Here is a 57,671-nt window from a genome sequence, read left to right as displayed (position 1 = left end):
AAAGAAATCAGGAGATATTGTTCTGGGATTTTTGGATGATGCAATGGAGCAAGGAGATGAATTTTGCGGTTATCCGGTATTGGGAAAAGTGCCTGATTTTCCGAAATACATAGAGAAGTATTCCTTTGTAATTGGAATTGGAAATCATACAGTAAGAGAAAGAATTGCTCTTGAGCTTTCCGGTAAGAAAGCGTCTTTTTATACAGCAATCCATCCAAGTGCTCAGATTTCATCTGTTGATGTGACGATTGGGGAAGGAAGCGTTGTTATGGCCAATGCGGTAATCAACTCCGGCGCAAGAATCGGCAGACAATGTATTATTAATACGGCGGCGGTAGTAGAGCATGATAATCGTATATCAGATTATGTACATATTGCGGTTGGAGCTAAGCTTGCCGGAACTGTAGATATTGGAAAGTATAGCTGGATAGGAATCGGAGCCACGGTCTTGAATAATTTAGACATTTGCGATCGTTGTTTGGTTGGAGCGGGCGCTGTAGTGATAGAACATTTAACAAAACCGGGAACGTATATTGGCGTACCGGCAAAAAAGATAAACTGACCTGGTTAGGTTATGATAGAACTAAGTAGTTGTAGGAGATTATGAACAGTTATGGATGGTAAGAACGGTTCAAATGGACAAAAATTATTAGTGAATCGTTACGAGTTTGAAACTCAGCAAGAGTATGAACGTGCGAAGAAAGAACAAGCGGCTGCAAAATTTATTCGGCAGAAGCTTGAATTTGCTGCTCCTGAAAAGGTGTTACAGATTTACAATAAAGTGATTGATGAGAAAATGTTCGAAACTCCGGTCGGACTTGAATTTTTAAGAGAACTGCAGACACATTTAGTGAATGATCCATCTGTTCCTTCGGAACGTATTCACAATATCCCTGTGAAGACGAAGGTGGCAGAGCAAGGAGAAAGCGGTTTGGAAAAGACTTTGGAAGAAAAAAGTAAAAAGGAACCGCCGGAGGTTAGAAAATGGCATAGGAGATTTGGCGTTGTATTATTGCTGGTTTTTATTTTAATCGCAATGGTGATAGCTATGTTTGCGATTTTGGGAACGTCGGATAGTGTTACGATTCTTAATTACAAAGAACAGATTATCAACCAATATGAAGAGTGGGAGACGCAGCTTGATGAGCGGGAAAAAGCAATTCAAGAATACGAACAAAAGTATGGAATTGATTCATCGCAATCACAGAATTGACATATTTTATTGCTATGCTATTCCTAAGAAAGGTTGATATGTTATGGATAAAAAGAAGATTCTTGTTGTGGATGATGAAAGCAGGATGCGTAAGTTAGTGCGTGATTTTCTTGTGAGAAATGATTTTGACGTGATAGAAGCACAAGATGGCGAAGAAGCACTTGAAATTTTTTTTGGAGAAAACGACATTGATTTAATAATTCTAGATATTATGATGCCAAGAAGGAATGGTTATGAAGTGTGTAGTGAAATTCGTGAACATTCTAAGGTCCCGATTATCATGCTAACGGCCAAGGGTGAAGAAACAGATGAATTGCAAGGGTTTGATTTGGGGGTAGATGAATATATTTCTAAGCCGTTTAGCCCGAAAGTTCTGGTGGCAAGAGTGGAGGCGGTTCTTCGAAGAACATCGCCGGATGAAGAAGAAAAGCTGGAAATTGGCGGCATTGTAATAGATCAGGCTGCACATACGGTTCATATCGATGAGAAAAGTGTTGAATTAAGTTTTAAGGAATTTGAATTATTGACATATTTTATAAAGAATCAAGGGATTGCGCTTTCAAGAGAAAAGATTTTAAATAATGTATGGAATTACGATTATTTTGGAGATGCAAGAACGATTGATACGCATGTCAAGAAGCTTAGAAGCAAGATGGGAGATAAAGGAAATTATATCAAGACCATTTGGGGCATGGGCTATAAGTTTGAATGTGAGAGGTAACAGGTAAACTCTGCTTAGTTTTTGAGCAGAGTTTTTTATCTTAGTAGGGGTGCAATCTGCGATTAAGATAAACGCTTAGAAAAAAGCTTGTCAGGCGAGACTGGAAAGAGGTTTAGGTGGATATGATAAGAAAAAAACAATATGGATCAATCAGAACGAAAATGTTGATTATTATAATCGCGGTTGTAGTAGGAACATTAGTCTTGTGCTTGTGTTTGAATTCGCTGTTTTTAAGTACCTTTTATTCCATAAAAAAGCAAAATCTTTTGATGGAAAGTTATGAAAAGATTAATACGGCTTGTGAAAAGGGAACGCTTTATAATAATTCTTTTCAGACAACATTTGAGACAATTGCATCAAATGGTAATATTTCAATATCTGTATTGACTTCAGATTGGGATGTGGTATTAACATCGGCAAGTAATTATTCTACCATTCGCTCGCAGATTGGACAGCTTTTGTTTGATAGTACGGTGGAATCGGATGTGATAATCGAAAACGAGAATTATAGAATGGTGGTTATACAAGATGAACGTTTGCAGGAACAGTATATTGTCTTGTTTGGGACGTTAGAGGATGGAAATCAGATATTGATGCGTACACCTCTTGAGGGAATTAAAGAAAGTGTCTTGATTTCCAATCAGTTCTTACTGATTGTTGGGGCGATTTCTATCGCGGCCGGAGCATTTGCAGTTCTTTTGATAACAAAGAAAATTACCGATCCGATTTTATATCTTACGGAACTTTCAAAGAAAATGACGCAGCTTGATTTTGAAGCGAAATATGTTTCCAGACAAAGAAGAAAAAATGAAGTAGATGTTCTTGGAGAACATATGAATGATATGTCAAATCAGCTAGAGCAAACGATTGCAGAACTAAAAAGCGCCAATGTGGAATTGCAAAAAGACATAGATAAGAAAAATGAAATTGATAAGATGCGAAAGGAGTTTTTGTCCAATGTATCACACGAATTAAAAACGCCAATTGCCTTAGTTCAAGGATATGCGGAAGGCTTAAAGGAAAGTGTTGAAGATGAGGAAAATCGTGATTTTTATTGCGATGTGATTATAGATGAAGCAGCGAAAATGAACGAACTTGTAAAGAAACTTTTGACTTTAAATCAGCTTGAGTTTGGACAAAATCAGGTGGAAATGAAGCGTTTTGAACTGATGGAACTGGTTGGTGGTGTAGTGCAAAATTCAAATATTTTGGCGAAACAAGAAAATATTTCGATTGAATTTGAAAAACAAGATCCGATTTATGTATGGGGCGATGAATTCAAGATAGAAGAAGTTATTACAAATTATATGAGCAATGCGATTCACTATGCTTCTGGTGAGAAGAAGATTCGCGTTTGGGTTACCGGTGGAACAGAAAAAGTCAGAGTAAATGTGTTTAATACGGGAAGCTGTATTCCGCCCGAGGACATCGACCGAATCTGGGGAAAATTCTATAAAGTAGATAAAGCACGAACGAGAGAGTATGGAGGAAATGGAATTGGCCTTTCAATTGTTAAGGCTATTATGGATTCGCATGGTCAAAAATGTGGCGTGGAAAACCTGCAAAACGGCGTTAATTTCTGGTTCGAAATGGATTGTTCAAAAGAACAGCAAAATGTTGTTTCTTTATAACAGAAATGCTAAAATACTTTTGATAGTATAAGTTTCGCGTAATGTTCGCGCGAGGGAACGGTGATAGAGATGAGAAAAAGATGGATATGTCTTGTCGTAATTGCAGCAGTGGGGTTCATGCTTACCGGATGTGGAACGGAGATGATTTCCGTTACGGAAGAAGAAGCAGATACCATAGCAGCTTATTCGGCACATGTGATTTCGAAATATAATAAAAAAGCGGAAGATGGGCTGACAACGCCTACGGAAGAAGAGGAAGAAGCGCAAGAAGAGAGCGAAGAAACCACACAGGAGACTTCACAAGAAACATCACAAGAGGAGAAAGAGACGGCTGATCCAAGTACAGAAGGGGATGATTCGTCGGGAATTTCAACGCAAGAAGAAACACAGACCGATGAGGATTCAGAAGAGATTGCAGAGGATTCTTCGTTAGAGACAACAACTTTGGAGAATGCACTGGGAATTGACGGAATCACATTTACTTATAAGGGATATGAAGTGAAAAAGTCAGTGGAAGAGGGGTCTTATTTTTCAACAGAACCTTCCTCACCGGATAAAAGATTTGTACAAGTGACGTTTAATGCGAAAGCAAGTAAGAAAGTTGAACTTGATACGTTATCGATTGGACCGAGATTTCGGTTGACAATTAATGATTCAACGACAACCTTGTCACAGGCTACCTTATTGGAGTCGGATTTATCTACTTATTCCGGAACGATAAAGGCGGGAAAGAGCCAAAAAGTCATGCTTTTATTTGAGGTGGATAAGTCTGTAGCTAAGTCAATAGAGTCTATGTATTTAACGGTTACGGTAGAGGATACTGCGAAAAAGGTTGAATTGGAGTAAAAAGAACTTAAAAATGAGAAAAAAGAACTATTTTTTTCAAAAAAACAATTTATTTTTTTGAATGTTGTGCTATAATTTAACTAATTGTAGATTGTTTATCGGGAGGAGAGCGCACATGGATACAAATATTCTTTTGGAGAACGGAACTAATGAGCTGGAAGTTCTCGAATTTACTTTAGGAGATAATCATTATGGCATCAACGTTGCGAAGATTCGTGAAATATTAAAATACCAGCCGGTAACACCAATTCCGAATCCGCATCCAAGCGTGGAAGGCATATTTATGCCGCGTGATACCATGATTACGGTTATTAATTTGAAGACTTCACTGGGGCTTGGAGATGAAGCATTTGAAGGTCTTTTCATTATTACGAATTTCAATAAACTGAATGTAGCATTTCATGTGGATGAAGTGATTGGAATTCATAGAGTGTCATGGGCCGATATTATTAAGCCGGATCATTCCATTAATGCTAATGAGAAGGGTGTATCAACCGGTGTAATTAAGATTGAGGATAAGTTAATTGTTATTTTGGATTTCGAGAAGATTGTAACAGACATTTCGCCTGAGACAGGTCTTAAGATGTCTGATATTGAACAACTTGGAGAACGCGAAAGATCGGATGTTCCGATTGTATTGGCTGAGGATTCTCCAATGCTTAGCAAGATGATTACAGATTGTCTTAAAAAAGCAGGTTATACGAATCTTAATGTTAATGGTAATGGCAAGGAAGCATGGGATAAACTTGTTCAGTATAAGCAAGCAGGTACTATTAAGGAAAATGCAGCTTGTATTATTACCGATATTGAGATGCCGGTAATGGATGGACATCGCTTGACAAAACTTGTAAAGAGCGATGATGATTTGAAATCGGTACCTTTGGTTATTTTCTCTTCATTGGTAAATGATGAAATGAGAAGAAAAGGTGAACAATTAGGTGCTGATGCACAGCTTTCAAAACCGGAGATTGGACAGTTGGTAGAAGCAATTGATAAGTTGGTTAATCTTTAATTCAATCGTAGAAATCACTCACTTGTAAGCAATTGTATAGGTGAGGATGATAACAAACAAGTTTTTTCATAGGACGTGATTTTGGTCACGTCCTATTTTTGAGTAATAGTGGGTGGGAGGACATGTCGTGAGTCAGAACGAGGATTATTTAGACAGTCTGTTGAATTCAGTAACCAGTTTTAAGGAAGAATTAGATCTTAAATCGGGGTTAAATGACAAAAAAATAGAGAAGGAACTCGAAAGTCTGACGGATATGAATCCAAAATTCGATCCGCTTCTAGATGATATGGAGGATGATTCCTTTATTTCCGAGTTTGAAAAAGAGTTGCTTGAAGATGATGATTTGTTTCCAAATCGAAAGGCAGAATCCTCTTTTGTTCCGAATGATTTTTCAGAATCAGAGCAGGAGAAGAGTTTTTTTGAAGATATTGATAATATGATGCCATCAGATGCGCTCGATGAAAAGACCAAACAGAATTCGGTGCCGGAAATCGAGGAAGTAAATCGTGGTGAAGAATTTAAGGCAACTGAAGTGCCGGATGCGGTTGTACTTGGTGAGGAAGAACAAGTTGAACCGGAAATGCCTTTGGAAGTAAATGCGATTTCGGAGAATGAAAGCGATTTGGATGAAGCTACAGCTGAGCCGGATTTAGCCGCAATGTCTACGCCTGATTCGCAAGAAGAACAAAGTGCGCTAGAGATGGAACTTCCTGAAGGAATGGTTATGCCGGAGGATATTGGTGATGGAACGCAGACAGATGAATTGCCTAAGGAAAATGAACAGGAATTGCTTGATTTGTTGTCCGGTCTTTCTGAAAATGAAGAAATAAGCGAATTAAGTGATTTGCTTAAGGCTGATGAGGAAGATATTTTATTGGCTCCGGAAGAAACTGAGGAGGAAGTGGAGGATACGCCTGATTCTGCTTCGGATGATGCTGAAGATGCAGCTAATCTGTTAAAACAGGAAGTGGAAGAAGCTAAGTCAGAGAAGAAAGCCTTAAAGAAGAAAAAGAAAGATAAGGATAAAAAGGCTAAGAAAGAAAAGAAACAAAAAGAAAAATCGGATGAATCTTTCTTTGATCGATTAAAGCGGATTCTTTTTGGAGATGACGATGATGAAGAAGAGGAAGAAGTAGAAGTTCCGGAAGAACAGATGACGAATCTTTCAGATGAAAATCTTGAGATTCTGAAACAGTTAGATGGTGAAGAGTCATCTGAGAAAGAAGAAAAGGGAAAGAAAGACAAGAAAGATAAAAAGGAAAAGAAGAAAAAAGAAAAGAAGCCGAAGAAGGAAAAACCGCCAAAAGAAAAGAAGCCAAAGGAAAAGAAACCGAAGAAAGAAAAAAAGCCGAAGGAAAAGCTTCCGCCTGTTCCAAAAGGACCATTGATTGCAGGTGCTATTTTGGGAATTTCTATTTTTGCATTAGTATTTGTCTTTACAAATCTTACCGGAACTGAGAGAATATTGTCTAAAGCAGAAAAGGATTTTTACGCTGCTGATTATATTCAGGCTTATGAAGATATTGAGGGCATGAAGATTGATGAAAATGATGAAGAGACACAAAATCTTTATCGTAAGATTCAGTTGATGGCATTTATCTGTAAACATCGGGATAATTTCTATCTGTTTGAAAAACAAGAATTATACGAGGATGCGCTTGATTCGTTGTTAAGAGGTGCTAAGGTTTATGAAAAATATGCAGATGAAGCCAATAATCTTGAAATTGGTGATTTGTATGATACAGTAGAAGCTGAAATAGAGCAACGCTTAAGCGATACCTATCGCTTGGATCGAGCAGGGGCACAGGAGATTTATTCGCTGACAGATCGACAAGAATATACAGATAAGGTATATGAAGTCGTAGAAAGCCTGGGACTTGTCAGTAAAAAAGTGGAAAATGACAGTTAGATAAGATATTCTTTATGAATAAGAAATAATTTAGGGAAAGTCCGATACAATGATGTGTTTTATATCGTGTATTGGGCTTTTTCTGGGAAAAATGAGGTGACAAAGTATGATTGCAATCATAGATTATGATGCAGGTAATATCAGAAGTGTGGAAAAGGCATTTGATTATATTGGGGAAGAGTCTGTTTTGACCCGTGATCCCAAAGAGATATGTTCGGCGGATCACGTTGTGTTGCCGGGGGGTTGGTTCGTTTGGGACAGCAATGGAACAAATCAAACGCTTTGAACTTGACAAGGTGATTCGAGAAGTGGTAGATCATAATAAACCATTTCTTGGAATCTGTCTTGGGCTTCAATTATTGTTTGAGGGAAGTGATGAAAGTAAGGGCGTTGAAGGCCTTGGACTATTGAAAGGTACGATTAAGCGGATTCCGGATAAAGAAGGCTTTAAGATTCCGCATATTGGATGGAATTCCTTAGAGCTTATGAATGATGGCAGACTCTTTCACGATTTGCCACAACAGCCGTATGTCTACTTTGTTCATTCTTATTACTTGACAGCTGATGATGAAAGTATTGTAAAAGCCAGATGTAAGTATAATGCTACGATTGATGCATCTGTTGAACAGGGAAATATTTTTGCTTGTCAATTTCATCCGGAAAAAAGCAGTAGCATAGGTCTTTCCATTTTAAAAAATTTTGCAAATATATAAGAAAGGTTCATGAATCATGTTTACAAAAAGAATTATTCCTTGTCTTGATGTCAATAATGCAAGAGTAGTAAAGGGCGTTAATTTTGTAAATCTAATTGACGCAGGAGATCCGGTTGAGATTGCTGCAGCGTATGATAAAGCAGGCGCTGACGAATTGGTTTTTTTGGATATTACAGCATCTTCAGATCATCGCGCAACCGTTACCAAGATGGTTGAAAAGGTAGCGCAAAAAGTGTTTATTCCATTTACTGTTGGAGGTGGTATTCGAACAGTGGATGACTTTAAAGAAATTCTTAGAGCAGGAGCAGATAAAGTATCGGTTAATTCTGCAGCAATTAACAATCCGAATCTTATTGCAGAGGCTGCGGATAAGTTTGGAAGTCAGTGCGTGGTTGTAGCGATTGATGCTAGAAGAAGAAAAGACAAAAGTGGCTGGAATATATATAAAAACGGTGGTCGCATAGATACCGGAATCGATGCTTTAGAATGGGCCGAGAAGGTGGATCGTTTAGGAGCCGGGGAGATATTGTTAACCAGTATGGATTGTGATGGTACAAAAGCCGGATATGATATTGAATTGACCGCGAAAATTTCGGATATTGTATCTGGACCGGTAATTGCTTCGGGAGGTGCCGGAACAATGGATCATTTTTATGAGGCGTTAACAACCGGAAAAGCGGATGCTGCGCTTGCAGCTTCGTTGTTCCATTTTAAAGAACTAGAAATCAATGATCTGAAAAAATATTTACAGAAAAAAGGCGTAAGCGTCAGATTGTAGGGAGAAGTATGGGAGCGATTACAAATGATTGGCTCAAAGTAGTAAAGCCGGAATTGGAAAAACCATATTACAAGGAATTGTATCAATTTATGACACAGGAGTATAAAACCAGAATTATTTATCCGCCTGCTGATGACATTTTTAATGCATTTCATTTTACGCCTCTTAGCAAGGTGAAAGTGTTGATACTAGGACAAGATCCTTATCATAATGAAAACCAGGCGCATGGTCTTTCGTTTTCTGTAAAACCCGGGAATGAGATTCCGCCATCTTTAAAAAATATATATAAAGAATTAAATGACGATTTAGGACTGGCGATTCCAAACAATGGTTATCTAAGAAAATGGGCAGAGCAGGGCGTTTTGATGCTGAATACAGTGCTGACTGTTCGTGCGCATCAGGCTAATTCTCATCAAAACAGAGGATGGGAACAGTTTACAGATGCGATTATTTCGGCAGTTAATAAAGAGGACAGGCCAATTGTTTATTTACTATGGGGCGGCCCGGCGAGAAGAAAAAAATCAATGCTGAATAATCCTAAGCATTTAATATTAGAAGCATCACATCCAAGTCCGCTTTCGGCATATAGAGGATTCTTTGGATGTAAACATTTTAGTAAAGCGAATGCATTTTTAAAAGAACATGGTGTAGAACCGATTGATTGGCAAATCGAGGATTTGTAGGACTTTAGTACGAAATCTGTTGAAATGTCTAAGGAATGTCTTTATAATAGACGATATAGATAATGAATCATTGTAATGTTATTTATAAAGGACAAGGATGTCGGATTATGAAATGACTATAATTCAAAGGAGTGATCATATGTCAATTTCAGTTTCATCATTATTTTCGAGTTTATCCGGATCAAGTAGTTCTACAAACTACTTTGATTACAGTAGTCTATCGGACTATAATATGATTCGTAACGGAACCTATTATAAGCTTATGAAGTCTTATTATGCACAAGAATCATCTACTACGTCAGACTCATCTAGTGACAGCACAACAGAGACGAATGCGCTTAATCGTATGTATACGGATGCAACGAATCTTAAGAGTTCTGCACAGACTCTTTTAAGTAGTGGTTCTAAAAGTGTATTTAATAAAACAACAACAACGGATGAGGAAGGAAACAGCTCTTACGGTTATGATACCGATAAGATTTATAATGCTGTAAAGAGCTTTATAGATGATTATAACTCGGTTATTGAAGAAGGCGATAATGTTACGACGGATAATGTTACCGATCCGGTTGTTTCAATGATTAAAACAACCAAAGTCAATTCCTCTCTTTTATCGCAGCTTGGCATTACAATTGGAGATGATTATCAGTTATCAATTGATGAAGAGACATTTAAAAATGCAGATATGTCGGTTACCAAGTCGTTATTTAATGGAGCCGGATCGTATGCATATACAATAAGTTCATACGCTTCGACGGTTGCGAATAATGCATTAAATGCAACAGGAAATTATACATCTTATTCAAGTAGTGGAAGTTCTTATGTCAGTTCTTCTTCGGCACTTGGATCAGTCCTTGATACTTCAACGTAAAAGGAACAAAAGCCTTCGCTGATGCGGAGGCTTTTTTATAATGGAAAGTAAGCAATATGTTGTAAAAAAAATGAGGGAATGATAGAATGTGAACAGAAATGAAAACTCACTTTGGGGGTATAGGATGCTTGAATTTTTGGCAAGAAGAAAACCACATGATAGAAAGTACAAAAAAAGCAATAATGGGATAAAAGAAAGGACTTTAAAAAAGATGGAGAGAGATGATGTACTGTTAAAACAGATTGATGAATTCAAAGAAAAGGCTAAGCAGTTGCAAAGTCTGATAGAATCAAAGGAAAATAAAGTAATGGAACTTCAAGATATTGTGGAAGAACGTGAGGGAAAAGCCAATGATCTTGAAGAAGTAATTGCTCAAAAACAGGTAAGGGTAGATGAATTGACACAGAATTTTGAAGCCCAGATGCAAAAGGTGATAGATCTCATTGATCAAAAGATGAAAGAGATTAGTGATAAGACAGATGAGACTTTCGAAAATCTTGAAGCTAAGACAGATGAGACCTTGAATCGAGCATCTGAGCAGATGGAATCTGTTACGGACAAAATGGAAGCTAACAAAAAGGATCTTGGGGAGAAGATTCATAATGAAACGGTAAAGTCTTATCGGAATATGCAAGTTTGTTTTGACGAGTTGAATGAAAAGATTGATGCTCTATCTGAAAAAATAGAAAAACAAAAGAATGGTAAGGGTATTAGAATTGCACTTTTGATTCTTTCGATTATCACATTAGCCGGTGTAGTGGGTGTTTTGGTTCAGCAATGTGGTTTGATGTTTATTTCTTTGATGTAAAATAAAAGAGGTGTAATATAACATGGCGAAGCCAGGTAGAAAAATTATGGTAATCGGGCACAAGAATCCGGATACGGATTCCATAAGTGCCGCGATTGCCTATGCTTATTTGAAAAATGTAACATTAAATACGGATGAATACGAAGCGCGGCGAGCAGGAAAGATTAATGAAGAGACAAAGTATGTCTTGGATCGATTTCATGTAGCGGCGCCTTCTTATATCAGTGATGTTGGAACACAGGTATCAGATATCGATATCAGATTTACGCAGGGAATTGACCAGAATATGTCGTTAAAAAAGGCATGGGAAATCATGAAAAGAGACGATGTGGTAACCTTGCCGGTTACAGATGAGAATCAGTATTTGCAAGGTCTTATCATAACTGGTGATATTGCGATGTCTTATATGGATGTTTATGATAAAGGAATCATATCAGAAGCATGCACACCCTATCGAAATATTGTAGAGACGCTAGATGGGCAGATGCTTGTGGGAGATGAAAGCAAATGCTTTGATAAGGGAAATGTTCTGGTCGGAGCAGGAAATCCGGAAGCAATGGAGGAATTTATTCATGAGCATGATATGATTATTCTAGGTAATCGTTATGAATCGCAGATTTGTGCGCTTGAAAAAAAGGTAAGCTGTATGATTGTCTGTGCTAATTATAAGGTTGCATCCACAATTAAAAAGCTTGCAGAGGAAAAAGGTTGTGCTATTATTTCGACACCGTATGATACCTATACGACAGCACGATTGATTAATCAAAGTATGCCGGTTCGGCATTTTATGAGAAAAGAGAATCTTATCACTTTTGAAGAAGATAGTTATGTAGAGGAAGTTCTAGAAGTTATGTCTAAGGAAAGACATAGAGATTTCCCGATTCTAGATGGTGTCGGCAAATATATTGGTATGATTTCCAGACGTAATTTATTACAATCCAAGAAAAAACAGGTTATTTTGGTCGATCATAATGAAAAATCGCAGGCAGTGGATGGGATAGATTCGTCGGAGATACTTGAGATTATTGATCATCATAGATTGGGAAGTTTAGAGACGATGTCTCCGGTATTTTTCAGAAATCAACCTCTTGGTTCATCTTCTACGATTGTATATTTGATGTTCAAAGAAAAACATATTGAGGTACCACAGGAGATTGCAGGAATATTATGTTCCGCAATCATTTCCGATACACTTATGTATCGTTCTCCGACCTGTACGCAGGTAGATCAGGTGTGTGCACAGGAACTTGCAGCAATTGCCAAAGTTGATGTGGAAGAACTGGCAATCAATATGTTTAAAGCCGGAAGTAGTTTCGATTCTAAGACAGTTGAAGAGATATTTTATCAAGACTTTAAGACGTTTACGGTATCCGGTATAGAGTTTGGTGTTGGACAGATTAGTTCTATGTCAGAAGAGACGCTTTTGTCAGTAAAAGAACAATTGCTAAGTTATATGCCAACAGCATTAAAAGAACGTGGTCTTGATATGGTATACATGATGATGACAAATATATTAGAAGAGTCTACCGGTTTGTTAAGTTATGGTAAAGATGCAGCGGAAGTTGTAGAGAAGGCATATCAGGTAAAAGAACAAGATGGTGTGTATAAGCTTGAGGGAGTTATTTCCAGAAAGAAGCAGCTGATACCATCATTTTTAGAAGCAATGCAGGAGTAGTTTAAGTGAAAGAAAGACAAGAGTGGAAACCGGGGAATATGTTATATCCGGTTCCGGCGGTCATGGTTAGTTGTCAGCGTAAAGGAGAAGAACCTAATATTATTACGATAGCATGGTGTGGCACGGTTTGTTCGGATCCGCCGATGGTATCGATATCTGTAAGACCGAAGCGATATTCTTATGATATTATCAAAGATACCGGAGAGTTTGTCATTAATCTGGTAACAAAAGAATTGGCTTTTGCAGATGATTATTGTGGCGTTCGGTCCGGACGAGATGAAAATAAATTTAAAAAAATGCATTTGACACCGGTTGAGGTTGCACATGTTAATGCACCCGGTATTGATGAATCACCGGTGCATATTGCATGTAAGGTGAAAGAAATAATAAAGCTGGGTAGTCATCATATGTTTTTGGCTCAGGTAGTTGGAGTATCGGTAGCAAAAGAGTATATAGATGAACATGGAAAATTTCATTTAAATGATCTTAATCTTATTTCTTATTCGCATGGTGAATATTATACATTAGGAGAAAAGGTCGGTAAATTTGGATATTCTGTTCAAAAAAAGAAAAAGAAACATAGAAAGTAGGAAAGTCACTTTTGTAAATTGGTATTTGCAAAAGTGACTTTTTTTGGGAGATTGTGGAAAATTGTTAGACAAGACTACTGTCTTGTCAGTAATGTTTACATATGGTAAAATTATTTTCAATTGCACAGAGGCTTGCAAAGCGAAAGGAAGATTAATCATGAATGATATCATTGAGGAGATAAATCAATTAAAGAAAGAAAAGGATGCCATAATTTTGGCGCATTATTATGTAGAAGGCGCGATTCAACAAATTGCTGATTATGTAGGGGATTCTTATAAATTGGCACAGGTAGCGGCTCAAAACCCGGCTAAGGTGATTGTCTTTGCCGGCGTTAATTTTATGGGTGAAAGCGCGAAGATTCTTAGTCCGAACAAAAAAGTTCTTATGCCGGATCTTGAGGCAGATTGTCCGATGGCGCATATGGTAACACTTGACGATATCAAAAGAGCAAGAGAAGAATATGAAGATCTTGCTGTGGTCTGTTATATTAACTCAACGGCGCAAATCAAGACGGCATCGGATGTTTGTGTGACAAGTTCGAATGCTTTGCAGATTGTGAAAGCGCTTCCTAATAAAAATATTTTCTTTATTCCGGATTCTAATTTAGGAAATTATGTGAAACAGATGGTACCGGAGAAGAACTTTGTTGTTCATGACGGATATTGTCATGTTCATCATCATCTTACAAAAGAACAGGTAGAAAAAACGAAAGCAAAGCATCCAAATGCGCTTTTTTTAGCTCATCCGGAATGTAGAATGGAAATTCTTGAGTTAGCGGATTATGTGGGAAGCACATCGGGAATTATTCATTATGCGACAGAAAGTGAAGCGAATGAATTTATCATTGGAACAGAAAACGGAGTGTTTTATGAACTGGAAAACAAGAATCCGGATAAGAAATTTTACCCGGTAGAAGGGATGAAATTCTGTCACAACATGAAGAAGAATTCTTTGGAGAAAGTGTTGGAATGTTTAAGAGAAGAATGTGGGGAAGTACAGGTGAGTGATGAAACACGTATAAAAGCAACAAATGCTCTGGAACGTATGCTGGGACTTGCCAAATAAATGAAGTTGTCCGTGAATAAGGGCAGGAGGTATCTTATGAAAACTGATATCGTAATCGTTGGAAGTGGCTGTTCGGGGTTGTATGCAGCCTTAAATCTTCCAAAAGACAAAAAAATAACGATAATTACAAAGGCGGATCTTACGAGTAATGATTCTTATCTTGCGCAGGGCGGTATCTGCATGCTTCGTGATGAGGATGATTATGAAAGCTATTTTGAAGATACAATGAAGGCCGGGCATTATGAAAATGACAGAAATTCTGTGAAGATTATGATTCAATCGTCTCAGGACATCATTTCGGATTTGATTCACTATGGGGTTGATTTTCATCGTGATAATCAGGGGAATCTGACATTTACCAGAGAAGGCGCACATTCGAATAAACGAATACTTTTTCATGAGGATATTACGGGAAAAGAAATTACCGGCAAGTTATTGCAAAGAGTAAAGGAACTTGATAATGTCGAAATCAAAGAATATTGTACAATGGTTGATATTATCAGTCGCGGTAATCGCTGCTATGGTGTGATAGTGAGAGAAAGTGATGGTCAGGTTCATGAAATCCTGGCTAATTACACGATACTTGCTTGCGGTGGAATCGGTGGATTGTATCGCCATTCGACAAATTATCGTCATTTGACAGGAGATGCTTTGGCAATTGCATTAAAACATGGCGTAGAACTTAAAAATGTTGATTATGTTCAGATTCATCCGACAACCTTTTATTTGGAAGATTCGAATGAGCGTAGCTTCTTGATTTCAGAGTCCGTAAGAGGTGAAGGCGCAATATTGTTAAATAAAGATAAGAAAAGATTTGTCAATGAATTATTACCAAGAGATGTTGTGACACAGGCCATACTTCAGCAGATGGAAAAGGATCATATGCCGCACGTGTGGTTGTCAATGGAGAATATTCCGGTTCATGAATTGGAAGAGCATTTTCCGAATATTGTAGCTTACTGTAGAGAGAAAGGTTATAATGTTCCAAAAGAACCCATACCGGTTGTACCGGCACAGCATTATTTTATGGGCGGTATTAAGGTGGATTATTATAGTAAAACAACGATGGACCAACTTTATGCCATCGGAGAGACTGCATGCAATGGAGTGCATGGGAAGAATCGTCTTGCCAGCAATTCGCTGTTGGAGAGTCTCGTTTTTGCCAAGAGAAGCTCGCAGCAGATTGCAGAACAGTTTGAGCAGTCAAAATGTCTTGAACATCTTGGAAATGATTTTGATTTTTCGCTTTATGATGATGAAAAATATCTTGGCGAACAATATCGTAAGATGATAGAACAGGCTATGGAAAGGAGCGCTAGTTAATGTTTGATCAGGTAACTATGAAGTTAAACGTAGATCCGCTGATTCTAAGCGCATTACAAGAAGATATTACAAGTGAAGATGTAACAACGAATGCTATAATGAGAGAACCAAAGCTAGGAAACGTTGAACTGATTTGCAAGCAGGATGGAATCATCTGCGGACTTGAGGTGTTTAAACGTGTCTTTACGTTGTTAGATGAAAATGTATCATTTGAAGAATATGCCAAAGATGGAGATCGTATTCAAAATAAAACGGTGATTATGAAAATCACGGCTGATGTGAAGACACTCTTATGCGGAGAAAGAACAGCACTTAATTATCTGCAGCGTATGAGTGGTATTGCAACCTATACTTCTCAAGTTGCAGATTTGTTAAAGGGAACCAAAATTAAATTATTGGATACAAGAAAGACAACGCCAAACATGCGTATTTTTGAAAAGTATGCAGTAAAAGTTGGTGGAGGAACGAATCATCGATATAATTTATCAGACGGTATCCTGCTAAAAGATAATCATATAGCAGCTGCAGGAGGCGTGAGAAAAGCGGTTGAGATGGCTCGAGAGTATGCCCCATTTGTTCGCAAGATTGAAGTAGAAACGGAAAATCTTGATATGGTGCAGGAAGCTTTAGAAGCCGGTGCAGATATTATTATGCTGGATAATATGACGGATGAGATGATGAAAGAAGCGTGTGCGATGATTCAGCACAAAGCGCAGATTGAATGTTCAGGCAATGTGACCAAGGAAAATATTTCAAGATTATGTGATTTGGGAATTGATTTTGTTTCATGCGGTGCATTAACGCATTCGGCACCGATTATGGATCTTTCTTTGAAAAATTTAAAAACGAATATATAAAGCAAAAGCCGGTACCTATTAGGATCTGATAGGATGCCGGCTTTTATCTATTTGATTAGAATTTCCAAGAGATGATGGTAGACTTCTTCGCTTTGTGCTCTCCAGTTGGAACAAATGGATTCTGCCATTTCAATCGTCTGGACATGCATTGTTAAATCAAGATAAGTAGTGGATTGGCTGTTTAACTGGCAATTTGCATTATATCCGCCGGTTGTCTTATAATAATTGGCCACACATTGTATGTCGGAATCGTAAGGCAACTCAATGGAAGAGAAGTAGTCTTTGATTTCATCGCGAATTTCCTGTGATATTTGTTCCGGAAAGTAGGATAATGTCTCTCGTCCGGATTGTGTTATAGAATAATAAGTGTTATTATGCGTTTCCGCAAATGTAATAAACCCTGCTTCGCTAAGTTCCTGGAAAGTCACTTGTACGGTGAAATAATTAGTATAATCATGTTGTTGGAAAAAGTCGGTAATTTGGGTTCCAAGCAAAGGTTGCTTTGCTTTGTTGAGCATATATAAGATAATAAGCTTATATAGACTTTGCACTTGCGACATTAGTCATTTCCCCCTTTATAATAGATTCCTTGATAGGTATTTCTTGCTTTCATAGTTTTTTGAATTGAATTAAAAACAACTAATTTATTGGAAGTCCACTGTGGTTCAATAAGAAGATCTTTTGGGCCATCTCCTGTAAGGCGGTGAATAATACAATCAGGCGGAAGTAGTTCTAGACTGTCACATACGAGATTCACATATTCTTCGCAGCTTAATAAAGGAAAAGGATGCTGCCGGTAATACCGCCCTAGTTGTGTGTGCTTTAAGACAAAGAGCATATGGATTTTTATACCGTCCGTTCTTCGGCTTGCGAGATATTGAATGGTTGCAAGCATCTCCTCTTTGGTTTCTTCAGGTAAAGAGAAGATGACATGTGTAATTACGTTTACTCCAATCGCGTGGAGTTGGTCACATGCTTTTTCATAGTCTTTTATATGAAAGTGGGTGTTCATACGCCGGTGAGTTCTTTCGTGAATCGTTTGCAACCCTAGTTCAATCCAGACCGGTTTTATCCGATTGATTTCGTCTAGTAAAGCAATAATTTCGTCGTTTAAACAGTCCGGCCGTGTGGCAATGGATAATATTTTGATATCCGGATGAGAAATCGCTTCCGTATAAAGCGTTCTTAGACGTTCGACGGAATCGTATGTGTTGGAAAAGGCCTGGAAATATGCAATAAAGTATCTGCAATGAACTTTTTTGGACAGATTACGTTTGCCTTCTTCAATTTGCTCTGTAATGGAAGAAAAAGCAGCAGGGGCGAAATCTCCTGATCCGCCCTCGCTGCAGAATATACATCCACCGCTAGAACATGTGCCGTCACGGTTTGGACAAGTCATACCGGCATTAATGGAAATGCGGTACATTTTTTCACCATATGTGTTTTTGATATAAGCATCAAGAGAATGATAGCGCTTTTGATGCCAGGTTTCATATGCTGTCATAGTTTTATTTAATATGCTCGCGAACTGCTTTGCTTACAGCTTCCGCAACACGTGGATCAAAAGCTTCCGGCATGATGAAATCTTCGTTAAGTTCATCGTCGCTGACAAGGTTGGCAAGCGCTTCGGCTGCTGCAAGTTTCATTTCTTCTGTTATCTGACTAGCGCGACCTTCCAGCGCCCCTTTAAAGATTCCAGGGAAGGCAATGACGTTGTTAACCTGATTTGGAAAATCACTTCTTCCGGTTCCGACAACTTTGGCTCCGGCTTTTTTAGCAAGATCAGGCATGATTTCAGGTGTTGGATTGGCCATTGCAAAAATAATAGCATCTTTATTCATTGAAGAAACCATTTCCGGTGTGACTATGTTTGGCGCAGAAACACCGACAAAGATATCAGCACCTTTTAAAGCATCGGCAAGTGTACCGGTCTTGTTTTCAAGATTTGTAACCTGGGTCATTTCTTTTTGCATCCAGTTAAGACCATCGTAATCTTTATGAAGAATTCCATTAATATCGCACATGGTTGCATGTTTAAAGCCATATCGAAGAAGAAGCTTGGTAATTGCAATTCCGGCAGAGCCTGCTCCGTTGACAACAATCTTACAGTCTTCTTTCTTTTTGCCTGTTACACGAAGAGCATTGATGATTCCGGCAAGAACAACGATGGCTGTGCCATGCTGGTCATCATGAAATACAGGGATGTTCAAAGTTTCTTTTAAACGTTTTTCGATTTCGAAACAACGAGGTGCTGAAATGTCTTCTAGGTTAATGCCGCCATAATTTGGAGCAAGATAAGTGATTGTTTTTACGATTTCGTCAACATCTTGTGTATCAAGACAGATTGGTACTGCATTAACGCCGGCGAATTCTTTAAAAAGTACACATTTTCCTTCCATAACCGGCATACCGGCAAGTGCACCTATGTTGCCAAGTCCTAGTACGGCGCTTCCGTCAGAAATAACAGCGACAGTATTTGCTTTCATGGTATATGTGTAAGCATTTTCCGGATCGTTTTTTATTTCGATACAAGGCGCAGCAACACCTGGGGTGTATGCGATTGATAAGTCCTCTCTGGTATTGACAGGACTTTTGGAATTGATGCATAATTTACCGTTCCATTTTTTGTGTGCTATAAGGGCTTTTTCGTTCAAATCCATGATAAATGATCTCCTTTTTATTTTCTAATTCCATCTGAGTTATAATAGCATACCAAAATAAAAACCTCAATGAGTGGAACGGATAAAAAGTAACAAGTTCATTTCCAATTTTGGGGAAATAGTGGTAGAATAAAACAGATTGATTGAAAAGGAAGAAAATGTTTATGAAAGCATGGCAACATTTAAAAACCGTAATGCGTCATAAGCGTTTGGTCAGACAGGGCTGTTTTAAGGTTGGACTTTACAGACAAGGCATCTTTCACGACCTGTCCAAATTTTCACCTACCGAATTTATGGTGGGAGCAAAATATTTCCGGGGTGATGTCAGTCCCAATAATATTGAGCGGCAGGAGAAAGGGCTGTCTTATTCCTGGCTTCATCATAAAGGACGAAATAAACATCACATTGAATACTGGATTGATTTTGGATTTGAACCGGGTCAAACACTTGTGGGGATGAGGATTCCCGAGAAATATGTGGTAGAGATGGTAATGGACCGTATTGCGGCTTCGAAAGTTTATCAAAAAGAAAAGTATACCGATGCAAGCTCGCTGCAATATTACCTGAGAGGAAAAGACCATTTGGTAATGCATGATGAGTCGCGACAGTTATTAGAACATATGCTTAAGTTACTCGCACAACAAGGCGAGGAAGCTTTGTATGAATATATTCGAAAAGAAGTATTAAACAGATGAGGAGAAAAGAATCATGATTGATGGAAAAAAAGTATTATTTAGCGGAATGCAATCAACAGGTGATTTAACATTGGGAAATTACCTTGGAGCTTTAAATAATTGGGTGTCTTTGAGTGAGGAATATGAATGTTTTTATTGCGTTGTAGATGAGCATTCTATTACAGTAAGACAAGAACCGGCAGAACTTAGGAAGAGAGCAAGGAATCTATTGGCATTATATATTGCTGCTGGACTGGATCCTAAGAAGAATTGTATTTATTATCAGTCTCATGTATCTGGTCATGCAGAGCTTGCTTGGATTCTCAACTGTTATACATATATGGGTGAACTTAATCGGATGACGCAGTTTAAAGATAAATCCGCTAAACATGCTGATAATATCAATGCCGGTTTGTTTACGTATCCGGTACTTATGGCTGCAGATATTCTTTTATATCAGACGGATGTTGTTCCGGTTGGAGCAGATCAAAAGCAGCATCTGGAATTAACCAGAGATATTGCACAAAGATTTAACAGTATTTACGGCGATGTCTTTACGATTCCGGAGCCATATTTTGGTAAAGCAGGACGCAAAATTATGTCCCTTCAAGAACCGGATAAAAAGATGTCGAAGTCTGATGAGAATAAAAACGCTAGCGTGTACCTGATGGATAATCCGGATACAATACGAAGAAAGTTCAAACGAGCAGTAACAGATTCTGTGGGCATTGTTCAGTATAGTGATGAACAGCCGGGAGTTAAGAATCTTTTGGATATTTATTGCGCTTGTACGGAAAAAACAACGGAAGAAGCGGTTAAAGAATTTGCAGATGGTGGATATGGACAACTTAAAGAGGCCGTTGCAGAAGAAGTTGTTGCTAGGTTAAAACCGCTTCAGGATGAATTTGACAGAATTATAAAAGATAAAGAATACTTAAACGGTATCATTAAAGAAAATGCAGAAAAAGCGCAGTATTTTGCAAATAAAACACTACGCAAAGTGCAAAAGAAAGTAGGATTTCCGGAGAGAATCAGATAATATTCATATCTTGTGGTATCGGACAATAAAACTTTAGATGCTTTTGGGTGATGGGATGGTCAAATTCAAGACCGGATGAATGAAGTGCGACCCGATTGATATAAGTATAATCCGGATGATAAAGATAATCACCGGGTAATGGATGCCCAATATGCTTCATATGTACACGTATTTGGTGCGTGCGGCCGGTTTCTAGCTGCAAAGCTATATAAGATAAGTCTTTATCGGAATGATAGGCGAGAGAGCGATAATGTGTGACCGCTCTTTCGCCGTTTTTTGTATCTACACATCTTGTGATTGTGGAATGAACCTCTCTGGAAATTGGTGCATCAATCACACCCTCGCCTTCAAGTCTTCCACAAACAAGTGCTTCATAAGTCCGATGAAGGCGTCTGTTTTTGGCGGCATTGTATAAGACACTTGCAGAAAATGGATTTTTGGCAATGATGGTAAGACCTGTGGTATCACGGTCTAGCCGGTTGATGCATCGAAAAACAAAAGATTGATTTTGCTGTTGATAATAATAAGCTACAGCATTTGCCAGCGTATTGTCATAATTTTTGTATGAGGGATGTGTTGGCATACCGCTTGGTTTATTTATAACTAATAAATCGTCATCTTCGTATACAATGTCAAGTGGAAGCTTAATCGGAATGATTTTATCAGAAGATTCCTCTTCGTTTAGGGTAAGAGTTAGGATGTCGCCTGTCGATACTGATTCGCGAGTATAAGCCCAGATGTTGTTTTTTACAATGCCATTTGGTGTCTTTTTTAAAGCCACGATGACTTTGTGGGAAAAACCTTTGCTACGGATGAATTGTTCGATTGTCATATTGTTGAATTTTTCTTCAATTTTATAAATAAGTGTGCGTTTCATGTATCCTATTATTAAAGATTTGTACGAGGAGTGCAAGAAGTAATTCTTTACAAATAAAAATAAGGATGCTAACATAATAGCATCTTAAAATCTATATTTCTTTCGTCGGATATCCCGACATTTTTCAAATCCTAGAAAGGAATTTAATTGTATAGTATAACAGAAACGGCAATTCTTAGAGGAATTGACAGTGTTTTAGTGTCGATTGAAGCTAATATTTCGGAAGGATTACCTGTATTTGAGATGGTGGGGTTTTTAGGAACCGAAGTAAAAGAAGCGAAAGAGCGGGTTAGAATTGCACTTGCCAATAGCGGATATGCACTTCCGGTTCGAAGAATAACTGTGAATTTTTATCCGGCTAATTTAAAAAAATCAGGAACAGGATTTGATCTTCCGGTGGCACTTGCGCTTTGCGGAGCGATGGGGATTGTGGATAAAAATAGGTTAGAAGAAGGACTTGTGGCTGGGGAGATATCTCTTAGCGGAAAGATTTTGGCGGTGGAAGGAATCCTTTCCATTGTGGATATGGCAAGGCAGAAAGGTAAGAAATACTGCATTATCCCTAAGGGGAATGAAGAAGAAGCTATGCTGGTATCCGGTATAAAAGTGTATCCGGTTAGCACTTTGCGTGAAACAATTGATTTGTTAAAACGAAGGGATTTTTATGAGATAAAAATCGTTAAAACGAAAATGCAAAATGAAATACAATCGTATCCGGATTTTTCGGATATTGCAGGTCATGAACAAGCTAAGCGTATATGTGAAGTTGCAGCAAGCGGGATGCATAATTTATTAATGATTGGACCACCGGGAGTCGGCAAGACAATGTTGGCAGTTCGGATACCGGGAATACTTCCGCCGCTAAACGAAATTGAAAAGATGGAGCTTTCTAAGATTTACTCAGTTAGCGGACTTTTGAATCCGGGAAGCGGATTGATTTCAGAACGTCCATTTCGCAGACCGCATCATTCCATCTCAAAAGGCGGGTTAATAGGGGGAGGAACAGCGCTAAAACCGGGCGAAATTTCGCTTGCACATGCCGGAGTTTTGTTTTTGGATGAGTTCTCCGAATTTGATAAAAGTGTTTTGAGTGAATTACGAGAGCCTATGGAAGATAAAAGAATCAGAATCAGTCGCTTGAGCGGGAATTGTGAATATCCGGCAGATTTTATGCTTGTTGCGGCAATGTCTGCCTGCAGGTGCGGTTATTATCCGGATATGAACAAGTGCACATGTACGTCTTCTCAGATTGGCTCCTATCTGTCGTCTGTTTCGCAAATGCTTTTAGAGAGAATCGATCTTGGAATCGAGATTATGCAACAGCCGATGGGGATTTTTTGCAGTCGTGAACCAACAGAGACTTCAGAACAAATTAGAGCACGAGTGATGCAGGTTCATGAAATTCAAAAACAGCGATATAAAAAGGAGTGCTTTTCTTATAATGGACAGATTCCGTCATCGAGAATTGAGAATTTTTGTCCTCTCACAGAGGAATTAAGAACATACATGGAAGAGATGTTTGTAAAATTAAAATTAAGCACAAGACGGTATTATAAAATTATGCGAGTTGCCCGTACATTAGCGGATATGGATGGGAGTGAGCGGATTTTAATAGAACATTTAAGTGAAGCATTATGTTATAGAAGTATAGAAAAAAGTTTTTGGGAGAGAAATGAGTATGATTTATGAGTATTGGTTGGCGAATACCGGTAGGTTTACACCGGTACAGATAAATAAACTTCTAAAGGTTGCCGGTTCGCCACAGGAAGTATATCGAATGCGCAAGGAGCAGATTCAAAAGATTTGTTTGTGGTCTGAGGATGTTTACGAGGAATACCAAAGAGAAAAAAAGTCTTGGAATCTGTTGGGGCGCTGGGAAGAGTTTAAGAAGTTAAAGATGGGTTTTTTGACCATTTTGCAAAAGGAATATCCAGCCGTATTAAAAGAGATATATGACCCACCGTATGCGCTTTATTATTATGGAAATCTGGAATTGCTCAAACGACAAAAGATTGCGATTGTTGGTGCTAGAAGATGTAGTGATTATGGCGCAAAGACAGCACGAGTACTGGCGCATGGATTGGCACATCGCGGGAATTGTATTGTCAGCGGTATGGCAGAGGGGATTGATGCGTATGCGCATGCTGGAGCTTTAGAGGGAGTCGGGAAAACAATAGCGGTTCTTGGATGTGGAGTCAATGTATGCTATCCGGCGAAAAACCGGGCATTATATAAAGCTATGAAAGAGCAGGGGTTAATCATTAGCGAATATGGGCCGGGAGTACAGCCGGTGGCTTGGCATTTCCCGATGAGGAATCGGATTATTAGTGGCTTAAGCGAGAAAGTAATTGTTGTAGAAGCCAAGGAAAAAAGCGGTTCTTTAATTACGGCCGATGCAGCCCTTGATCAAGGAAAAGATGTTTATGCGGTACCGGGGCGTTTGTTGGATCCTCTTAGCAAGGGATGCAATGAATTGATTCGACAAGGTGCCGGAATTATTTCGGATGCAGATGCTTTTTTGTCCCAGTATAACGCTTGCGTTTTGGAATTAGGAGAAGCTATAAATAGTAGTTTGTCTCAAGATGAAATGAAAGTTTATCAAAGTCTGGATTATTATCCGAAAAGAATAGAAAATATCATCGAAGAAGCAGCGATGGATTATAGACAAGTGCTTGTTGCGGTATCTTCCTTGATTGCAAAAGGCTGTGCAAGAGAAAGTTTTAAAAATCAATATATTCGTGTATAAAAGTGTCAAAAAAACATTAATATGGTAGAAAAAAGAACATCATTTTTAAATTTTTTCTTGAAATTGCCTATCTGTTGGTGTATAGTTGTCTCGAATTTTATGCTAAAAAAAAGAATTTTGGGAGCTGGAAAAATGGCAAAATATTTAGTGATTGTCGAGTCGCCTGCCAAGGTCAAGACAATAAAAAAATTTTTAGGGAAAAACTATGAGGTGGCTGCTTCGAATGGCCATGTAAGAGATCTTCCTAAAAGTTCATTGGGGATTGATGTTGAACATGATTTTGAACCTCATTATATTACAATCCGCGGAAAGGGAGATGTTTTGGCTAAGCTTCGAAAAGAAGTAAAAAAATCAGATAAAGTTTATCTCGCAACTGACCCTGACCGAGAAGGAGAAGCGATTTCATGGCATCTTGCTCATGCTCTGAAATTGGAAGATAAATCATTTGCAAGAATTACATTTAATGAGATTACCAAAAATGCAGTTAAGGAATCTTTAAAGAATCCGCGTGAAATAAATATGGGACTTGTTGATGCACAGCAAGCAAGACGAGTGCTTGATCGTATGGTGGGATATGGAATTTCACCGCTTTTATGGGCAAAGGTAAAACGAGGATTAAGTGCGGGACGTGTGCAATCAGTAGCACTTCGCATTATTGCTGACCGTGAAGAAGAAGTAGATGCTTTTATTCCGGAAGAATACTGGACTTTGGACGCGAAGATTTTGCCGGAAGGAGAAAAGAAAGAACTAACGGCTCATTTTTATGGTTCAAAGTCAAAGAAGATGAATATTTCTTCCAAAGAAGAAGTAGAAAAAATTATGAAGGAAATCGAGGGTGAGACACCTGAGATTGCGGAAATAAAAAAATCGGAACGTGTAAAAAAACAACCATTACCGTTTACAACAAGTACATTACAGCAGGAAGCTTCGAAACGCTTGAATTTTTCAACTGTGAAAACAATGCGTTTTGCACAACAACTTTATGAAGGCGTTGATATCAAGAAAAAGGGAACGGTTGCGTTAATTACATATCTTCGTACGGACTCAACCCGTGTTTCGGAAGAAGCCGAAAATGCGGCAGAAGCGTTTATCAAAGACGTACATGGGGAAGAGTATGTTGGAAAACGTGAAAACAAGTCAAAGAATCATAATAAAATTCAAGATGCGCATGAAGCGATTCGACCTACGGATGTGACGTTGACACCATCTATGGTAAAAGAGTCATTGACAAGAGATCAGTTTCGTCTTTATCAGTTGATCTGGAACCGATTTATGGCCAGCCGTATGACACCGGCTGTGTATGAAAGAACTGCGGTTAAGATTAAGATGGGAGAATATTACTTTAATGTAAATGCATCTAAGGTGAAATTCGATGGTTTCCTGTCCGTGTATTCAGTGGAAGATGAAAGTGATGATGAAAAGAAAGTGATGCTAAAGGGCGTAGAAGAAGATACGAAGCTTTCTTTTTGCGGGTTTGAACAAAAACAGCATTTTACGCAGCCACCGGCTCATTATACAGAAGCTTCTTTAGTCAGAACGCTTGAGGAGCTGGGGATTGGACGTCCAAGTACCTATGCACCGACGATTTCTACCATTTTAAATCGAAGATATATTGCAAAGGAAGGCCGTCAGTTGTTTATGACAGAGCTTGGTGAAGTTGTAAATGCTATCATGAAAGATGCTTTTCCGGCAATTGTGAATGAGCAGTTCACCGCCAATATGGAATCTCTTCTAGACAAGATTGAAGAAGGAACAATAGACTGGAAGATTGTTGTCAGGAATTTCTATCCGGATTTGGATGAAGCGGTAAAAGCGGCTGAAAAAGATTTAGAGAAGATAGAAATAGAGGACGAAAAGACGGATGTAATCTGTGAAAAATGTGGCGCCAATATGGTTATCAAATATGGTCCACACGGTCGTTTTCTGGCTTGCCCTAATTTCCCGGATTGCCGAAATACAAAGCCGTACTACGAAAAAATCGGTGTACCATGTCCACTTTGTAATAGCGAAGTTGTGCTTAAGAAAACGAAAAAGGGGCGTAAATATTATGGCTGCGAAAAGAATCCGGACTGTGAATTTATGTCATGGCAAAAGCCTTCTTTAACCAAATGTCCAACCTGCGGAGGTTACATGATAGAAAAAGGTTCCAAATTAGTCTGTGCAGATCAAAACTGCAAGACGGTCTTAGATTTACCGCAGTCTGAGAAGTAGATTTTGAACAGGTGTTGTGACGGACAAGTGTACGAAAAAAGGTGAAAAGGTCGATGGAACTATGAATTAGATACTTTTTTACTATATAAATAATCTGAATTGTTGCAAAATATAAAAAAAGATGTTAATATTGTTGTGACTATTCAGATTATTTTTGTTTCGGAGGTTTATATATGAGCGTTCAACTTTTAGATAAGACGCGTAAAATCAACAAGCTTTTACACAATAATAATAAATCAAAGGTTGTTTTTAATGACATTTGCGCGGTGCTTACAGATATTTTAAATTCCAATATTTTGGTGATTTCCAAAAAAGGAAAAGTGTTAGGGGTTGGTAAGGATGATAAGATACCGCAGATAGAAGAACTTTTGCTCGGAGATGTTGGCGGGTTTATCGATCCGTTATTAAATGAAAGACTTCTGGGAATCTTATCTACGAAAGAGAATGTTAATTTAGAGACGCTTGGATTTGAAAAAGATATAAAAAAATATTGTGCGATTATCACACCGATTGATATCGCGGGAGAACGTCTTGGAACCTTATTTGTCTATCGTCTGGAGCAAATGTATGACATTGATGATATTATTCTTAGTGAATACGGCACAACGGTTGTTGGACTGGAAATGATGCGTTCGGTTAACGAAGAGAATGCGGAGGAAGTGAGAAAACGTCAGATCGTTAAGTCGGCGATTAATACGTTGTCATTTTCTGAACTGGAAGCGATTATTCATATCTTTGATGAATTAAGTGGCAGAGAAGGAATTTTGGTTGCAAGCAAGATTGCAGACAGAGTAGGAATCACAAGATCGGTAATTGTGAATGCACTTCGAAAATTTGAAAGTGCCGGCGTTATTGAATCGAGATCTTCCGGAATGAAGGGCACATATATAAAGGTTTTAAACGAGCTTGTGTTTGAAGAAATCGAAGAAATAAAAAAACAAAATAATAATCAGTAAGTGAATGGAATCAACTGCTATTAAACGGATTTATATATTACTATAGGTCCGTTTTTTATTTTGAAAACATTGAAAATGTAGATGCGTATGACTTATGCAAGGCGAGAAAGCAAGATATAGTATTAAAGATAAAGGAAATCCACCATATGGTGTAAAAAGTACTTGTTTTTTTGGCTATATAAATTATAATGAATATGAGTAATAAGATAAACATAGTGCGTCTGTATGAAGTTAGTCAAAGTGCTTAGGAGGTTATGGATCATATGATTAGTACGAATGCGTTTAGTTATGCTGATGTATTAACAAAAGCAGCTGATGCAAGCTATCTGAGAGAAACGCTTATCAGTAATAATATTGCCAATGTTGATACGGTTGGTTATAAAAGACAGGATGTAGGCTTTGAATCAGTTTTGGAAAGAGAGCTGGGGATGTCCAAATATGAGATGCTTGATCAGAAGATTGAGAATATTCATATGAATCATTTGACAGCGACGGCGTATACAGATGCCGAGAATTTTTCATACCGTGAAGATGGAAATAATGTGGATATTGATACTGAGAATGTTGAACTTGCAGCTGAGCAGATTCGTTATCAAGGTCTGACAGAAAGTATTGACCAGGAATTTTCTCGATTGAAGAGTGCAATCGGTAATTAATCATTAGATAAGTTGTAGAAAGGAGATAGACGGATGTCAATATTTCAAGCTTTTAATATCAATGCATCGGGGATGACGGCGGAGCGATTTCGTACAGACATTATTTCCGAGAATATTGCGAATGTTAATACAACCAGTACCGAAGATGGAACTCCTTACACACGTAAAGTTGTTACATTTCAAGAAAAGGGTGCTTCGGCAGATTTTAGAGAAGTTCTTAGAAGAAATACGAATGATTTTATCGGAAATGGGGTAAAAGTAACATCCGTGCAGGATGACACAGAGACAGAATACAAGATGGAATATGATCCATCGAATCCGGATGCGGATGAGAATGGATATGTAACATATCCAAATGTAAATATTGTAACAGAGATGACGAATCTTATTGATGCCAGCCGTGCATATGAAGCTAATGCAACCGCATTTGAAGCGAGTAAGTCCATGGCGCAAAGAGGACTTTCTATCGGTACATCATAATTTCAATATTTTATGGAGGGATAACCCGTGAATATTAATGCACTTACGAATGTATCGTCGCCGTATATCACACAGGCGGCGGAAAATGCCAGTGCTACCACGGAAGAAGAAGCGAGTTTTGATACGTTCTTGTCTTCGGCGATGGGATTGGTAAATGAGACAAATGATTTGCAAAATACAGCAGAGTCTGCTGAAATTCAATTTGCTTTGGGACAGATGGATAATACACATGATTTGCAAGTCGCACAAGAAGAAGCGAATATTGCTTTACAGTATACGGTAGCTGTTCGTGATAATATTATTGAAGCATATAATACAATTATGAATATGCAGATGTAAGCATATATGGTTTGGGAATATAAAAAAGGGAGAATGCATTCATGCCGGAACGATTGAAAGGGATTTTGGATCGTCTAAAAGAATTTTGGGAAAAATTATCGAACGCGCAAAAAGGGATTTTGATATCAATAGTAGCTGCGGTTGTAGTTGCTATTGTGATTGTCGGCGTTTTGTCTTCGAGAGAAACCTGGGTTGAAATTGTGACTTGTGAGAATACAACGCAGTCTGCCCAGGTAAAAGAATTGTTAGAAGAAAATAGTTATGAATATAAGGTTTCATCAGATGGTTTGACATATAGTGTTCTTGAAGAAAATCAGGCAGATGTCAATATTTTGCTCGGTGAAAATGAGATTCAGTCAACCACCTATGATATTGACAAGGTTTTTGACGGAAGTTTTTCTACTACTGAAGCTGACAAATCAAAGAAATATCAATTATATCTGGAAGAGAAGATGGCAGAGCAACTGGCAACCGAAGATAATGTTGCATCAGCTACGGTTACATTGTCGATTCCTACAGATGATGGAACTTTGATTGCGCAAGAGCAGGATACTTACGCGTCTGTCATGCTGGAACTGGACGGAGAGATGGACGAAGAGCAGGCTACAGGGATTGCAACATTTGTTGCAACTGCGGTCGGAAATGATAATACGGATTGTATAACCGTTATGGATACTACCGGTAATACTTTGTTTACCGGTGGCGATTCGGATTCGGATTCGGCGATTGGAACGGCCTCAGATCAGCTTAGTTATCAAGAAGAAGCTGAGTCTTTAAAACGTTCGGAAGTATCTAATGTAATTACAGGGACCAATGTTTATGACAATGTTAATGTTGGATTGAATCTGGTATTGAATTATGAAAATACGGAGTATACGAATCACCATTACTACGTCGATGAGGATCAAACGCAAGGTTATCTAGATAGCAGAAGTGAATATAATGCGGAAACAGAAGGTGGAAGTGCTGCTGTTCCGGGTACAGACTCTAATGATGATACGACTTATGTTACGGAGGATTCAGAGACGTCAAGCAGTACCATCTCTGATGTGACAGAGGATTATTTGCCGAGTGAAGAAATTACAAATACGGAAAGCGGAATTACGATTGATTATGAGACGTCTTCCGTTTCTGTTGTTGCTACCTCTTATCATATTTATAATGAAGATCAGATGGAGGAAGATGGAACGTTAGATGAACTTGGCGTTACATTCGATGAATTTGTAGAGCAAAATTCCGATAGAACGATGTTGGAAGTAGACGATGAACTTGTGGATGCGGTAGTGAAGGCAACCGGCTTTACCGAGGAAAATGTTTCTATTGTCGCCTATGAGGTTCCGTTCTTTCAATATTCGGAAGGAAGCGGAAGAACACTTACAGATTATTTTGAGATTATTCTTGCAATCTTGATTTTCGCTCTGCTTGGCTTTGTTGTATTTAGAAGTACAAGAAAGAACAAAGAGGAAGAAGAGGTACAACCGGAACTTTCGGTTGAGACTTTGTTAGAATCAACGAAAGAAGCTGAGGAAGTTTTAGAGGATATTGATTATACTGAAAAATCTGAAACTAGAATTTTAATAGAAAAATTTGTGGATGAGAATCCGGAGGCGGTTGCGAGCTTGTTGCGTAACTGGCTGGATGAGTAGTAGAGGTTAACTGATGAATGATGATATGACAGGAGTACAGAAAGCTGCGATTTTGATGATTGCGCTTGGACCGGAAAAATCGGCTACTGTATTTAAGCATCTCAAAGAAGATGAAATTGAAGAATTGACTTTAGAGATTGCCAATACCCGAAGTGTATCTCCGCAGCTTAAAGAAGAAGTGCTTGAAGAATTTTATCAGGTGTGTCTGGCACAACAATATATTGCGGAAGGCGGTATTGGATATGCTAGAGAATTGCTTGAAAAAGCATTGGGCGATGAGAAGGCACAGGATGTTATCACTAAATTGACGGCATCCTTGCAGGTGCGTCCGTTTGAATTTATTCGAAAGACAGATGCAGCTCAGATTCTGAACTTTATTCAAGATGAGCATCCACAGACGATTGCTATGATTTTGTCGTATTTGCCTTCGCCGCAGGCAGCACTTGTGGTTGGTGCTTTGCCACCGGAGAAACAGGCAGATGTTGCGAAACGTATTGCAATGATGGATCGTACCTCACCGGATGTAATTAAAGAAGTTGAAAATGTTTTGGAAAGAAAACTGTCTTCTTTGATCAACCAGGATTACACAATTGCCGGTGGAGTGGATGCGATTGTAGAGATCCTCAATTCTGTGGATCGTGGAACAGAAAAGCATATTATGGAATCGCTGGAAATTGAAGAACCTGAACTTGCGGATGAAATTCGTAAGAAAATGTTCGTATTTGAAGATATTCTACTTCTTGATGACCGTGCAATTCAAAGAGTATTGCGTGAAGTTGAAAACAGCGATTTGGGCATTGCGCTTAAGGGTGCTAATGAAGAAGTGCAAGGAGCTATCTTTAAGAACCTTTCGAAACGTCTGGCAGCTATGATCCAGGAAGATATGGAATTTATGGGACCTGTACGTATGAAGGATGTTGAAGAGGCACAGCAGAAGATTGTAAATATTATCAGAAAGCTTGAGGATTCTGCAGAAATTGTAATCTCCAGAGGTGGAGGTGACGAAATCATTGTCTAATTTCTATCCAAAGGGAAGTTTACTTCCAAAGGGTGTCGCGAAAAGAGTGATTAATTCAGATGAAATATTTGAACAAAAATTAAAGGAACGTCAAGAGCAAGAGCGCAGAATCAGAATGTTGACGGAGGGTGAGGATACGGAAGAATCTGCTGAGTTTGTCGAAGGGATTATGGCACAGCAGCTAGAACCGGAAGAAGAGCCGTTGCAACCGGAGATTGATTTTGAAGAGCTGCAAAGACAAGCAGACGAAATTATTTTTAATGCGCAAAATCAGGCGGAACAAATTATAGATAATGCGAAAGCACAAGCGAAAGAAATTATGGATAAAGCGGTGCAAGAAGGCAAAGAGTTAGGATATGAGGATGGAAAGAATCAGGCTATTGTCCAGATGGAAGAGGAAAAAAGCCGGATAGAAGCAGAACGAAATGCTATGCAGCAATCCTATCAAGAAGAACTTGAAGCTTTAGAGCCGAAACTTTTGGATGTTATATTAGAAGTCGTGGATCGTGTTTTTCATATTCAATTTAGTGAAAAAAAAGAAATACTTTTATATTTGATACAAAATACCTTATCCAATATAGAAGGAGGAAAAGAATTTGTTATTAGGACTGCACCGGATAATGTTTTGTTTTTGCAGGCTCAGACAGAAGGAATACAGGCAAGGGTCGGACAAGGAGCAAGCATTGATTTCGTGTCAGATCCGGATATGACAGGAATGCAGTGCGTGATTGAGTCTTCTAACGGCATTTTTGAGTGCGGAAGTGATGTGCAACTTGAGAATCTGATTGCAGATCTTAAGAGTCTGTGCAGTTAATCGATTGTTCCCGGTGGAGGCGTCTTTCGCCAAAGATACTTGAAAATGATGGGAACCGAAAGGGTGAAGGGTTTGGAATATGATTTGAATAAATATCTACAGGTGGCTCAAAGAACGCATTTTAACAGTTTGGGCCGTGTGGTAAAGATTGTTGGACTTACAATTGAATCAGCCGGACCGGAAGCAAACCTGAATGATTTATGTAAAATAATTTCAGATACGGATAAAGATGCTTATGTTATTGCAGAAGTGGTTGGATTTGCAGATAAGCATCTTTTGTTAATGCCGTATGATAACGTAGAAGGACTTGGAGTTGGATGCCGGGTGGAAAATCTTGGGCATTCTCTGGAAGTTAGTGTTGGACCGGCTGTTTTGGGACATACTTTAGATGGAATCGGACGAAGCATTGATAATCTTGTGCTGGATACTCCTTATCATTATCCGGTTGAGGCTCCGCCGCCAGATCCGCTTACGAGGGAAATTATCAGTGATGTACTTCCACTTGGTGTAAAAGCAGTGGATGGATTGATAACGGTAGGAAAAGGACAAAGAATCGGGATATTTGCCGGTTCCGGAGTAGGAAAAAGTACGCTTCTTGGAATGTTTGCCAGAAATACGAAGGCTGATATTAATATTATTGCCTTAATCGGAGAGCGAGGAAGAGAAGTTCGAGAATTTATAGAACGAGATCTTGGGGAAGAAGGAATGCGGCGTTCTGTTGTGGTGGTAGCAACTTCGGATAAGCCGGCGCTGATTCGTAATAAAGCAGCAAAAACAGCAACGGCAATAGCCGAATATTTCCGCGATCAGGGAAAAGATGTGTTGCTTATGATGGATTCTTTGACACGATTTTCTATGGCGCAAAGGGAAATCGGACTTGCAAGTGGAGAACCACCGGTAACAAGGGGATATCCGCCGAGTGTGTATTCGGAAATGCCGAAGCTTTTGGAAAGAGCCGGCAATTCTGACGTTGGTTCTATTACAGGCTTGTATACGGTGCTTGTAGATGGTGATGATTTTAATGAGCCGATTACCGATACGGCGCGTAGTATATTGGACGGACATATTGTTTTGTCAAGAAGACTTGCGCAAAAAAATCATTATCCGGCGATTGATGTATTACAAAGTATATCAAGATGTATGTCGCAGATTGCGGATAAGGAACATAAAAAAATTGCAGGACAGCTTCGAAATGTTTTGGCGACATATAATGAAGCAGAAGATCTTATTAATATTGGCGCATATCGTAAGGGAACGAATAAAGAGATTGATTATTCCATGGAGCATATTGATAAGGTGAATGAATATTTGACACAAATGACGGATGAAAAGTTTGGATTTGATGAAGAAATTGGAATGCTTGGAAGTGTATTTGAAGTTTAAGGAATGATGCGTAGTGGCTAAATTTACCTATAAATTACAAAATATTCTAGATATTAAATATAAATTGGAGAATCAGGCCAAGTCTGAATTTTCCATGGCAAATGCTACGCTGCTGCGAGAAGAAGAAAAATTAAAAGCGTTAACAACCAGAAAAAAACTTTATGAGATGCAGGGGAAGAATCTTGTTAAAGATAAGATTGATATTGTGGCCATAAAGGAAAATAAAAATGCTGTTTCTGCAATGATGTATGCGATTGAACAACAAAAAATTCAAATAAAACGTGCACAGGATATGGTAGAACAAGCCAGGCGAAAATTAAATGACGTAATGATGGAACGTAAGACACATGAGAAACTGAAGGAAAAAGAATTTGAAGAATTTAAACAGGAAATAAATTACGAAGAAAACAAGTCGATTGACGAGTCGGTAAGTTATACATTCGGCAAGAAGACAAAAAGCTAAAACGAGGGAATATATTATGGCAGATGAAAATAACAATGTAGATCCAAAAGCTGACAAAAAAGCTGCAAAGGCTGCAAAAAAAGAGGAAAAGAAGAAAGCAAAAGAAGCAAAAAAAGCTGCAAAGAAAAATGGTGAGGATGTATTTGACGACGAGGATGAAGAAGGTTCGTCTAAAATAGTCGTTTTATTTGCTACCATAATAATTATTGTTGTTTGGATTGCGATTCTTGCATTGATTATTAAGGCCGATGTCGGAGGATTTGGAACAAATGTTATGACTCCAATCTTAAAAGATGTTCCATATGTTAATAAAATTCTTCCAAAATCCGATACTATAGATACGGGAAGTGTTTCTGCGGAGGAGGGAACTCAGTATGATACACTTGAAGATGCTCTAAATCGGATTAAGGAACTTGAGATTGAACTTCAAGATATGACAACCACGACGGAAGAGTATAAGGCGAAAATCAAAGAATATAAAGCCGAGATTGCACGTCTTAAAGAATTCGAAGAAAACCAGAAAGAATTTGAAGAATTAAAATTAAAATTTGATGAAGAGGTTGTTTTTTCTGAGAATGCACCCGATATAGAAGAATATAAGACTTATTATGAAAGTATAGATCCAACTAATGCAGAATTGATATACAAGGAAGTACTCGAGCAACAGCAGGCGGATGAAGACATGGAAAATTATGTTTCTATGTACTCCAACATGAAAGCATCGGAAGCGGCCGAGATATTCGATACGATGACGGATAATCTTGAGTTGGTTGCGGAAATTCTGGAAAATATGGAATCAGACACTAGTAGTGCCATCCTCGGGAAGATGAATGCGGATACAGCAGCTAAGCTGACCGTGCTTATGAACCCGCAAGAATAGATGGGAAAACTGCCTAAGGATTATGCAGTTTTTATCCAGGCAAAAGATGCCGACAATGGAAGGAGGAAAGAAGACGTATGAAGTTAACCGCTTTATCGCAAACTCAGAGTGCGAATCTAGCAGCAATGCTTACAGGCGTAACATCTTCAGTGACAGAAAATAAAGTGCAAGAAATGAATGGCGCAGCGTTCTCGCAGGTGCTTAATGGAACATGTGAACGAGATGTGACAAGTTCTGATTCTAATGCTGGTCATGAAGATGTTTTTCGTGTGGAAAAAAGCAGCGAATCAGTTGCAGGAGATGTAATTGAACGCTCTAAGGATGTGCCGGCAAATGAGAAAATTACAAAATCGCAGGAGAATTTGGAAGAGGAGAGTGAAGTTGTAGCAGAGGCTGCAGCAACATTTGTAAATCAGACAACGCAGGCGATTTGCGAAGCTTTGGGAATTGATGAAGAACAACTTGTAAATGCAATGGAAGAGTTGGGAATTGGATTTATGGATCTTCTTCAACCGCAAAATCTTAACAATCTGGTAGCGCAATTATCCGGCATTCAAGATCAGATGAATCTTGTCTTGGATGAAAACGTCTCGAATTTGCTTTTGGAAGTGAATCGGTTTGCTCAGGATTTTATGCAGACCACACAGGGCATGGTAATTCCGCAAGATATTATGCAAGTGATGGCAACGGATTTTGAAAATGGTGAAATTCCGTTTGAATTACAGATGGATAGCCAGACAATGGAGCAGAATTTGATGCAAACGGATGCCTTGGTAACGCCGGCTGGTGATGCGACAAATCAGCAAGTTGTAGATGAGGTAGAACAAATGGTTGTGCAAAGTGCTACGCAAAAAGGTACTAATAATTTGACACAAACTACCGGAGAAGATAATGCACAAGCACTTCAGAATCAGCAGGTAAATGACGATACTAATAGTGAGCAAAAAGGAAGTGCTCAAGCTGATACGAATGCAAACTATTTTGAACAGTCTCAAGATGAAGAAGCGACATTCAATTATAGCAATGCAGCTGAAAACCAATCGACTCAAAATGCACAAACCACAACTAATCAATTTGCGGCGCAGGTTCAAACAGCGCAGACAGTTTCTTATGCAAGTGAAGTGAGCTATGCACAAGAAGTGCTTGAACAGGTAACCGAATTTGTTTCAACTAATGTAACGGCTGATACATCAAGTATTGAAATGTCATTGACACCGGAAACACTTGGAAAGCTTTATATTAAAGTGGCACAGGTTGAAGGACAGATTACGGCAACGATTACGGCAACAACAGAAATAGCCAGACAGGCGCTTGCTTCTCAGGTTTATACTTTGAAAGAAGCATTAAATCTTCAGGGAATCAAAGTGGAAGCAGTAGAAGTATCTGTCGCAACACATGAATTTGAGAGAAATCTCGAAGAAAATGCAAATAGTAAACAACAAGAGCAGATGGGAGAGCAACAAGAAAAAGTTTCTCAAGGACGCAGACGAAGCCTGAATCTTACGCAAGAAGGCGAAATGCCGGAAAATCTTACGGAAGCTGAACAACTTGCTGCAACAATCATGAAGGATAACGGTAATTCCGTTGACTTAACTGCTTAGGAAAAAGAAAGGGGAAAGAAATATGGCAAACACGGTAAGCGTGGTTGATGGAGTATTGCAATACAATGCAACTTCTAGTTCGTCATCTTCGACTTCAAGTTCTGAGATGGGAAAAGAACAGTTCTTGCAATTGCTGGTTGCACAGATGAAATATCAAGATCCGCTTGAACCAATGGATAATACAGAGTATGTTTCTCAGCTTGCTACATTCACACAGGTTGAAGAATTACAAAATCTTGGAGCATCTATGGCGGATATGGAAGCCACCAATCTTTTGGGCAAACAGGTAATAATCGAAACCACTTCAACAAGTGGAGCGACAACTCAGATTAGTGGATATGTTGATTATGTTCAAGAAGAAAACGGCGAGATGATGCTTGGTGTAAATGGAAGTTTGTATTCCATTAGCGATGTGATTACGGTTATTGATAATGATTATGTTACAGCCGCTTCATTGGCTTCACAGTTTTCTACACTTATTTCTCAGTTACCAAGTGAGGATGAACTTACAGCAGATGATCAGGAAACGCTTCAGGCAATCCGTGATATTTATGATTCGCTTACGGAATATCAAAAGAGTTTTATTTCCAGTGATGATCTTAGCACCTTGACCGCATTAGAAAAGGTAATGAGCACGCTGGTGTCCGACGAGGAATAAACCTGTTTCAAGGAAGAATGAGGTGAGATGCGTTGAATAAGATTAATAAAACTTTTTCATCCATCGAACAAGTTGCGGGACAATATTTAAAGAATTCTTCACAACAGACTCAAAACACAACAAGTGAAGGATTGTCATTTGAAGAAATATTCCTGCAAAAAGCCAAGGAAGATGGCGGAGTTAAATTTTCAAAACATGCAAGTCAAAGACTTGATGATCGCAATATTACATTGACGGCTGAACAAAATGAACGACTTGAAGGTGGAATTGAAAAAGCAAATGAAAAAGGAATCAAAGATTCCCTGGTATTGATGGATTCGCTGGCATTTATTGTAAATGTGCCAAACAAAACAGTAGTAACAGCAATGGATCAAACAGAGACACAAGGTAACATATTTACGAATATTGATGGCGCGGTAATTATTTAGCCGGACCTATATGGAGGCTGATGCTTTTGACTGACAGAGAAAGCAAAACCATATGCGCCTTATGTTTAAGGAGGTCACTTAATTATGATGAGATCACTTTATTCTGGTGTGGCAGGACTGAAAACACACCAGACCAAGATGGACGTTATCGGTAACAATATTGCCAATGTTAATACAGTTGGATTTAAATCTTCATCTGTAACATTTAGCGATATTATGTATCAGACAACACAGCAGGCATCTGGAGCAAATGCCACAACCGGTACCGGCGGTGTCAACGCAAAGCAAATCGGTCTTGGAGTTTCTACAGCAGCGACAAAGGTTTCGATTACATCAAGCGGTGCTGCCGAAACAACCGGAAATGCATTTGATATTATGTTAAATGATGCAAATGCAACGAACTTTTTCATAGTAAATAATGGAACAGAAAATATCTTTACAAGAGATGGTTCGTTCTATGTTGATAATGCAGGTAACTTATGTATGGCATCTACCGGTTATAATGTAATGGGATGGCAGGTAGATGAAAATGGTAACATTGTGAAAGACACTGTTAGTGCTCTTCGTATCATGCAGCCGGCTAATTTAACATCAGCACCGGAAGCAACTACAGCAGCTACTGCTTCTGGAATTATTGATAAAAATGATCCGAACCTGGAAGATGGACTGGCTATGAATCTTACCATATATGATAATCTCGGTTATTCTTATATTGTGAAATTCTCAATTACTTCAACAGGTAATGATGGTGTATACAGTGCTGAAATAACAAGTGTTACCGATTCGGATGGAAATGATGTTATGGCGGCAGCCGGACTTACAAGCGCAGACATTGTAAATAATGGAACTGCAAATGGTACATTTACATTATCTTATTCGACTGCAGATGGTTCTTTTGCAGGCGTTGATGGAGATGCTAATGATACCGATTTGGTGTTGAATTTAACCGCTCTTGGCGATAGCTTTGCAGATGTTACAGTTGATTTTACGGATACGCAGAATGTTGATAATGGCAAGCTCTCGACAATTGGAGTTGATAGTGGTGATTCTGACGGATATGGAGCTGGAAAAAAGCTGGGAGCTATGACGGGGGTATCGATTGATAATACCGGTAAGATTTACGGAACATATGATAATGGTAATACCGTCCTTTTGGGACAGATTGCAGTTGCTCAATTCGCAAATGCATCGGGCTTGGAAGCTCTTGGCGATAACTGTTATGCAACAACTTTAAATTCTGGTGAATTTGATGGAATCGGTGTGGATATATCTGCAGATGGTGGAAGCATGACAACAGGAGCTTTGGAAATGTCTAATGTAGACCTTTCTTCTGAATTCACATCTATGATTACAACGCAAAGAGGTTTCCAGGCAAATTCGAGAATTATTACAACTTCGGATTCTATGTTGGAGGAACTTATAAATCTGAAACGATAGTACTAAATATTACCAGATATAAATGGTGAGATTAGGGGTGTTGCGAAAAATGCAGCACCCCTATATGTTGTATGAGGAGAAAAAACGATTTTTTGAAAAAAGTCGGATTTTCTCTTGTTTTATTTAAAAAAAGTATGTAGACAATTAACACCAAATCTAGTAGAATATGACTAGAGAATGTCATAGTGCGGTAACTATGACATAAGTTCAAGTATTGAAAGAGGGTGAGATAACAGATGGATTTGGCCTCAATAGCCGGCTTTGGAATGGGCGCAATCATGGTTGTCCTTGGTATTATTACAGGTGACGCTGGTGTGGCAGCTATGGGTAACTTTATTGATCCGACCTCGGTTATTATTACAATCGGTGGTTCTTTGGCTGGTGTAATTATGTCCAATAAGATTCCGGACGTTATCAATGGAGCAAAAAGTGCTACGCTGGCACTTAAAGAACAAAACAATGATCCGTCGGAAGTGATAAAGAATATTATAGATTTATCGAATACGGCGAGAAAAGAAGGTTTGCTTGCATTAGAAGAAGCGGCAAACGGTATAGAGGATGCCTTCTTGAAAAAAGGCATTATGCTTGTGGTTGACGGTACAGATTCCGATCTTGTTCGTGGTATTTTAGAGACGGATCTGGTGTGCGTTGAAGCAAGACATAAAAAAGTATTTGCATTTTGGGAAAAATGGGGAGAAATGGGTCCTGCCTGGGGAATGATTGGAACGCTGATAGGTCTTGTTAACATGTTACAGGCTCTTGACGATGTAAGTACAATCGGTCCTAATATGGCGGTCGCTCTTCTTACGACACTGTATGGTTCTTTGATTGCCAACTGGATTTGTAGTCCGATGGCATCTAAGCTTAAGGTGAATAATGATGCAGAAATTGCAATGAAGGAAGTAACAATTGAAGGTCTTCTTTCAATTCAGGCTGGAGAGAATCCGCGTGTAATTGAAGAAAAACTGAAGTCATTCCTGTCACCGGAAGCACGTAATGCAATTGGTGAGGCCGGAGGTGAGGAATAGTGGCTAAAAGACCGCAAGAAGATCCACCAAAAGGCTCGCCGGCATGGATGGCGACATTTAGTGATTTGATGAATCTATTGCTTTGCTTTTTCGTGTTACTGTTCTCGATGTCAACGGTTGATGCAGAAAAGTTTCAATTGGTTATCGCTTCATTACAAAGCAGTTTCAGTGTTTTGCCATCCGGAGGGTCATCCGTAGGTGATGGACAACTGATTTCATCCGGTATTAGTCAGCTGGAGAATTTTGATGTTTATTTTGATGCGACGACAACTGAGGATGGAAATACAGAGCAAACACCTGAGAATGAAGATGAAGAGGAAGAAGATTCTTCACAGGGAACAGAAACGCAAGATCAGGCTCTAAAACAAGAGGAGCAGACACAAAGTGAAGCTCAGCAGCAAAAAGAAGCTCAGGAATCTGTTGAAGAACAAGCCCTTGCGGAATCTGAAAAGATGGCTGAGAAGATTGAAGAACTTATGGAAGAAGAAAGTATTACTTCCGGAGTTAAGATTGATTTTACAACGCAGTATGTACAACTTACGCTAAATGGAGCGCTATTATTTGAGTCGGGACAATCGGATATTAAAGAAGAAGCTTATACACTTGTAGATAAGATTGGAAAGATTCTTGAAAATTATGATAGTAATTCGATTGAAGTTGAAGGACATACAGATAATGTTCCAATCAGTACGGAGAAATATGCTAATAACAATGTACTGTCTGCGTTTAGAGCACTTAGTGTAATGGAGTATCTGACAGATACAACAAGCCTTGATCCTGCGAAGATGAAAGCGTCCGGTCGAGGTGAGTATGAGCCGATTGCAGATAATTCAACTTCAAAGGGAAGAGCAAAAAACAGAAGAGTGGAAATTAATATTTATAATTCATTTTATTCGGAAGAATAGAAAAGAGGACTTGCAATGAAGAAGAATTTATTAACCTTGATTATATTGGTATTGTGTTTTGCAAATGTTGCTCTGACGGCGGTGCTTGTTATCACGATACTTCCGGAGACGCAAAAAGCTAATGAACTGATTACAAAGGTTGCGGATGCAATCGATTTGGATTTGGAAGGTGGCGTTGCTGTAGATACGTCTGAGTCTGTTTCGATGGAAAATATTACTTCATATTCCGTAAATGATGGAGAATCTATAACCATTAATCTGGCAGACTCCGGAGATGGAACTCAGCATTTTGCAGTTATTACAGTATCGATCGAAATGGATTCGACACATGAAGATGCTAAAACATATACAGATCTTTCAACATATTCAACAATTATTATGGATTTGATTAATGAAGTTGTTTCAGCGCATACGTTAGAAGAAATGCAAAACAACCAGACAGATATTAAAAAAGAAATTTTAGAAGCGCTTCAGACAAAGTTTGATTCGACTGTGTTTACCGGCGTAAGCTTTGGTAGTGTGACATTGTCATAAAGTGAGTAGATAAGGGAAAGGTGGTGAGAATTCGTGGGTGAAGTTTTATCGCAAAATGAGATAGATAATTTACTTCAAGCTCTTTCAAGTGGAGAACTTGATGTGGATGAAATGAAAGAATCGGGCGAGAAACAGGCAAAAAATTATGATTTTGCAAGACCGGCGAAGTTCTCAAAGGAGCACCTTCGAACATTGGAAAATATTTTTGAGCATTATGGAAGATTGCTTTCGACAAACCTGCCTGTTTATTTGCGTAAGAATGTTCAGGTGGAAGTGATGAATTCGGAAGCAGTTACGTATTCTGAATTTTCGAATGCACTTTCTAATCCGGTAATACTGGGCGTGGTAAATATGGAACCGTTAAACGGAACTATTATTATTGAACTTGCCGACAATTTAGGATTTGCGATGGTCGACAGAATGCTTGGCGGAACCGGAAAACCTTTGGAAAAAAGTCGTGATTTTTCGGAAATTGAGATGCTCATAATTGAAAGAATTATGGTCGCGTGTGTGAATTTGTTGGAGGAACCTTGGGAAAATGTTGTGGAGATTCATCCAAGGTTGGAGCGAATTGAAACGAATTCTCAGTTCGCGCAGTTTATTTCACCGAATGAAATGATTGCGATTGTGACAATTGACATCAAGATTGGTGATGTTGACGGACTTATGAATGTATGTTTGCCGTTTATCACTTTGGAAGATGTTATTGATAAGTTGAATACTAAGTTTTGGTATTCAACGATGCAAAATGGAGAAAATGATACTTATAAGGCCGAAATTGAGGGTATGCTGAATAAAGCACCGGTTCCGCTAAAAGCGGTTCTTGGGAAAAGCGTGATATCTGTCAGCGATTTTGTTGGCCTGCAAGTTGGTGATATTATTCGACTAGATTCTAAAGTTAATGATGAAATGGATGTATATGTTGGAAATATCCGTAAATTTAAAGCACTTCCGGGAACAGCCCAAAAGGATTATGCTGTACGTGTTACATCGATCATCAGAGAGGAGCAGTAGGGAATGGATGGAGTTCTGTCACAAGAAGAAATAAATGCATTATTGAATCAAGCAGGCTCAGAAGATTCGACCGGCGCATCTGATGCATCGGAAGCGGCGGAGGATGGTAATGTTTTGACGGAGAGTGATAGAGATGCTATCGGAGAAGTTGCGAATATTAGTATGGGAACTGCTGCAACGACACTATTTTCGTTGGTGAATCGCAAGGTTGAGATTTCAACGCCGGTAGTAACAGAATGCACGTGGGATGATATTGTAGATCAGTATGAGAGACCGTGTGTATTTATTCGAATTGCTTATACCGTTGGACTTGATGGAAGCAACCTCTTGGTTTTAAAAGAGAATGATGTTAAAATTATTACAGATTTGATGATGGGAGGAGACGGAACCAATACGGATGGGGAACTCGGTGAGTTGCACCTTAGTGCAATCAGTGAGGCGATGAACCAGATGATGGGATCTTCCGCAACTTCATTATCATCAATGCTGAATAAGACAATTGATATCAGCCCGCCGATTGCGGACTTGATTGATTTGGCTGAGGATATGGATGAAGCATCAATCGATGAGTTTTTGACAGGTAAATTTGTAAAGATTTCCTTTAAGATGTTGATTGGCGATTTGGTTGATAGTGAGATTATGCAATTGTATCCATATTCATTTGCCAGATTAATGGTAGAAAGCTTTATGAATACGATGCAAGGTGGTGGAGAAGCTGCGCAAGAACAAGAAGCACCAGCACCACCGCCACAACCGGCACCGGCTCCGGCACCAGCTCCGGCGCTGCAACCACAGGCAACTACGCCACCGCCACAACCGGCACCGGGTGCACAACCTATGGGAATGCCTATGATGCAGCCGGATATGTCGCAGATGATGTATCAGCAACCGGTTACGGTTCAGCCGGCACAATTTGGCGCATTTAATCCGGCGGCAAATAATTTCGTTCAGCCGGAGAATATTGATTTGATTATGGATGTACCACTCGATGTAACTGTTGAGCTTGGGCGAACAACAAAATCAATTCAGGAGATACTTGATTTTGCGCCGGGTACTATTATAGAATTAAATAAAATTGCCGGTGAGCCGATTGATATTTTGGTTAATGGTAAATATGTAGCAAAAGGCGAAGTGGTAGTAATTGAAGAAAGTTTCGGTGTGAGAATTACCGAAATTGTAACAGAGTGATCAATAATGACGTAAGTCATTTGAGATAAATTCAATATGCATACTAAATTATAGAGGAGAAGAAACTATGGCAAAAAGTGTTTTGATTTGTGATGATGCAGCATTTATGAGAATGATGATTAAGGACATTCTTACAAAGAATGGCTATGAGATTGCGGGAGAAGCTGAAAACGGTGCAAAAGCTGTTGAGAAGTACGCTGAGACAAAACCGGATCTTGTTCTTATGGATATTACAATGCCGGAAATGGATGGCATTCAGGCGTTGAAGAAGATTAAAGAATCAGATGCGGGAGCAAGCATTATTATGTGTTCTGCTATGGGACAGCAGGCAATGGTTATCGAAGCAATCCAGTCAGGTGCGAAAGATTTTATCGTAAAACCATTCCAGGCTGACCGTGTTCTTGAGGCTGTAAAAAAAGTAATTGGATAATTTGATATTTTTAGGAGCAACGCAAAATTCGGCGGTGCAGTTGATTGAAGTACTTGTGATTTTTGTTTTTGTGCTTGTGATTACGGTTGTGACAACAAAGTTACTTGCCAATTACCAAAAAGGTAGGATTGCAGGAAGTCATATTCAAGTGATTGAAGCGATGAAAATAGGAAATAATAAGTATATTCAGATTGTGCAAGTTGTTGATGAATATTATGTGATTGCTCTTTCGAAAGATAACGTATCAATGCTAGGGCAGATTACGAAAGAAGAGGGAGAGGCCTTAAAGCGCTCTAAGAACACTGGTAATACTGCTTTTGGTAAAACACTTAATGAGGTAATGGCTAAATTCAAAGATACGTTGCCGAAAAAATAGGAAAATGAATAAGATAAAAAAGTTTTATTGTAGTGCATCAGTTGTTTTTGCAATATTTGTACTGGTTTTGACAATTGCTTTTGCATTTTCGCCAACACATGCTTACGCCACTGAATCTGATGCAGCCGCTGCTGCGGATGCTTTACAGGATTTGCAGGTGGACTCTACGAGTGGTGCAGCGGATGCGTCAGATGATTTAAACAATGGAATTTCAATTGTATATAACAACGATAGTGGCAGTTTGTCGGGGGCAATTAGAATCCTGCTTGTGTTAACAGTGATTTCGCTTGCTCCGTCTATCTTGATTATGCTTACCTCTTTTACGAGGATTATCATTGTTTTACATTTTGTGCGTTCGGCGATTGGTACGCAAACCGCGCCGCCCAATCAGGTTTTGATTGGGCTTGCGTTATTTTTAACCTTATTCATCATGGCACCGATATTCAGCCAGATAAATGAGGAGGCTATTAAACCGCTTGATGCGGGAGAAATTACGCAAGAAGAGGCTTTTGAGATAGGAATGCAGCCGCTTCGCGAATTTATGTATGAACAAACGCAGGCGAAAGATTTGAAGATGTTTTGTGAAATCGCAGATGTCACTTATGATCCGGAAAATTTAGATGATATTTCAGTTACAGTTTTGATTCCAAGCTTTATAGTTAGTGAGCTTAGAACTGCATTTATCATAGGATTTTTGATTTATATTCCGTTTATTATCATTGATATGGTGGTTTCGTCTATTCTTATGTCGATGGGAATGATGATGCTACCGCCAACGACCATTTCGATGCCGTTTAAGATTTTATTGTTTATATTGGCAGACGGATGGAATCTTGTGATAGGGAATCTTGTTAAGACGTTCTATTAACCGGGCAGAGAGTTTGTATTTCTGTCCGGATTTATGAGAGGTGAAAGAAATGATTACAGAAGCCCAGGTGCTTGACATAGCAAGAGAAGCTATTTATACAATTATTATAGCTGCGGCTCCGCCACTTCTTGTTTCACTTGTGGTTGGACTGGTTGTAAGTATATTTCAGACAGTAACATCGATTCAGGAACAGACTCTTACGTTCGTACCTAAGATTATTGCTGTTTTTGCCAGTATTATGATATTTGGATCGTTCATTTTAAATCACATTACAACGTTTATGACGGACCTATGGCAAAATTTTAGCGTGTATTTAAGATAAGATGATTTATGGTTAACTACTCATTCACACTCGAAGAAATTCAATATTTTGTATTAATTCTAGTACGAGTATCTATGTTTGTGGCGGTTGCTCCACTTTTGGGGCAGACAAACGTTCCAACAAGGATAAAGGCAGGATTCGCACTGTTTTTTACCATTGTTTTGTATAATGTTGTTCCGTCAACGGAGATTGATTATGCAGGCATGTTTGGATATTCTGTACTTGTAGTAAAGGAAGGAATTACCGGATTGCTGATTGGATTTGCGGCAAATTTGTGTAATTCTATTGTTTTATTTGCAGGTCATATGATTGATACGGAGATTGGTCTGGCGATGGCAACGGAGTATGATCCGTCTACTAGAATGACAGTCACGATTTCCGGAATGTTATACAATTATTTTGTACTTTTGTTATTGCTGGTAAGCGATTTGATTGGATATCTGATTGCTGCTTTTTCGGAGTCTTACACATTAATTCCGATTGGCGCAGCAAGCTTTGAGTGGGATAATTTACTCACTGCTTTGATCCGATATATGACGGATCTTATGTCAATTGGATTTCGAATTATGCTTCCGGTTTTTGCGGTGGTAATGGTAATGAATTGTATTTTAGGAATAATGGCAAAAGTATCACCGCAGATGAATATGTTTTCTGTCGGCATCCAGATAAAACTTTTGGCCGGACTTGCGACAATGTTTTTAACGATATTTTTATTACCTTATATTGCATCGTATATAAATACAGAGATAAAACAGATGATTGTTATGTTTATTAAATCGATGTACTGACGCAGGGAATATTATGGAGATAGAGACAAGGGAGAATTATATTCCGTTATTGGCATATGACCTTCAGCGATTTGCAAAAGAAGGACCCGGCGGTGAGAAGACGGAGCCGGCGACTCAAAAAAAGCTGGATGATGCCCGGAAAGATGGAAAAGTTGCAAAAAGTAAAGAATTAACATCAGCCGTGGAACTTTTAGGTCTGTTTTTGGTAATGAAACTGTTTATGGCTTATGTTGCAAATGGCTTGCTTAATTTGTTTAGTTATTTTTACAATAAAATACCGGATCTTTTGGTTGATAATCACGGAGGTTTTACTTATAAAAGTACGAATCTTTTGGCATCCGAGGCATGTCTTAAAATTATCGTAATTTCTCTTCCTTTTTTTGGAATGGGAGTTGCGGTTGCGGTTGGAATAAATGTGTTTATGATGAAGGGGATTTTGTTTACGACAAAGCCCTTAAAACCGGATTTAAAAAAGTTTAATCCGGCAAATGGTATTAAGAAAATTGTTTCAAAGGATTCCTTGTTTGAACTTTTGAAATCAATATTGAAACTGGGAGTTATTGCACTTGTAGCATATGCAGTATTAAAAGGGCAGATTAATCAGATTTTTCTGCTTTATGATATTGAACTAGAACAAGCTGTAATTTTGGTTGGACAGGTTATTATTAATACTGGACTGGCGATTTCTGCAGTTTATCTGGTTGTTGGTCTTGTTGATTGGATTTACGAATATCGTAAGTTTAATAATGATATGAAGATGACCAAGCAGGAAGTGAAGGATGAAATGAAGAATACGGAAGGAGATCCGCAGATCAAAGGCCGACAGCGCCAGAGAATGCGTGAGGCTTCGCAAAGACGTATGATGAGCGATGTTCCTTCTGCAGATGTTATTATCACCAATCCGACGCATATTGCAGTTGCATTAAAGTATGATGATGCTGTTTCGAAAGCTCCGATAGTCGTTGCCAAGGGAGAAGAATATCTGGCAATGAAAATCAAGGAAATAGCAAAAGAAAATAAGGTTGATATTGTGGAAAATAAACCACTTGCAAGAATGCTTTATACAAATGTTGAAATTGGAGCGGAGATTCCTCCTGAGTTGTATCAGGCAGTGGCAGAGATACTTGCGGTGATTTATAAAACAAAGAATAGAATTTAAGTAGAGAATTAAGAGAGGAGGGGAAGGTATGCCAGGTGGATTGAAAAAAGCCGATATAGGAATTGGTGCATTTCTTTTAGCTGCTGTATTATTCTTTATTATACCTATCCCTTCGTTACTTCTAGATGTGATGCTGGCGTTTAATATTGCGTTAGCACTTGCAATTTTATTCAATTCATTATTTGTGCAAGAAGTTTTGGACATGTCCTTTTTCCCGACCTTGCTTTTGTTTACAACGATTTATCGTATTTCGTTAAATGTATCATCTACCAGATTGATTCTTACAACGGGAAACCCGGGAAATGTTGTAACAACGTTTGGTCAATTTGTTGGTGGCTCTAGTCTGATTGTAGGAGCAATTATTTTCGTTATTTTGCTAATTATTCAGTTCTTGGTTATTAATAAAGGTTCTGAACGTGTTGCTGAGGTAACAGCTAGATTTACACTTGATGCGATGCCCGGTAAACAGATGGCTATTGACGCGGATTTGAATACCGGTGCAATTACAGATGAAGAAGCCAAACAGCAAAGAGCCAAGATTCAAAAAGAATCCAGCTTCTTTGGCGCTATGGACGGTGCTACGAAGTATGTAAAGGGAGATGCCATGGCCGGACTGATTATCACCTTTATCAATTTGATAGGTGGAATTATAACCGGTGTAATGGGTGGAACGGAAATTCAAGAAGCGCTTAATACCTATGGGCTTTTGACAATTGGTGATGGATTGGTTTCGCAGATTCCGTCGCTGTTAATTTCGCTTTCAACAGGTATTCTTGTAACCAAGGGATCAAAAGAAGCTGATTTTGGAACGACTTTAATAAGTCAGTTGTTTGGAGTGCCAAAGGTGCTTTATATTGTAGGCGCAACATTGTGTTTGCTGGGAATTGTGACACCGCTTTCCATTGTGCTTTTTGTTCCATTGGGAGTTGTATTTATAGTTGTTGCGAGAAAAGTCGAAAAGGATCTTGGAATTGAAGCAATCGAAGAAGAGGTGGAAACTGCTGAAACAGAGGCAGAAGAAATTCGAAAACCCGAGAATGTGGTATCATTGTTATCCGTTGATCCGATCGAGCTTGAGTTTGGTTATGGAATTATTCCGCTTGCGGATGTCAATCAAGGAGGAGATTTGCTGGATCGTGTTGTAATGATTCGAAGACAGATTGCACTTGAACTTGGTACCGTTGTACCAATCATTCGTCTGCGTGATAATATCCAACTTAATCCGAATCAATATATAATTAAGATTAAAGGCGTTCAGGTGACAGAAGGTGAAATTTTATTTGACCATTATATGGCAATGAATCCTGGATATGTAGAAGAAGAGATTAATGGTATTCCGACATTTGAACCATCGTTCCACCTGCCTGCGATCTGGATTACGGAATCGCAAAGAGAACGAGCGGAAACGCTTGGTTATACGGTAGTAGACCCTCCGTCAATTATTGCAACTCATTTGACGGAAGTTGTTAGATCTCATATTTCTGAGTTGCTTACAAGACAGGATGTTCAAAATCTTGTAGATAATCTCAAAGAGACCAATCCGGTACTGGTGGATGAACTTATACCAAAACTTCTAGGACTTGGTGAAGTTCAAAAAGTACTTCAAAATATGTTAAAAGAAGATTTGTCGATTCGTGATCTTTTGACGATTTTTGAGACATTGGCAGATCATGCGGCAACAACTAGAGATACTGATGTTTTGACAGAGTATGTAAGACAGGCTTTGGCGCCTGCAATCTCTGCAAAATATTTTCCTGCGAATGAAACGACCAGTGTTGTGACACTAGATCCGAAAGTTGAGCAGGATATTATGAATTCCGTGAAACAGACAGAACAAGGAGCTTATCTGACACTGGATCCGGAACGATCAAAGGCAATCATATCTTCTGTGGAAAATGAAATTGCCAAGCTAGAAAACATCGGTAAGATGCCGATTATTGTGACATCACCGATTGTTCGATTATATTTTAAAAAAATGACTGAAGACTATTTTCGAGACCTTATCGTCGTTTCTTATAACGAAATCGAATCTAATGTTGAATTGCAGTCTGTAGGGATGGTGACCGGCTAAATGACGATTAAAAAATTTCTTGGGAAAACAGAAGAAGAAGCAAAGGAAAAAGCAAAACAGGAACTTGGACCAAAAGCAATTATTATGAGTGTTAGAGCTGTAAAGTCAAAAGGTTTGGCAGGGATTTTCAAAGGAGTATCTTTTGAAGTAACGGCAGCAATTGAAGATCAAGATGATGCAAAAGATGCGAAGGGTTTTCAGCTCGAACAGACAAGACCGGAGAAGATTAATCTTGCGGCAGATGAAGAGATTCCTTTACCGACACAACCTGTACATGAAATGTCAGCTTCTGCACAGGCAAAAAAGTTGCAGACACGATGGAGAAGATTCAACCGCTTTTACGAAGTAATCAGCAACAAAAAGATATATTTGCACAGAATGTGGGGGACGGAGCGCAAGTGTCTGCGCTTGAAAGATATGCGAAGAAATCGGAAAAAACAAAACGAGACCTTGACAGTCGTCTTGAGAATGTCAAAAACTCTTTGGATGAACAGATGAAGGAAGAACAATCGGTGCCGACAAGACCTTCGCGTAATCAGGAAAGCCTACGTGTTATGAAGATGGTTTATAAGGTTCTTCTGGAAAATGAGGTTGATGAAAAATATGCAAATCAAATCTTAGATGAAATGGATGGCGTATTGCGAAGTTCAAGCAGTATGGATGTTATGCTTTCTAATATTTATCAAAAAATTATTTTGAAATTCGGGCAAAATGAAGGAATCAATTTAGAAGGAAAACATCCAAAGGTATATTTCTTTGTTGGTCCGACCGGTGTCGGAAAAACAACTACAATTGCTAAAGTTGCTTCGAAATTAAAAGTTGAGAGTGGCAAAAAGGTTGCGTTTCTAACAGCTGATACCTATCGAATCGCAGCGGCGGAGCAGCTTCATACATACGCTAATATTTTGGATGCTCCATTACAGGTTGTATACTCGCCGGAAGAGGTGAATGATGCACTTGAACAACTGACCGATTATGATGCAGTGCTCGTAGATACAGCTGGATTTTCACATAAAGCAAAAGAACAAAAAGATGATGTGAGACGTCTTATATCCAAAACATCTACGGCTTACGATAAAACGGTATATTTGGTTTTGAGTGCGACAACTAAATATAGTGATTTGCTCGATATTGCAGATTCTTATGCACAGATCTGTGATTTTGATTTAATATTTACGAAGCTGGATGAAACAAATCGTTTTGGTAATCTTTTGAATGTTTGTTTGTATACGGGAGCACCTATTTCCTTTGTTACGAATGGACAAAATGTGCCAGAAGATATCGAACGCTTCAATTCGCAAAAGATTGTAAAACAGCTTCTGGGAGGGAGAGAATCATGGACCAGGCAGAAGGACTCCGAAATATAATTAAGGCAAAAAATCAAAGAGAAAGCCAACCCGCCAGAGTGATTACAATTACCAGTGGAAAAGGTGGTGTGGGTAAGTCAAATCTTGCCGTGAACCTAGCCGTGCAGTTGCGGAAAAAGGGGAAAAAGGTTATAATTTTTGATGCAGATTTTGGTCTTGCTAATGTTGAAGTTATGTTTGGATCTATTCCGAAATATAACCTTAGCGATCTCATTTACAGAGACAAATCCATGGAAGAGATTATCACAAAAGGCCCTATGGGAGTTGATTTTGTTTCCGGTGGAAATGCTGTTGCAGGACTGAATAATTTGACAAAAGAACAGATCGAATATCTTGTTAGAAGTTTATCGCAACTAGATTATCTTGCGGATATTATTTTGATTGATACCGGAGCAGGAATTTCGGATGCTGTGATGGAATTTGTGCTGGCTAGTCCGGAGGTGTTATTGGTTTCGACTCCGGAACCGAGTTCGCTTACGGATTCGTATTCTTTGCTCAAGTCGCTATATCATAGTCCTAAGTTTTCCCAAAAAGAAGCTAAGGTACGGGTGATTGCGAATAAAGTTCATTCAAGAGAGGATGGACTTGAGGTTTTTCATAAATTAGATACGGTAGTGCATCAGTTTTTGTCGGGTAGTATCGAGTATCTTGGTATGATTCCGGCGGATCTTGCTTTGGAAAAAGCAATTCGAGAGCAAAAACCAATTTCTATGAAAAATCCGAATGCACGATCTGCAAGGGCATTTGAATTGCTTGCAAGTAAACTTTTGGATGAAAATATTTCAAATGAAATAAAAATCAGACGTGGATTTTCAGGCATATTTGCCGATTTAATATACAGTAGGAGTTGAAAAAAATGCCATTAGAGAGGTTTAATCCCGGGGATAAGATTGACATAAAAGTAGTTAAAAATATAAATCAAATAATGGGAAATCAGACAGTTCTGATTTTTAAAAGTTCCATATTTGATATCAATGAAGATGGATCTATTCGAATTGCAATGCCTACCCAAGCTGGAAAGACTATTTTATTTCCGGTAGGAACTGATTTTGAGGCAATTGTATATACAAAAAAAGGTTTATTTTCTGTTGATTGCATGGTAAGGCAGCGATTTAATGATGATGGACTTTTGACGTTAGATGTTGATCTGGTTTCGGATATAAAGAAGTTTCAAAGAAGAGAATTTTTCAGACTAAGTAAATTGATTGATGTGTCTTATTTTCGAATTCCTTTGGAAGAAGGCTTAGAGATTGAAGAGCAATATCAAAAAGCTTTATTGACACAGCCAAACGAATTACTCCATGGAACGATTGTGAATATAAGTGGGGGCGGTGTAAAGCTTTTGTTGTCACATCCGTTAGAAAAGGATGAATTGATCTTAGTAAAGTTCTTCCTATCGGATAGCAACGACAATAAATTATATCAGCTAATGGCACAGACGATTGAATGTGAAATATCCGAACGTATAAAAAATAAATATGCAGTTCGGTTAAAATTTGTAGCCCTAGATAAAAGCATTCAGGATACTTTGATTAAACAAATATTCCTGGAAGAAAGAAAAATAATAAAGAAGGTCTGATTATGAAAAAAAATCTTTTAGTTGTTGATGACTCTGCACTTATGAGAAGGGTAATCTGTGATATAATCAACACAGACAGTGATTATGAAGCAAAAGATGTTTGCAGAGATGGACAGGAAGCTTTTGAAGCAATCAAAAATAAGAAATACGATGCTGTTTTGCTTGATGTAAATATGCCGCGTATGGATGGCCTTCAGCTTCTTGAAAAACTGCAGAAGGAACGAATCAAAGCTACGGTAATCATGGTCAGCACTCTTACAACTAAAGATGCAGATGTTACGATTAAAGCAATGGAACTTGGGGCAATTGATTTTGTAACTAAGCCGGACAATATCGGCAAAGCAAGGGGCGATGATTTTAAAAAGCGTTTACTTGACATTGTGAATGCGGTATTAAAATCAGGCAATAGCAAGAATTTCTTTGCACCGACTCCGACGCCGCCGAAGAAAGGAACCGTACCAAAAGCTGCAATTAATGCTCCGAAATCCCGAGGTGGGAAAAAGTGCATTGCAATTGCAAGCTCGACGGGAGGACCTAAGGCTTTACAAAGCGTAATTCCATTCATTGCAGGAAATATTGATGCGCCGCTTTTATTGGTGCAGCATATGCCGGCTGGATTTACAAAGTCTATGGCGGATCGATTAAACGAAATCAGTAACATCGAAGTGGCTGAGGCAAAAGAAGGCGACAAACTTGAGAAAGGCAAATTGCTTGTGGCTCCGGGGGGATTTCATTTTGAAGTGGTTCCGTGTCCGGATGGATCACATAAGATTCATTTAGATAAGTCTCCGGCAGTTGGAGGTCTTAGACCATATGCCAATCTGATGTATGAGTCGCTTAAACAAAGCAAGTTTGACGAGATTACCTGTGTTGTATTAACGGGTATGGGGGCAGATGGTACAGAAGGTATTGTCTCTTTGAAAAAGAAAAAGAAAATTCACATTATTTCTCAAAATGAAGAGACTTGCGTTGTGTACGGAATGCCAAAGGCAATTGCAGAGACCGGATTAGTAGATGAAGTTGTTCCATTGACAGAAGTTGCTTCCTCAATTAACAAGAAAGTGGGGATAAGGTAAGATGGATGTTAGTCAATATCTGGAGATTTTTATCGATGAGACAAATGGACATTTGCAGGATCTTTCCGACAGTGTTATGACGCTGGAAAATGAACCTGACAACATGGACATGATTAATGAGATTTTCCGTGCGGCGCACTCACTTAAGGGTATGGCGGGCACCATGGGATTCAAGAGAATGCAACACTTGACTCATGATATGGAAAATGTATTTCAAGAAGTCCGAAGCGGAAACATGAAAGTCAATAGCGAATTGATTGACGTGATTTTTGAGTGCTTAGATGCGATTGAGGGATACCTTGATAATGTAAAAGCAACTTCGGATGAAGGAACAGATGATAATGAAGCCTTGATTAAGGAATTGAACAGGGTTTTAGCTTCCGGTACCGGACAGGAGATTTCGGAAGAATCAGATGAAGAAGCAAAAGAAACACAGGATGAGCAAGAGGCATCTGATGAAGATGATAGAGCGCATTATAAGAATATCCGTGTAGATGAAAATGAAACGGAATCTATTCAAAACGACCTAAAAGATGGCCTCAAACTTTATGGATTTACGGTATATATTGAGGAAGAATGCTTGTTAAAAGCTGCAAGAGCATTCCTTGTATTTAAAGCAGTAGAAGAAGCAGGTCAGATTATGGCTTATCTTCCAAGCTCACAGGATATTGAAGATGAAAATTTTGAAAATGACTTTAGCTTTTTGTTTGTGACAAGTCAGGATATTGAACCGGTTATTAGCGCGATTAAGGCTGTTTCAGAAATTTCGGATGTTGTATGGGCAGAACTTGATGATGTTCCTAAGGATATGCCTAAGGAAGATAAAGAAGAAACTGCACCTGCAGTTGTAGAAGAAAAGAAGGAATCATCACCTGCTCCTAAGGTAGAGAAGAAGGAAACACCGGCTAAGACTCCGGCTAAGAAGACGGCAGCAAAACCGGTTACCAGTAGAACAATCCGTGTTGATATTGAAAAACTCGATGCTTTGATGAATCAGGTAAGTGAGCTTATTATTGCTAAGAATTCACTTGTTTCGATTTCCGCAACAGAAGAAGGTTCTTTTGAATCACAGATGTTCCATGAACAGATTGAATATCTTGAAAGAATCACAACGAATCTTCATGAATCTGTTATGAAAGTTCGAATGGTTCCAATTGAAAGCGTTGTTAATAAATTCCCTCGTATGATTCGAGATTTGTCTAAGAAACTTGACAAGAAGATGGAACTTCATATGAGCGGTGAAGATACCGAACTTGATCGTACTGTTGTTGACCAGATTGGGGATCCACTTCAGCATTTGCTTCGTAATTCAGCCGATCATGGTTTGGAAAATGCGGAAACAAGACGTGAAAGAGGTAAGCCTGAAACGGGAACCATTACATTAAATGCGTTCCAGGAAGGTAATAATGTCATTATTGAAGTCAGTGATGATGGTAATGGTATTGATATTGAAAAAGTACGTAATAAAGCAATCGAAAGAGGCATGTATACGGAAGAACAGGCAGAAGCCTTATCAGATAAAGAGGTTATCGATTTGTTGTTTATGCCAAGCTTTTCAATGGCAAAAGAAATTACCGATATTTCAGGTCGAGGCGTTGGTCTGGATGTAGTTAAGTCCAATATTGAAGCTCTTGGCGGAGATGTTGAAACACATAGTGTGTTTGGACAAGGAACGAAGTTCACGGTTAGACTTCCACTTACACTTGCGATTATTCAGGCACTGATGGTTGTGGTTGGACAAGAAAAGTATGCAATTGCACTTGGATCTATTGCAAATATTGAATATATCAACAAAGATGATATTAAATATGTGCAGGCGGATGAAGTAATTCATATTCGTGGAGATGTGATTCCACTGATTCGCTTAAATCAGATGCTCGATATAGAACCGAGAGATGATGAGTCTGATAACCTTACTGTTGTAATTGTCAAGAAAGGTGAGCGTCAGGTTGGTCTTGTAGTAGATGATCTGATGGGACAGCAGGAAATTGTTATTAAGTCATTAGGAAAATACATAAATGGAAATAAGATTATTTCCGGGGCAACGATTCTTGGTGATGGTGAAGTAGCATTGATTCTTGATGTAAATACATTGATGTAAGGAGGCTTTTGAACATGGCAGATTTAATGGAAACTGTAGAAGTGGAAAAGAAACAATATATTGTAGTACATATTGGAGAAGAACAATATGGAATCGATATTGGTTATGTTGATAATATTGTTCGAATGCAGCCGATTACCAGAGTTCCAAAAGCACAGCATTATTTTAAGGGAATCATCAACCTTAGAGGTGAGATTGTGCCGGTTATGAGTATTCGTACAAAGATGGGACTTGAGAATGATGTAGAAACAAATCTTTCGAGAATTATCATTTTAAAAGCTGAAGAAGCGGCTAAGCTTGGCATTGTCGTAGATGAAGTAAAAGAAGTCGTGATGCTTGGTGATGATGAGATTGATCGTAATGTGGATACGAAAAAGGATCAAAAGTCGAACTTTATTAATGGCATTGGCAAGAACGGCAATCAGCTGATTTCTTTGTTCGATATCAATAAGATTATTGAAGAGAATGAAGCTGTTTAAACGAAGAACATATAGTTTTCTCGGCCATCTTTGCGCATGATGAAATGTTTATGGGACTGAGATGTGACATGCTCAGTCCCTTTGTGTTAAAAAATATATGAGGTAATCAATAATGGCAGAAAATACATTTGATAATATTAATAGTATGTATCTTGATGTTTTAAAAGAAATTGGAAACATCGGAGCAGGAAATGCAACTACAGCAATTGCAAGCATGCTTGGATTTAAAGTTGATATGAGCGTGCCTAGTGTAAAACTTATGGAGTGTCAGGAATTGCCAACGGCAATTGGACCTGAGGAAGACGTTGTTGCCGGTATTTATCTAGAAGTTATGGAAGATATTTCGGGTAGCATGATGTTCATTTTAAGTCTTCCTTCCGCACAATATCTTGTTAATAAATTGATGATGCGTGATCCGGAATATAGTGCACCTTTTGATGAAATGGATATGTCGGCATTAAAAGAAATCGGTAATATTATAGGAGGCTCTTATCTTTCCGCGTTATCAGGGCTGACAGGTCTTACAATAGCACCTTCGGTTCCGGCATTGGCGATTGATATGGAGGCCGCAGTGTTAAGTGTACCGGCTATTGTGTTTGGTCAGATGGGCGATAATGCGCTTTTAATTGAGACAAAATTCGGTGATGATGTTATGATTGATGGATACTTTATTCTTATGCCGGATGTGGAATCTTATGAGAAGATTCTTACGGCACTTGGAATT

Annotated in this window: 59 protein-coding genes and 1 pseudogene (2 of these 60 cut by a window edge); 56 read left to right on the top strand and 4 right to left on the bottom strand. The window is 38.7% G+C overall.

Going from position 1 to position 57,671, the window contains the following annotated elements; genetic code table 11:
* The 17 genes and pseudogenes from BLS20_RS04335 to nadC all read left to right on the top strand — a co-directional run.
* Window positions 1–562, top strand: the 3' portion of a protein-coding gene (locus BLS20_RS04335; RefSeq protein WP_090172572.1) for an acetyltransferase. The gene continues 62 nt to the left of window position 1, outside the view; the window shows 562 of its 624 coding nt (coding positions 63–624); the start codon falls outside the window, past its left edge; it ends in the stop codon at window positions 560–562.
* Window positions 563–613: 51 nt separating this feature from the next.
* Window positions 614–1,213, top strand: coding sequence for a hypothetical protein (locus BLS20_RS04330; protein ID WP_090172570.1), 600 nt, complete (start codon window positions 614–616; stop codon window positions 1,211–1,213).
* 43 nt (window positions 1,214–1,256) lie between these two features.
* A complete protein-coding gene (locus tag BLS20_RS04325) occupies window positions 1,257–1,934 on the top strand; it encodes a response regulator transcription factor (RefSeq protein ID WP_090172568.1) in 678 nt (225 codons plus the stop codon).
* A gap of 122 nt (window positions 1,935–2,056) precedes the next feature.
* On the top strand, window positions 2,057–3,565 hold the full coding sequence (locus BLS20_RS04320; RefSeq protein ID WP_090172566.1) for a sensor histidine kinase: 1,509 nt from the start codon (window positions 2,057–2,059) through the stop codon (window positions 3,563–3,565).
* Window positions 3,566–3,634: 69 nt separating this feature from the next.
* On the top strand, window positions 3,635–4,411 hold the full coding sequence (locus tag BLS20_RS04315) for a hypothetical protein (RefSeq protein WP_090172563.1): 777 nt from the start codon (window positions 3,635–3,637) through the stop codon (window positions 4,409–4,411).
* A gap of 115 nt (window positions 4,412–4,526) precedes the next feature.
* Complete coding sequence (locus BLS20_RS04310) at window positions 4,527–5,423, top strand: chemotaxis protein (RefSeq protein WP_090172561.1); 897 nt, start codon at window positions 4,527–4,529, stop codon at window positions 5,421–5,423.
* 127 nt (window positions 5,424–5,550) lie between these two features.
* Complete coding sequence (locus BLS20_RS04305) at window positions 5,551–7,332, top strand: hypothetical protein (RefSeq protein ID WP_090172559.1); 1,782 nt, start codon at window positions 5,551–5,553, stop codon at window positions 7,330–7,332.
* Between the two features lie 106 nt (window positions 7,333–7,438).
* Window positions 7,439–8,045: pseudogene (gene hisH / locus BLS20_RS04300) on the top strand (imidazole glycerol phosphate synthase subunit HisH).
* Between the two features lie 16 nt (window positions 8,046–8,061).
* Complete coding sequence (hisF, locus tag BLS20_RS04295; protein ID WP_090172557.1) at window positions 8,062–8,823, top strand: imidazole glycerol phosphate synthase subunit HisF; 762 nt, start codon at window positions 8,062–8,064, stop codon at window positions 8,821–8,823.
* A gap of 8 nt (window positions 8,824–8,831) precedes the next feature.
* Window positions 8,832–9,506 carry a uracil-DNA glycosylase gene (locus BLS20_RS04290; protein ID WP_090172555.1) on the top strand — a complete coding sequence of 225 codons (675 nt, stop codon included), beginning with the start codon at window positions 8,832–8,834 and terminating at the stop codon, window positions 9,504–9,506.
* A 139-nt stretch (window positions 9,507–9,645) separates the two neighbouring features.
* Window positions 9,646–10,377, top strand: coding sequence for a hypothetical protein (locus BLS20_RS04285; protein WP_090172553.1), 732 nt, complete (start codon window positions 9,646–9,648; stop codon window positions 10,375–10,377).
* Between the two features lie 136 nt (window positions 10,378–10,513).
* Window positions 10,514–11,185 (top strand): hypothetical protein, encoded by a 672-nt coding sequence (locus BLS20_RS04280; RefSeq protein WP_143010221.1) that lies wholly within the window; start codon window positions 10,514–10,516, stop codon window positions 11,183–11,185.
* Between the two features lie 22 nt (window positions 11,186–11,207).
* On the top strand, window positions 11,208–12,860 hold the full coding sequence (locus BLS20_RS04275) for a putative manganese-dependent inorganic diphosphatase (RefSeq protein ID WP_090172550.1): 1,653 nt from the start codon (window positions 11,208–11,210) through the stop codon (window positions 12,858–12,860).
* A gap of 38 nt (window positions 12,861–12,898) precedes the next feature.
* On the top strand, window positions 12,899–13,450 hold the full coding sequence (locus BLS20_RS04270) for a flavin reductase family protein (RefSeq protein WP_090172627.1): 552 nt from the start codon (window positions 12,899–12,901) through the stop codon (window positions 13,448–13,450).
* A gap of 157 nt (window positions 13,451–13,607) precedes the next feature.
* Window positions 13,608–14,516, top strand: coding sequence for a quinolinate synthase NadA (nadA, locus tag BLS20_RS04265; protein WP_090172548.1), 909 nt, complete (start codon window positions 13,608–13,610; stop codon window positions 14,514–14,516).
* Window positions 14,517–14,552: 36 nt separating this feature from the next.
* Entirely contained in the window at window positions 14,553–15,839 is a 1,287-nt protein-coding gene (locus BLS20_RS04260) for an L-aspartate oxidase (protein WP_090172546.1), read from the top strand.
* Window positions 15,839–16,696, top strand: a complete 858-nt coding sequence (nadC, locus tag BLS20_RS04255; RefSeq protein ID WP_090172544.1) for a carboxylating nicotinate-nucleotide diphosphorylase — start codon at window positions 15,839–15,841, stop codon at window positions 16,694–16,696. Before BLS20_RS04260 ends, nadC begins: the two co-directional genes overlap by 1 nt.
* A gap of 47 nt (window positions 16,697–16,743) precedes the next feature.
* Here the strand turns inward: nadC and BLS20_RS04250 are convergent, their stop codons facing one another.
* Genes BLS20_RS04250 through BLS20_RS04240 form a run of 3 tightly spaced genes read right to left on the bottom strand, consistent with a single transcriptional unit; the run spans window position 16,744 to window position 19,356 of the window.
* A complete protein-coding gene (locus BLS20_RS04250) occupies window positions 16,744–17,256 on the bottom strand; it encodes a DUF4364 family protein (protein WP_090172542.1) in 513 nt (170 codons plus the stop codon).
* Complete coding sequence (gene mnmL, locus BLS20_RS04245; RefSeq protein WP_090172540.1) at window positions 17,256–18,200, bottom strand: tRNA modification radical SAM protein MnmL/YtqA; 945 nt, start codon at window positions 18,198–18,200, stop codon at window positions 17,256–17,258. The genes BLS20_RS04250 and mnmL overlap by 1 nt, the downstream gene beginning before the upstream one ends.
* Window positions 18,201–18,204: 4 nt before the next feature.
* Window positions 18,205–19,356 carry an NAD(P)-dependent malic enzyme gene (locus BLS20_RS04240; RefSeq protein ID WP_090172538.1) on the bottom strand — a complete coding sequence of 384 codons (1,152 nt, stop codon included), beginning with the start codon at window positions 19,354–19,356 and terminating at the stop codon, window positions 18,205–18,207.
* Between the two features lie 164 nt (window positions 19,357–19,520).
* On the opposite strand from BLS20_RS04240, the gene BLS20_RS04235 reads away from it, so the two are divergent.
* A complete protein-coding gene (locus tag BLS20_RS04235; RefSeq protein WP_090172536.1) occupies window positions 19,521–20,051 on the top strand; it encodes a DUF5662 family protein in 531 nt (176 codons plus the stop codon).
* Window positions 20,052–20,064: 13 nt separating this feature from the next.
* A complete protein-coding gene (trpS, locus tag BLS20_RS04230; protein WP_090172534.1) occupies window positions 20,065–21,069 on the top strand; it encodes a tryptophan--tRNA ligase in 1,005 nt (334 codons plus the stop codon).
* Here the strand turns inward: trpS and BLS20_RS04225 are convergent.
* The gene (locus BLS20_RS04225; RefSeq protein WP_341443185.1) at window positions 21,062–21,901 is read right to left on the bottom strand and encodes an RluA family pseudouridine synthase; all 840 of its coding nucleotides are present in this window, start codon (window positions 21,899–21,901) and stop codon (window positions 21,062–21,064) included. The genes trpS and BLS20_RS04225 overlap by 8 nt on opposite strands.
* A 192-nt stretch (window positions 21,902–22,093) precedes the next feature.
* On the opposite strand from BLS20_RS04225, the gene BLS20_RS04220 reads away from it, so the two are divergent.
* The 37 genes from BLS20_RS04220 to BLS20_RS04045 form a co-directional block, all read left to right on the top strand.
* Window positions 22,094–23,635, top strand: a complete 1,542-nt coding sequence (locus BLS20_RS04220; protein ID WP_090172531.1) for a YifB family Mg chelatase-like AAA ATPase — start codon at window positions 22,094–22,096, stop codon at window positions 23,633–23,635.
* The gene (gene dprA / locus BLS20_RS04215) at window positions 23,625–24,692 is read left to right on the top strand and encodes a DNA-processing protein DprA (RefSeq protein WP_176762281.1); all 1,068 of its coding nucleotides are present in this window, start codon (window positions 23,625–23,627) and stop codon (window positions 24,690–24,692) included. Before BLS20_RS04220 ends, dprA begins: the two co-directional genes overlap by 11 nt.
* A 132-nt stretch (window positions 24,693–24,824) precedes the next feature.
* Window positions 24,825–26,903 carry a type I DNA topoisomerase gene (topA, locus tag BLS20_RS04210; RefSeq protein ID WP_090172527.1) on the top strand — a complete coding sequence of 693 codons (2,079 nt, stop codon included), beginning with the start codon at window positions 24,825–24,827 and terminating at the stop codon, window positions 26,901–26,903.
* 173 nt (window positions 26,904–27,076) lie between these two features.
* Entirely contained in the window at window positions 27,077–27,859 is a 783-nt protein-coding gene (codY, locus tag BLS20_RS04205; RefSeq protein ID WP_090172525.1) for a GTP-sensing pleiotropic transcriptional regulator CodY, read from the top strand.
* A 254-nt stretch (window positions 27,860–28,113) separates the two neighbouring features.
* Complete coding sequence (flgB, locus tag BLS20_RS04200; RefSeq protein WP_341443184.1) at window positions 28,114–28,515, top strand: flagellar basal body rod protein FlgB; 402 nt, start codon at window positions 28,114–28,116, stop codon at window positions 28,513–28,515.
* 33 nt (window positions 28,516–28,548) lie between these two features.
* Window positions 28,549–28,995: a flagellar basal body rod protein FlgC gene (gene flgC, locus BLS20_RS04195; protein ID WP_090172521.1), complete on the top strand. Its 447-nt coding sequence runs from the start codon at window positions 28,549–28,551 to the stop codon at window positions 28,993–28,995.
* Between the two features lie 27 nt (window positions 28,996–29,022).
* A complete protein-coding gene (gene fliE, locus BLS20_RS04190; protein WP_090172519.1) occupies window positions 29,023–29,334 on the top strand; it encodes a flagellar hook-basal body complex protein FliE in 312 nt (103 codons plus the stop codon).
* Window positions 29,335–29,375: 41 nt separating this feature from the next.
* Window positions 29,376–30,980 (top strand): flagellar M-ring protein FliF C-terminal domain-containing protein, encoded by a 1,605-nt coding sequence (locus tag BLS20_RS04185; protein ID WP_090172517.1) that lies wholly within the window; start codon window positions 29,376–29,378, stop codon window positions 30,978–30,980.
* A 13-nt stretch (window positions 30,981–30,993) separates the two neighbouring features.
* Complete coding sequence (fliG, locus tag BLS20_RS04180) at window positions 30,994–31,998, top strand: flagellar motor switch protein FliG (RefSeq protein WP_090172515.1); 1,005 nt, start codon at window positions 30,994–30,996, stop codon at window positions 31,996–31,998.
* Window positions 31,991–32,812, top strand: coding sequence for a FliH/SctL family protein (locus BLS20_RS13880; RefSeq protein ID WP_242870525.1), 822 nt, complete (start codon window positions 31,991–31,993; stop codon window positions 32,810–32,812). The genes fliG and BLS20_RS13880 overlap by 8 nt, the downstream gene beginning before the upstream one ends.
* Window positions 32,813–32,857: 45 nt before the next feature.
* On the top strand, window positions 32,858–34,195 hold the full coding sequence (gene fliI / locus BLS20_RS04170) for a flagellar protein export ATPase FliI (protein WP_242870524.1): 1,338 nt from the start codon (window positions 32,858–32,860) through the stop codon (window positions 34,193–34,195).
* 13 nt (window positions 34,196–34,208) lie between these two features.
* Window positions 34,209–34,658, top strand: a complete 450-nt coding sequence (fliJ, locus tag BLS20_RS04165; RefSeq protein ID WP_090172510.1) for a flagellar export protein FliJ — start codon at window positions 34,209–34,211, stop codon at window positions 34,656–34,658.
* 16 nt (window positions 34,659–34,674) lie between these two features.
* Complete coding sequence (locus BLS20_RS04160) at window positions 34,675–35,538, top strand: MotE family protein (protein ID WP_090172508.1); 864 nt, start codon at window positions 34,675–34,677, stop codon at window positions 35,536–35,538.
* A 77-nt stretch (window positions 35,539–35,615) separates the two neighbouring features.
* Window positions 35,616–37,139 (top strand): flagellar hook-length control protein FliK, encoded by a 1,524-nt coding sequence (locus BLS20_RS04155; RefSeq protein ID WP_090172506.1) that lies wholly within the window; start codon window positions 35,616–35,618, stop codon window positions 37,137–37,139.
* A gap of 22 nt (window positions 37,140–37,161) precedes the next feature.
* Window positions 37,162–37,797: a flagellar hook assembly protein FlgD gene (locus BLS20_RS04150; protein ID WP_090172503.1), complete on the top strand. Its 636-nt coding sequence runs from the start codon at window positions 37,162–37,164 to the stop codon at window positions 37,795–37,797.
* A 32-nt stretch (window positions 37,798–37,829) separates the two neighbouring features.
* Complete coding sequence (locus BLS20_RS04145; protein ID WP_090172501.1) at window positions 37,830–38,225, top strand: TIGR02530 family flagellar biosynthesis protein; 396 nt, start codon at window positions 37,830–37,832, stop codon at window positions 38,223–38,225.
* Window positions 38,226–38,309: 84 nt separating this feature from the next.
* Window positions 38,310–39,662 carry a flagellar hook protein FlgE gene (locus BLS20_RS04140; RefSeq protein WP_090172499.1) on the top strand — a complete coding sequence of 451 codons (1,353 nt, stop codon included), beginning with the start codon at window positions 38,310–38,312 and terminating at the stop codon, window positions 39,660–39,662.
* Window positions 39,663–39,898: 236 nt separating this feature from the next.
* A complete protein-coding gene (locus BLS20_RS04135) occupies window positions 39,899–40,690 on the top strand; it encodes a motility protein A (protein ID WP_090172497.1) in 792 nt (263 codons plus the stop codon).
* Window positions 40,690–41,595, top strand: coding sequence for an OmpA/MotB family protein (locus tag BLS20_RS04130; protein ID WP_090172495.1), 906 nt, complete (start codon window positions 40,690–40,692; stop codon window positions 41,593–41,595). The genes BLS20_RS04135 and BLS20_RS04130 overlap by 1 nt, the downstream gene beginning before the upstream one ends.
* Before the next feature lie 15 nt (window positions 41,596–41,610).
* Window positions 41,611–42,129 carry a flagellar basal body-associated FliL family protein gene (locus BLS20_RS04125; protein WP_090172492.1) on the top strand — a complete coding sequence of 173 codons (519 nt, stop codon included), beginning with the start codon at window positions 41,611–41,613 and terminating at the stop codon, window positions 42,127–42,129.
* Between the two features lie 33 nt (window positions 42,130–42,162).
* Window positions 42,163–43,143 (top strand): flagellar motor switch protein FliM, encoded by a 981-nt coding sequence (gene fliM, locus BLS20_RS04120; RefSeq protein WP_090172490.1) that lies wholly within the window; start codon window positions 42,163–42,165, stop codon window positions 43,141–43,143.
* A 3-nt stretch (window positions 43,144–43,146) separates the two neighbouring features.
* On the top strand, window positions 43,147–44,331 hold the full coding sequence (fliY, locus tag BLS20_RS04115) for a flagellar motor switch phosphatase FliY (protein WP_090172488.1): 1,185 nt from the start codon (window positions 43,147–43,149) through the stop codon (window positions 44,329–44,331).
* Window positions 44,332–44,398: 67 nt separating this feature from the next.
* Window positions 44,399–44,761, top strand: a complete 363-nt coding sequence (locus BLS20_RS04110; RefSeq protein ID WP_090172486.1) for a response regulator — start codon at window positions 44,399–44,401, stop codon at window positions 44,759–44,761.
* The gene (locus BLS20_RS04105; protein ID WP_090172484.1) at window positions 44,754–45,137 is read left to right on the top strand and encodes a flagellar biosynthetic protein FliO; all 384 of its coding nucleotides are present in this window, start codon (window positions 44,754–44,756) and stop codon (window positions 45,135–45,137) included. The genes BLS20_RS04110 and BLS20_RS04105 overlap by 8 nt, the downstream gene beginning before the upstream one ends.
* 4 nt (window positions 45,138–45,141) lie before the next feature.
* The gene (gene fliP, locus BLS20_RS04100) at window positions 45,142–46,005 is read left to right on the top strand and encodes a flagellar type III secretion system pore protein FliP (protein WP_090172482.1); all 864 of its coding nucleotides are present in this window, start codon (window positions 45,142–45,144) and stop codon (window positions 46,003–46,005) included.
* Window positions 46,006–46,054: 49 nt separating this feature from the next.
* On the top strand, window positions 46,055–46,327 hold the full coding sequence (gene fliQ / locus BLS20_RS04095; RefSeq protein ID WP_176762280.1) for a flagellar biosynthesis protein FliQ: 273 nt from the start codon (window positions 46,055–46,057) through the stop codon (window positions 46,325–46,327).
* Between the two features lie 8 nt (window positions 46,328–46,335).
* Window positions 46,336–47,115, top strand: coding sequence for a flagellar biosynthetic protein FliR (locus tag BLS20_RS04090; RefSeq protein ID WP_090172480.1), 780 nt, complete (start codon window positions 46,336–46,338; stop codon window positions 47,113–47,115).
* 13 nt (window positions 47,116–47,128) lie between these two features.
* On the top strand, window positions 47,129–48,274 hold the full coding sequence (gene flhB / locus BLS20_RS04085; protein ID WP_090172478.1) for a flagellar biosynthesis protein FlhB: 1,146 nt from the start codon (window positions 47,129–47,131) through the stop codon (window positions 48,272–48,274).
* 28 nt (window positions 48,275–48,302) lie between these two features.
* A complete protein-coding gene (flhA, locus tag BLS20_RS04080) occupies window positions 48,303–50,345 on the top strand; it encodes a flagellar biosynthesis protein FlhA (protein WP_090172476.1) in 2,043 nt (680 codons plus the stop codon).
* On the top strand, window positions 50,346–50,843 hold the full coding sequence (locus BLS20_RS13875; protein WP_242870523.1) for a flagellar biosynthesis protein FlhF: 498 nt from the start codon (window positions 50,346–50,348) through the stop codon (window positions 50,841–50,843).
* Window positions 50,828–51,712 (top strand): flagellar biosynthesis protein FlhF, encoded by an 885-nt coding sequence (locus BLS20_RS04075; protein ID WP_242870522.1) that lies wholly within the window; start codon window positions 50,828–50,830, stop codon window positions 51,710–51,712. The genes BLS20_RS13875 and BLS20_RS04075 overlap by 16 nt, the downstream gene beginning before the upstream one ends.
* Entirely contained in the window at window positions 51,682–52,563 is an 882-nt protein-coding gene (locus tag BLS20_RS04070) for a MinD/ParA family protein (RefSeq protein WP_090172474.1), read from the top strand. The genes BLS20_RS04075 and BLS20_RS04070 overlap by 31 nt, the downstream gene beginning before the upstream one ends.
* 5 nt (window positions 52,564–52,568) lie before the next feature.
* Window positions 52,569–53,291: a flagellar brake protein gene (locus tag BLS20_RS04065; RefSeq protein WP_090172471.1), complete on the top strand. Its 723-nt coding sequence runs from the start codon at window positions 52,569–52,571 to the stop codon at window positions 53,289–53,291.
* 2 nt (window positions 53,292–53,293) lie between these two features.
* Window positions 53,294–54,367 carry a chemotaxis-specific protein-glutamate methyltransferase CheB gene (gene cheB / locus BLS20_RS04060; protein ID WP_090172470.1) on the top strand — a complete coding sequence of 358 codons (1,074 nt, stop codon included), beginning with the start codon at window positions 53,294–53,296 and terminating at the stop codon, window positions 54,365–54,367.
* A 1-nt stretch (window position 54,368) separates the two neighbouring features.
* On the top strand, window positions 54,369–56,468 hold the full coding sequence (locus BLS20_RS04055; RefSeq protein WP_090172468.1) for a chemotaxis protein CheA: 2,100 nt from the start codon (window positions 54,369–54,371) through the stop codon (window positions 56,466–56,468).
* Between the two features lie 14 nt (window positions 56,469–56,482).
* Window positions 56,483–56,947 (top strand): chemotaxis protein CheW, encoded by a 465-nt coding sequence (locus BLS20_RS04050; protein ID WP_090172466.1) that lies wholly within the window; start codon window positions 56,483–56,485, stop codon window positions 56,945–56,947.
* A gap of 112 nt (window positions 56,948–57,059) precedes the next feature.
* Window positions 57,060–57,671: the 5' portion of a chemotaxis protein CheC gene (locus tag BLS20_RS04045; protein WP_090172465.1), read on the top strand. The gene runs 9 nt beyond the window's last position; the window shows 612 of its 621 coding nt (coding positions 1–612); the start codon lies at window positions 57,060–57,062; its stop codon lies off the right edge, out of view.

This window comes from Eubacterium oxidoreducens (assembly GCF_900104415.1).
GTDB lineage: Bacteria > Bacillota > Clostridia > Lachnospirales > Lachnospiraceae > Eubacterium_C > Eubacterium_C oxidoreducens.
This window is presented reverse-complemented; position numbering and strand designations above follow the sequence as displayed.

What these genes read in the sequence shown, in the direction of transcription:
- BLS20_RS04330 (WP_090172570.1), top strand. Translation starts at nt 614, where the DNA reads ATGGATGGTAAGAACGGTTCAAATGGACAAAAATTATTAGTGAATCGT.
- BLS20_RS04325 (WP_090172568.1), top strand. Translation starts at nt 1,257, where the DNA reads ATGGATAAAAAGAAGATTCTTGTTGTGGATGATGAAAGCAGGATGCGT.
- BLS20_RS04320 (WP_090172566.1), top strand. Translation starts at nt 2,057, where the DNA reads ATGATAAGAAAAAAACAATATGGATCAATCAGAACGAAAATGTTGATT.
- BLS20_RS04315 (WP_090172563.1), top strand. Translation starts at nt 3,635, where the DNA reads ATGAGAAAAAGATGGATATGTCTTGTCGTAATTGCAGCAGTGGGGTTC.
- BLS20_RS04310 (WP_090172561.1), top strand. Translation starts at nt 4,527, where the DNA reads ATGGATACAAATATTCTTTTGGAGAACGGAACTAATGAGCTGGAAGTT.
- hisF (WP_090172557.1), top strand. Translation starts at nt 8,062, where the DNA reads ATGTTTACAAAAAGAATTATTCCTTGTCTTGATGTCAATAATGCAAGA.
- BLS20_RS04290 (WP_090172555.1), top strand. Translation starts at nt 8,832, where the DNA reads ATGGGAGCGATTACAAATGATTGGCTCAAAGTAGTAAAGCCGGAATTG.
- BLS20_RS04285 (WP_090172553.1), top strand. Translation starts at nt 9,646, where the DNA reads ATGTCAATTTCAGTTTCATCATTATTTTCGAGTTTATCCGGATCAAGT.
- BLS20_RS04275 (WP_090172550.1), top strand. Translation starts at nt 11,208, where the DNA reads ATGGCGAAGCCAGGTAGAAAAATTATGGTAATCGGGCACAAGAATCCG.
- BLS20_RS04270 (WP_090172627.1), top strand. Translation starts at nt 12,899, where the DNA reads ATGTTATATCCGGTTCCGGCGGTCATGGTTAGTTGTCAGCGTAAAGGA.
- nadA (WP_090172548.1), top strand. Translation starts at nt 13,608, where the DNA reads ATGAATGATATCATTGAGGAGATAAATCAATTAAAGAAAGAAAAGGAT.
- BLS20_RS04260 (WP_090172546.1), top strand. Translation starts at nt 14,553, where the DNA reads ATGAAAACTGATATCGTAATCGTTGGAAGTGGCTGTTCGGGGTTGTAT.
- nadC (WP_090172544.1), top strand. Translation starts at nt 15,839, where the DNA reads ATGTTTGATCAGGTAACTATGAAGTTAAACGTAGATCCGCTGATTCTA.
- BLS20_RS04250 (WP_090172542.1), bottom strand. Translation starts at nt 17,256, where the DNA reads ATGTCGCAAGTGCAAAGTCTATATAAGCTTATTATCTTATATATGCTC.
- mnmL (WP_090172540.1), bottom strand. Translation starts at nt 18,200, where the DNA reads ATGACAGCATATGAAACCTGGCATCAAAAGCGCTATCATTCTCTTGAT.
- BLS20_RS04240 (WP_090172538.1), bottom strand. Translation starts at nt 19,356, where the DNA reads ATGGATTTGAACGAAAAAGCCCTTATAGCACACAAAAAATGGAACGGT.
- BLS20_RS04235 (WP_090172536.1), top strand. Translation starts at nt 19,521, where the DNA reads ATGAAAGCATGGCAACATTTAAAAACCGTAATGCGTCATAAGCGTTTG.
- trpS (WP_090172534.1), top strand. Translation starts at nt 20,065, where the DNA reads ATGATTGATGGAAAAAAAGTATTATTTAGCGGAATGCAATCAACAGGT.
- BLS20_RS04225 (WP_341443185.1), bottom strand. Translation starts at nt 21,901, where the DNA reads ATGACAATCGAACAATTCATCCGTAGCAAAGGTTTTTCCCACAAAGTC.
- dprA (WP_176762281.1), top strand. Translation starts at nt 23,625, where the DNA reads ATGATTTATGAGTATTGGTTGGCGAATACCGGTAGGTTTACACCGGTA.
- topA (WP_090172527.1), top strand. Translation starts at nt 24,825, where the DNA reads ATGGCAAAATATTTAGTGATTGTCGAGTCGCCTGCCAAGGTCAAGACA.
- codY (WP_090172525.1), top strand. Translation starts at nt 27,077, where the DNA reads ATGAGCGTTCAACTTTTAGATAAGACGCGTAAAATCAACAAGCTTTTA.
- flgB (WP_341443184.1), top strand. Translation starts at nt 28,114, where the DNA reads ATGGATCATATGATTAGTACGAATGCGTTTAGTTATGCTGATGTATTA.
- flgC (WP_090172521.1), top strand. Translation starts at nt 28,549, where the DNA reads ATGTCAATATTTCAAGCTTTTAATATCAATGCATCGGGGATGACGGCG.
- BLS20_RS04185 (WP_090172517.1), top strand. Translation starts at nt 29,376, where the DNA reads ATGCCGGAACGATTGAAAGGGATTTTGGATCGTCTAAAAGAATTTTGG.
- fliG (WP_090172515.1), top strand. Translation starts at nt 30,994, where the DNA reads ATGAATGATGATATGACAGGAGTACAGAAAGCTGCGATTTTGATGATT.
- fliI (WP_242870524.1), top strand. Translation starts at nt 32,858, where the DNA reads ATGATGGGAACCGAAAGGGTGAAGGGTTTGGAATATGATTTGAATAAA.
- BLS20_RS04160 (WP_090172508.1), top strand. Translation starts at nt 34,675, where the DNA reads ATGGCAGATGAAAATAACAATGTAGATCCAAAAGCTGACAAAAAAGCT.
- BLS20_RS04155 (WP_090172506.1), top strand. Translation starts at nt 35,616, where the DNA reads ATGAAGTTAACCGCTTTATCGCAAACTCAGAGTGCGAATCTAGCAGCA.
- BLS20_RS04150 (WP_090172503.1), top strand. Translation starts at nt 37,162, where the DNA reads ATGGCAAACACGGTAAGCGTGGTTGATGGAGTATTGCAATACAATGCA.
- BLS20_RS04140 (WP_090172499.1), top strand. Translation starts at nt 38,310, where the DNA reads ATGATGAGATCACTTTATTCTGGTGTGGCAGGACTGAAAACACACCAG.
- BLS20_RS04135 (WP_090172497.1), top strand. Translation starts at nt 39,899, where the DNA reads ATGGATTTGGCCTCAATAGCCGGCTTTGGAATGGGCGCAATCATGGTT.
- BLS20_RS04125 (WP_090172492.1), top strand. Translation starts at nt 41,611, where the DNA reads ATGAAGAAGAATTTATTAACCTTGATTATATTGGTATTGTGTTTTGCA.
- fliY (WP_090172488.1), top strand. Translation starts at nt 43,147, where the DNA reads ATGGATGGAGTTCTGTCACAAGAAGAAATAAATGCATTATTGAATCAA.
- BLS20_RS04110 (WP_090172486.1), top strand. Translation starts at nt 44,399, where the DNA reads ATGGCAAAAAGTGTTTTGATTTGTGATGATGCAGCATTTATGAGAATG.
- fliP (WP_090172482.1), top strand. Translation starts at nt 45,142, where the DNA reads ATGAATAAGATAAAAAAGTTTTATTGTAGTGCATCAGTTGTTTTTGCA.
- fliQ (WP_176762280.1), top strand. Translation starts at nt 46,055, where the DNA reads ATGATTACAGAAGCCCAGGTGCTTGACATAGCAAGAGAAGCTATTTAT.
- BLS20_RS04090 (WP_090172480.1), top strand. Translation starts at nt 46,336, where the DNA reads ATGGTTAACTACTCATTCACACTCGAAGAAATTCAATATTTTGTATTA.
- flhB (WP_090172478.1), top strand. Translation starts at nt 47,129, where the DNA reads ATGGAGATAGAGACAAGGGAGAATTATATTCCGTTATTGGCATATGAC.
- flhA (WP_090172476.1), top strand. Translation starts at nt 48,303, where the DNA reads ATGCCAGGTGGATTGAAAAAAGCCGATATAGGAATTGGTGCATTTCTT.
- BLS20_RS13875 (WP_242870523.1), top strand. Translation starts at nt 50,346, where the DNA reads ATGACGATTAAAAAATTTCTTGGGAAAACAGAAGAAGAAGCAAAGGAA.
- BLS20_RS04070 (WP_090172474.1), top strand. Translation starts at nt 51,682, where the DNA reads ATGGACCAGGCAGAAGGACTCCGAAATATAATTAAGGCAAAAAATCAA.
- BLS20_RS04065 (WP_090172471.1), top strand. Translation starts at nt 52,569, where the DNA reads ATGCCATTAGAGAGGTTTAATCCCGGGGATAAGATTGACATAAAAGTA.
- cheB (WP_090172470.1), top strand. Translation starts at nt 53,294, where the DNA reads ATGAAAAAAAATCTTTTAGTTGTTGATGACTCTGCACTTATGAGAAGG.
- BLS20_RS04055 (WP_090172468.1), top strand. Translation starts at nt 54,369, where the DNA reads ATGGATGTTAGTCAATATCTGGAGATTTTTATCGATGAGACAAATGGA.
- BLS20_RS04050 (WP_090172466.1), top strand. Translation starts at nt 56,483, where the DNA reads ATGGCAGATTTAATGGAAACTGTAGAAGTGGAAAAGAAACAATATATT.